General features: G+C 68.6%; 52 protein-coding genes and 2 pseudogenes (2 of these 54 only partly in view). 35 read left to right on the top strand and 19 right to left on the bottom strand.

The genetic code is table 11. The features are described from left to right. Window positions 1-586 carry the 3' portion of an SRPBCC domain-containing protein gene (locus OC490_RS34805; RefSeq protein ID WP_262062011.1) on the top strand. 140 nt of this gene lie to the left of the window's left edge, so 586 of the gene's 726 nt are visible here — the last part of the coding sequence; its start codon lies beyond the left edge, outside the window; its stop codon occupies window positions 584-586. Window positions 587-639: 53 nt separating this feature from the next. On the opposite strand, the gene OC490_RS34800 is transcribed toward OC490_RS34805, so the two are convergent. Continuing rightward, window positions 640-2463, bottom strand: a complete 1824-nt coding sequence (locus tag OC490_RS34800) for an endonuclease/exonuclease/phosphatase family protein (protein WP_262062010.1) — start codon at window positions 2461-2463, stop codon at window positions 640-642. Between the two features lie 310 nt (window positions 2464-2773). Between OC490_RS34800 and OC490_RS34795 the strand changes: the two genes are divergently transcribed. Next, window positions 2774-4210, top strand: coding sequence for a hypothetical protein (locus OC490_RS34795; protein ID WP_262062009.1), 1437 nt, complete (start codon window positions 2774-2776; stop codon window positions 4208-4210). Window positions 4211-4304: 94 nt separating this feature from the next. Here the strand turns inward: OC490_RS34795 and OC490_RS34790 are convergent, their stop codons facing one another. Beyond that, window positions 4305-4751 (bottom strand): hypothetical protein, encoded by a 447-nt coding sequence (locus OC490_RS34790; protein ID WP_262062008.1) that lies wholly within the window; start codon window positions 4749-4751, stop codon window positions 4305-4307. 57 nt (window positions 4752-4808) lie between these two features. Continuing rightward, window positions 4809-5972, bottom strand: a complete 1164-nt coding sequence (locus OC490_RS34785) for a S1 family peptidase (protein WP_262062007.1) — start codon at window positions 5970-5972, stop codon at window positions 4809-4811. Window positions 5973-6407: 435 nt separating this feature from the next. On the opposite strand from OC490_RS34785, the gene OC490_RS34780 reads away from it, so the two are divergent. The 4 genes from OC490_RS34780 to OC490_RS34765 all read left to right on the top strand — a co-directional run bounded on the left by OC490_RS34780 (window position 6408) and on the right by OC490_RS34765 (window position 11698). After that, window positions 6408-7862, top strand: a complete 1455-nt coding sequence (locus tag OC490_RS34780; RefSeq protein ID WP_262062006.1) for a PhoX family protein — start codon at window positions 6408-6410, stop codon at window positions 7860-7862. A gap of 490 nt (window positions 7863-8352) precedes the next feature. Beyond that, window positions 8353-9936, top strand: coding sequence for a TROVE domain-containing protein (locus OC490_RS34775; RefSeq protein WP_262062005.1), 1584 nt, complete (start codon window positions 8353-8355; stop codon window positions 9934-9936). A gap of 84 nt (window positions 9937-10020) precedes the next feature. Beyond that, window positions 10021-10668 (top strand): GntR family transcriptional regulator, encoded by a 648-nt coding sequence (locus OC490_RS34770; RefSeq protein WP_262062004.1) that lies wholly within the window; start codon window positions 10021-10023, stop codon window positions 10666-10668. A gap of 13 nt (window positions 10669-10681) precedes the next feature. Continuing rightward, window positions 10682-11698: a 1-aminocyclopropane-1-carboxylate deaminase gene (locus tag OC490_RS34765; protein WP_262062003.1), complete on the top strand. Its 1017-nt coding sequence runs from the start codon at window positions 10682-10684 to the stop codon at window positions 11696-11698. Window positions 11699-11708: 10 nt separating this feature from the next. On the opposite strand, the gene OC490_RS34760 is transcribed toward OC490_RS34765, so the two are convergent. After that, the gene (locus tag OC490_RS34760; RefSeq protein ID WP_262062002.1) at window positions 11709-13148 is read right to left on the bottom strand and encodes an MFS transporter; all 1440 of its coding nucleotides are present in this window, start codon (window positions 13146-13148) and stop codon (window positions 11709-11711) included. Between the two features lie 137 nt (window positions 13149-13285). Between OC490_RS34760 and OC490_RS34755 the strand changes: the two genes are divergently transcribed. Then, a complete protein-coding gene (locus tag OC490_RS34755; RefSeq protein ID WP_262062001.1) occupies window positions 13286-13870 on the top strand; it encodes a TetR/AcrR family transcriptional regulator in 585 nt (194 codons plus the stop codon). A gap of 60 nt (window positions 13871-13930) precedes the next feature. Here OC490_RS34755 and OC490_RS34750 read toward each other — a convergent pair whose 3' ends face one another. From OC490_RS34750 to OC490_RS34720, 7 genes are all read right to left on the bottom strand, one after another. Continuing rightward, window positions 13931-15115: a TerD family protein gene (locus OC490_RS34750; RefSeq protein ID WP_262062049.1), complete on the bottom strand. Its 1185-nt coding sequence runs from the start codon at window positions 15113-15115 to the stop codon at window positions 13931-13933. A 114-nt stretch (window positions 15116-15229) separates the two neighbouring features. Further along, window positions 15230-16219, bottom strand: coding sequence for a zinc-dependent alcohol dehydrogenase family protein (locus OC490_RS34745; RefSeq protein WP_262062000.1), 990 nt, complete (start codon window positions 16217-16219; stop codon window positions 15230-15232). Continuing rightward, the gene (locus tag OC490_RS34740) at window positions 16216-17064 is read right to left on the bottom strand and encodes a carbohydrate ABC transporter permease (RefSeq protein ID WP_262061999.1); all 849 of its coding nucleotides are present in this window, start codon (window positions 17062-17064) and stop codon (window positions 16216-16218) included. Before OC490_RS34740 ends, OC490_RS34745 begins: the two co-directional genes overlap by 4 nt. Beyond that, on the bottom strand, window positions 17061-17999 hold the full coding sequence (locus OC490_RS34735; protein ID WP_262061998.1) for a carbohydrate ABC transporter permease: 939 nt from the start codon (window positions 17997-17999) through the stop codon (window positions 17061-17063). The genes OC490_RS34740 and OC490_RS34735 overlap by 4 nt, the downstream gene beginning before the upstream one ends. Continuing rightward, window positions 17996-19366 carry an ABC transporter substrate-binding protein gene (locus OC490_RS34730; RefSeq protein ID WP_262061997.1) on the bottom strand — a complete coding sequence of 457 codons (1371 nt, stop codon included), beginning with the start codon at window positions 19364-19366 and terminating at the stop codon, window positions 17996-17998. The genes OC490_RS34735 and OC490_RS34730 overlap by 4 nt, the downstream gene beginning before the upstream one ends. Before the next feature lie 105 nt (window positions 19367-19471). Next, the gene (locus tag OC490_RS34725) at window positions 19472-20242 is read right to left on the bottom strand and encodes a DeoR/GlpR family DNA-binding transcription regulator (RefSeq protein WP_262062048.1); all 771 of its coding nucleotides are present in this window, start codon (window positions 20240-20242) and stop codon (window positions 19472-19474) included. A gap of 296 nt (window positions 20243-20538) precedes the next feature. Next, a complete protein-coding gene (locus OC490_RS34720; RefSeq protein WP_262061996.1) occupies window positions 20539-21363 on the bottom strand; it encodes an NAD-dependent epimerase/dehydratase family protein in 825 nt (274 codons plus the stop codon). Between the two features lie 228 nt (window positions 21364-21591). Between OC490_RS34720 and OC490_RS34715 the strand changes: the two genes are divergently transcribed. After that, window positions 21592-22581, top strand: coding sequence for a 5-dehydro-4-deoxyglucarate dehydratase (locus tag OC490_RS34715; RefSeq protein ID WP_262061995.1), 990 nt, complete (start codon window positions 21592-21594; stop codon window positions 22579-22581). Continuing rightward, window positions 22578-23741 (top strand): hypothetical protein, encoded by a 1164-nt coding sequence (locus OC490_RS34710; RefSeq protein ID WP_262061994.1) that lies wholly within the window; start codon window positions 22578-22580, stop codon window positions 23739-23741. Before OC490_RS34715 ends, OC490_RS34710 begins: the two co-directional genes overlap by 4 nt. On the opposite strand, the gene OC490_RS34705 is transcribed toward OC490_RS34710, so the two are convergent. Beyond that, window positions 23678-24964 carry an MFS transporter gene (locus OC490_RS34705; RefSeq protein WP_262061993.1) on the bottom strand — a complete coding sequence of 429 codons (1287 nt, stop codon included), beginning with the start codon at window positions 24962-24964 and terminating at the stop codon, window positions 23678-23680. The two genes, OC490_RS34710 and OC490_RS34705, sit on opposite strands and share 64 nt — an antisense overlap. An 89-nt stretch (window positions 24965-25053) precedes the next feature. On the opposite strand from OC490_RS34705, the gene OC490_RS34700 reads away from it, so the two are divergent. Beyond that, complete coding sequence (locus OC490_RS34700; protein ID WP_262061992.1) at window positions 25054-25479, top strand: DUF6010 family protein; 426 nt, start codon at window positions 25054-25056, stop codon at window positions 25477-25479. 25 nt (window positions 25480-25504) lie between these two features. Then, window positions 25505-26092 (top strand): TIGR03086 family metal-binding protein, encoded by a 588-nt coding sequence (locus OC490_RS34695; protein ID WP_262061991.1) that lies wholly within the window; start codon window positions 25505-25507, stop codon window positions 26090-26092. Window positions 26093-26142: 50 nt separating this feature from the next. Here OC490_RS34695 and OC490_RS34690 read toward each other — a convergent pair whose 3' ends face one another. Further along, window positions 26143-26736, bottom strand: coding sequence for an HD domain-containing protein (locus OC490_RS34690; protein WP_262061990.1), 594 nt, complete (start codon window positions 26734-26736; stop codon window positions 26143-26145). A 114-nt stretch (window positions 26737-26850) separates the two neighbouring features. On the opposite strand from OC490_RS34690, the gene OC490_RS34685 reads away from it, so the two are divergent. From OC490_RS34685 to OC490_RS34610, 16 genes are all read left to right on the top strand, one after another. Beyond that, the gene (locus OC490_RS34685; protein ID WP_262061989.1) at window positions 26851-27600 is read left to right on the top strand and encodes an MBL fold metallo-hydrolase; all 750 of its coding nucleotides are present in this window, start codon (window positions 26851-26853) and stop codon (window positions 27598-27600) included. A 161-nt stretch (window positions 27601-27761) separates the two neighbouring features. After that, entirely contained in the window at window positions 27762-28454 is a 693-nt protein-coding gene (locus OC490_RS34680) for a GntR family transcriptional regulator (protein ID WP_262061988.1), read from the top strand. Then, the gene (locus OC490_RS34675; RefSeq protein WP_262061987.1) at window positions 28451-29359 is read left to right on the top strand and encodes a dihydrodipicolinate synthase family protein; all 909 of its coding nucleotides are present in this window, start codon (window positions 28451-28453) and stop codon (window positions 29357-29359) included. The genes OC490_RS34680 and OC490_RS34675 overlap by 4 nt, the downstream gene beginning before the upstream one ends. Continuing rightward, complete coding sequence (gene araD / locus OC490_RS34670) at window positions 29347-31077, top strand: L-arabinonate dehydratase (protein ID WP_262061986.1); 1731 nt, start codon at window positions 29347-29349, stop codon at window positions 31075-31077. The genes OC490_RS34675 and araD overlap by 13 nt, the downstream gene beginning before the upstream one ends. 145 nt (window positions 31078-31222) lie before the next feature. Beyond that, window positions 31223-32158 (top strand): carbohydrate ABC transporter permease, encoded by a 936-nt coding sequence (locus OC490_RS34665; protein WP_200713566.1) that lies wholly within the window; start codon window positions 31223-31225, stop codon window positions 32156-32158. Beyond that, entirely contained in the window at window positions 32155-33039 is an 885-nt protein-coding gene (locus OC490_RS34660; protein WP_262061985.1) for a carbohydrate ABC transporter permease, read from the top strand. The genes OC490_RS34665 and OC490_RS34660 overlap by 4 nt, the downstream gene beginning before the upstream one ends. Before the next feature lie 49 nt (window positions 33040-33088). Then, window positions 33089-34306, top strand: a complete 1218-nt coding sequence (locus OC490_RS34655; RefSeq protein WP_262061984.1) for a Gfo/Idh/MocA family protein — start codon at window positions 33089-33091, stop codon at window positions 34304-34306. Then, window positions 34306-35151: a PmoA family protein gene (locus OC490_RS34650; protein WP_262061983.1), complete on the top strand. Its 846-nt coding sequence runs from the start codon at window positions 34306-34308 to the stop codon at window positions 35149-35151. Before OC490_RS34655 ends, OC490_RS34650 begins: the two co-directional genes overlap by 1 nt. Next, window positions 35148-36659 (top strand): glycoside hydrolase 43 family protein, encoded by a 1512-nt coding sequence (locus OC490_RS34645; RefSeq protein WP_262061982.1) that lies wholly within the window; start codon window positions 35148-35150, stop codon window positions 36657-36659. The genes OC490_RS34650 and OC490_RS34645 overlap by 4 nt, the downstream gene beginning before the upstream one ends. 90 nt (window positions 36660-36749) lie before the next feature. Beyond that, window positions 36750-38087 carry an ABC transporter substrate-binding protein gene (locus OC490_RS34640; RefSeq protein WP_262061981.1) on the top strand — a complete coding sequence of 446 codons (1338 nt, stop codon included), beginning with the start codon at window positions 36750-36752 and terminating at the stop codon, window positions 38085-38087. Between the two features lie 94 nt (window positions 38088-38181). Beyond that, a complete protein-coding gene (locus OC490_RS34635) occupies window positions 38182-38967 on the top strand; it encodes a rhamnogalacturonan acetylesterase (protein WP_262061980.1) in 786 nt (261 codons plus the stop codon). Window positions 38968-38996: 29 nt separating this feature from the next. Next, window positions 38997-40295: a polysaccharide lyase family 1 protein gene (locus OC490_RS34630; RefSeq protein WP_262062047.1), complete on the top strand. Its 1299-nt coding sequence runs from the start codon at window positions 38997-38999 to the stop codon at window positions 40293-40295. A 48-nt stretch (window positions 40296-40343) separates the two neighbouring features. Continuing rightward, a complete protein-coding gene (locus OC490_RS34625; RefSeq protein WP_262061979.1) occupies window positions 40344-41504 on the top strand; it encodes a pectinesterase family protein in 1161 nt (386 codons plus the stop codon). 2 nt (window positions 41505-41506) lie between these two features. Next, complete coding sequence (locus OC490_RS34620) at window positions 41507-42541, top strand: pectinesterase family protein (RefSeq protein ID WP_262062046.1); 1035 nt, start codon at window positions 41507-41509, stop codon at window positions 42539-42541. Between the two features lie 31 nt (window positions 42542-42572). Continuing rightward, window positions 42573-43676 (top strand): right-handed parallel beta-helix repeat-containing protein, encoded by a 1104-nt coding sequence (locus OC490_RS34615; RefSeq protein ID WP_410099213.1) that lies wholly within the window; start codon window positions 42573-42575, stop codon window positions 43674-43676. A 247-nt stretch (window positions 43677-43923) separates the two neighbouring features. Further along, entirely contained in the window at window positions 43924-44715 is a 792-nt protein-coding gene (locus OC490_RS34610; protein WP_262061977.1) for an HAD family acid phosphatase, read from the top strand. Here the strand turns inward: OC490_RS34610 and OC490_RS34605 are convergent. Then, window positions 44708-46927: a family 43 glycosylhydrolase gene (locus tag OC490_RS34605; RefSeq protein ID WP_262061976.1), complete on the bottom strand. Its 2220-nt coding sequence runs from the start codon at window positions 46925-46927 to the stop codon at window positions 44708-44710. The two genes, OC490_RS34610 and OC490_RS34605, sit on opposite strands and share 8 nt — an antisense overlap. Window positions 46928-47177: 250 nt before the next feature. On the opposite strand from OC490_RS34605, the gene OC490_RS34600 reads away from it, so the two are divergent. Next, on the top strand, window positions 47178-48332 hold the full coding sequence (locus OC490_RS34600) for a right-handed parallel beta-helix repeat-containing protein (protein ID WP_262061975.1): 1155 nt from the start codon (window positions 47178-47180) through the stop codon (window positions 48330-48332). Between the two features lie 103 nt (window positions 48333-48435). On the opposite strand, the gene OC490_RS34595 is transcribed toward OC490_RS34600, so the two are convergent. After that, the gene (locus OC490_RS34595; RefSeq protein WP_262061974.1) at window positions 48436-48858 is read right to left on the bottom strand and encodes an ATP-binding protein; all 423 of its coding nucleotides are present in this window, start codon (window positions 48856-48858) and stop codon (window positions 48436-48438) included. A gap of 157 nt (window positions 48859-49015) precedes the next feature. On the opposite strand from OC490_RS34595, the gene OC490_RS34590 reads away from it, so the two are divergent. Beyond that, on the top strand, window positions 49016-50272 hold the full coding sequence (locus OC490_RS34590; protein WP_262061973.1) for an XRE family transcriptional regulator: 1257 nt from the start codon (window positions 49016-49018) through the stop codon (window positions 50270-50272). Further along, a complete protein-coding gene (locus tag OC490_RS34585) occupies window positions 50272-50790 on the top strand; it encodes a GNAT family N-acetyltransferase (RefSeq protein WP_262061972.1) in 519 nt (172 codons plus the stop codon). Before OC490_RS34590 ends, OC490_RS34585 begins: the two co-directional genes overlap by 1 nt. Before the next feature lie 148 nt (window positions 50791-50938). Here the strand turns inward: OC490_RS34585 and OC490_RS34580 are convergent. After that, window positions 50939-51145: pseudogene (locus OC490_RS34580) on the bottom strand (helix-turn-helix domain-containing protein); the annotation flags it as partial. A 942-nt stretch (window positions 51146-52087) separates the two neighbouring features. Here OC490_RS34580 and OC490_RS34570 point away from each other — a divergent pair. Then, a complete protein-coding gene (locus OC490_RS34570) occupies window positions 52088-52603 on the top strand; it encodes a DUF4231 domain-containing protein (protein ID WP_262061971.1) in 516 nt (171 codons plus the stop codon). Window positions 52604-52651: 48 nt separating this feature from the next. Here the strand turns inward: OC490_RS34570 and OC490_RS49640 are convergent, their stop codons facing one another. After that, window positions 52652-53272 (bottom strand): CDP-alcohol phosphatidyltransferase family protein, encoded by a 621-nt coding sequence (locus OC490_RS49640; protein ID WP_410099211.1) that lies wholly within the window; start codon window positions 53270-53272, stop codon window positions 52652-52654. 195 nt (window positions 53273-53467) lie between these two features. Between OC490_RS49640 and OC490_RS34565 the strand changes: the two are divergent. Together OC490_RS34565 and OC490_RS34560 are read left to right on the top strand one after the other, a co-directional pair. Further along, window positions 53468-53674: pseudogene (locus tag OC490_RS34565) on the top strand (IS256 family transposase); the annotation flags it as partial. Window positions 53675-53765: 91 nt separating this feature from the next. Continuing rightward, window positions 53766-54152, top strand: a complete 387-nt coding sequence (locus OC490_RS34560) for a VOC family protein (RefSeq protein ID WP_262061970.1) — start codon at window positions 53766-53768, stop codon at window positions 54150-54152. 247 nt (window positions 54153-54399) lie between these two features. On the opposite strand, the gene OC490_RS34555 is transcribed toward OC490_RS34560, so the two are convergent. Next, the gene (locus tag OC490_RS34555) at window positions 54400-54861 is read right to left on the bottom strand and encodes a PH domain-containing protein (protein ID WP_262061969.1); all 462 of its coding nucleotides are present in this window, start codon (window positions 54859-54861) and stop codon (window positions 54400-54402) included. A 159-nt stretch (window positions 54862-55020) separates the two neighbouring features. Between OC490_RS34555 and OC490_RS34550 the strand changes: the two genes are divergently transcribed. Together OC490_RS34550 and OC490_RS34545 are read left to right on the top strand one after the other, a co-directional pair. Then, complete coding sequence (locus tag OC490_RS34550; RefSeq protein ID WP_262061968.1) at window positions 55021-55959, top strand: MerR family transcriptional regulator; 939 nt, start codon at window positions 55021-55023, stop codon at window positions 55957-55959. Window positions 55960-56016: 57 nt separating this feature from the next. Beyond that, window positions 56017-56586, top strand: a complete 570-nt coding sequence (locus tag OC490_RS34545) for a GNAT family N-acetyltransferase (RefSeq protein WP_262061967.1) — start codon at window positions 56017-56019, stop codon at window positions 56584-56586. A gap of 74 nt (window positions 56587-56660) precedes the next feature. Here OC490_RS34545 and OC490_RS34540 read toward each other — a convergent pair whose 3' ends face one another. Then, window positions 56661-56904: the 3' portion of a rhamnogalacturonan lyase B N-terminal domain-containing protein gene (locus OC490_RS34540; protein ID WP_262061966.1), read on the bottom strand. It continues 1439 nt past the right edge of the window; the window shows 244 of its 1683 coding nt (coding positions 1440-1683); the start codon falls outside the window, past its right edge — the gene reads right to left on this strand; its stop codon occupies window positions 56661-56663.

Raw genomic sequence — 56904 nt, 5'->3', positions numbered from 1 at the left:
GTCGACCCTCACCAACTTCGACCCGCCGCACCGGCTCACCGCCCTCACCGAGGACGTCGGCTTCCCGACCCAGAGCCTCAACCAGATCGACGAGACCATCGAGCCCCGCGACGACGGCCGTCGTGCCTGGGTGCGGTACGTGCACAGCGGAATCTTCACCGACGACTGGGACAACCAGTACGACGGCGCGCGCAAGCACAACGCCTTCTACCTGCACACACTGCGGGAGTACGTCACCCACTTCGCGGGCCGGCAGGTCGCGTTCGCGACGCTCAACGGCCCCGACGCCTCAACTGCCGCCGATGCCTTCGAAGTTGTCGGCCGGGCGCTCGGTCTCGGGGACGACACCGCTGAGGGGGCACGGGTCCAGGCCCGCGGGCCCAAGGGTCAACTCCTCGACGCCGTACTGGACTTCCGCGACCCGAACTTCATCGGACTGCGCACCGACAGCGCGCTGATCCGCTTCTTCGGGCGCAACCACTGGGGTGCCCCGGTCGGCATCAGCGTCCACGACTTCGCGTCGGACGCCGACGCCAAGACGAACGAACTCGCCTGGCAGAACTGGCTGGACGGGGCCTTCGCCTGACCTGGTGCAAGTCGGCGAGACCCCGTCCACCCACCCCCGTGGGCCCGTAGGTGCTACGGCTGGAAGCGCAGCACCTGCGGGTCGTGGTCGCTGATCTGGTCGTTGAACTCCGCGTTGATGTGGACGCTGTCGTACTCGAAGCAGTCCTTGCGGATCGACGGGCTGATCAGGATCTGGTCCAGGACCTGCTCGTTGCCCTGGTAGTCGTACGTGTAACGCTCGTTCTTCGGCAGGGACTTGATCGCCGAGTACAGCTCGCCGTCGCCTTCGAGGATCTTCGCGGTGTCGGAGAACTCGAAGTCGTTCATGTCGCCGAGCGTGATCACGTCCGCGTTCTTCTGCGCGGCGAGGATCTCCTTGACGAAGGCGTTGACCGCCGTCGCCTGCGCGTGCCGCTGGGTCTCCGAGCTGCGGGTGACCGGCTGGTACTGCGCGGTCAGCGGCTGGTCGCCACCCTTGGAGATCAGGTGGTTGGCGATCACGAAGACGGTCTTGCCCTTGAAGACGAACTCGCCCGCGAGCGGCTTGCGGCTTGCGGTCCAGGCCGCGTTGGCCGGGTCGATCCGGCCGGGGGAGACCGTCAGCTGGGCCTTGCCGTGCACCTTGGTGACACCGACGGCCGTCGTCGAGTCGCCGCCCGCGCGGTCGGTGAAGGAGACCCGCTGCGGGTTGAACAGGAACACCTGGCGGATGTTGCCGCCGGGCTCGCCGCCGTCCTGGTCGTTGACCGGGCTGATCGAGCGCCAGTCGTACTTCGGGCCGCCCGCCGCGACGATCGCGTCGATCAGCTTGTTGACCGTCACGCTCGCGTCGACCGTGCCGTCGTCCGTCGCACCGTTGTTGTCCTGGATCTCCTCCAGGGACACGATGTCGGGGGACTGCAGGTTGTTCACGATCGCGGCGGCGTGCGCGGCGAAGCTGCCGTCCGAGGGGTCGAGGTTCTCGACGTTGTACGTCGCCACCGCCAGCTGGCCGCGCGACTGCTTCTTCGTCGTCTCGCGCTGGAGGCCGCCGCTCTTCACGGTGCCGATCTCGTTCGCGACGAGGGTGTAGCCGCCGTACTGGTTGAAGTCCAGCGGTCCTGCCGTGGTGCCGGTGAGCTTGTCGCCGACGTTGACGACCGGGAAGTCCGCCGTCGCGCCGAGGGACTGGATCTGCAGGCGGCCCGTGTTCTGCGAGTCGTAGGAGCCGTAGATCGTGCCGCCGCGCTCGGTGGCGTTCTCGTGCGGCTTCACCGTGACCCACAGCTCGGAGTACGGGTCGGTCGCGGTGACCACACGCGCGTCGGAGACCTGGACGTTCATGCCCTCAAGGGACTCGTAGTAGTCCAGGGCGTACTTCTTGGGCTCCAGGGTCAGCGCGTTGATCGAACCGCTCGCGGCGGTGTCGCCGGCCGGCGTGTACTTGCTCGGCACGGACTTGGAGTCGATCACGACCGGGGCCGGCACGGCGTTGCCGCTGGAGACGACGGTGACCGTCGGCTTGGTGATCTCGGTCAGCGCCTGGTTGCCCGTGGCGGCGCCGCCCGGCACGTACTCGGAGACCGTGCCGGAGACGGTGACCGAGTCGCCGACTGCGACCTTCGGGGTCGAGCTGGTGAAGACGAACACGCCTTCACTGGTCGCCGGGTTGTCGTCCGGGGTCGCGTCCTGGAACCAGAAACCCTTGGACGAACCGTAGGTGCGGACGCCCGTGACGATGCCCGGTACGTCCGCGACCTTCTGGCCGGCGTACGGCGACACCCGGGTCGTGCCCTGGATGTCGTGGATGCGGACGCCGTCGGCGTGCGCGGGCGAGGTGAGAACGATCGTGGACGCCACGGAACAGACGGCGGCGACGGTGAGCGCGGCGAGGCGCGCGGAGGACTTGCTCGGCAACGGGATCCCTCCGGGGACATGCATGAGCCGGGACGAGGGTGGATGGAGCTGTGCAGCGGCGGTGGGAGCCGCGACCGGTGGGGCGGTGGCGACGCGCGTAGAAGATACCTGAACCGGGTGTCCATGACATTTCTACGCGCGTCAATCTCATTGCGGGGCAGCCCAGTTGTCAAGGTTTCAGCCATGTACACCTCGTGGCCGGGACATGAACCGGGCGGCATGGGTCGAAATCCGTCTAGGCTGAGCGGCTGAGTCGTGTGTCGTGTACGGCCGTCGTACGGCCTTCGAGGCGCCCTAGGAGAACCCACCGATGTCAGACAGCTCCCCCCTGCCGCCGGTGCGGCTGCACTCCGAAGCGGAGCTGGCGCGTGACGCGCTGTCCACACCCCTGCTCGCCCGCGCGGCCCGGCTCGCCCGCTGGGCAGGCCCCGACACCCGCATCGACGCCGGTGGCAGCCTTGTCGACGAGCAACTGCCCGCCGCCGCCGAACTCCTCGGGCTGACCGGCGACGACGCGGCGGCCGACGCCAGCGAGGCCTGGCGGGTCGCGGTCGACACCGGGCTCGTCGAGATCGTCGACGAGGACGAGGGCACCGTCGCGGCCGGCGAGGAGCTGGCGCTGCTCACCTCGGGCTCGCCGCACGACGTCCTCGCGGTGTGGCTGGGCGCCCTCGACACCCTCCTCGCGGACGCGAGCGTGCCCGATCTGGACGGTCTTGTCGACGCCGTGGAGGAAGGCGGCGAGGTCGATTTCTCGTCACTCGACTGGGACCCCGAGGCCGAGGCCGAGTTCCTCGACGGCGTCCTCGGCAACCTCTATCTCCTCACTGTCAACGAGGAGGGCCCCGGCGACGGCCCCGTCCCGCTGCCCGCGCTGGCCGCGTCGATGATCGTGCCCAGCGACATGGGGGAGCCCACCAACGACGTACTGGAACAGGTCTCCGACGCGATGATGCGCCTCGACGACCAGTTCCGGCTGCTCGCACCGGTCGGGATCGTCGAGTACCAGCCCGTGGACGAGGCCCTGATGGCCGACTTCGACGAATCGGCCGACGGATCCTCGCCCTCCGTCGACGAGACCGACGTCACCCGCTACGGCATGGTGCGGCTCACCCCCCTCGGCCTCTACGGCCTGCGCGCCCGGCTCCAGGAGGCCGGCTTCGTCGCGCCCGCTGTCGGAGACCTCGCCGACAAGGGCGCGGACGCGCTCCTCGACGGTACGTCGGCCTTCCCGCAGGGAGCCGCGCGGGCCGAGACCGAACAGTGGCTGGCCGGCCGCCAACCCCTCGCAGCCGCACGGGAGTTGCTGGCGGCGGCCCGCGGTGCCGACACCGGCGCACCGCTGCGCCGGCTGCTCTGCCAGCAGGCCCTCTCCCTCGTCGGCCCGGAGGCCGAACCCGCTCTGCGCGAGGTGCTCGACGACCCCGAACTGGGCGGCCTCGCCCGGGTCTGCCTCAGCGAACACGGCGCGAGCGACGTCCCCGCGCCCTCCGAGGAACTCGTCTTCTGGCTGACCGTCGACACGGTGGCCGCGCAACTGGCCGCCGAGGGCAACTCCGAGGAGTTGCAGGCCCTGGTCGAGGGCCTGGCCCAGCAGCACAACGGCTTCTTCGCGGCGGCCTGGCGGGTGGACCACCCGGCGACCGCGGACATCCTGGAGGCGATGGGACGACTGCACCCCGACAAACGGATCGCGAAGGAAGCACGCAAGGCCGCCTTCAAGGCGCGTTCCCAGCAGGGGAGTTGAGACCGCCTTCAAGGCGTGTTCCCAGCAAGAGAATTGACGCGGAAAGCCGGGGTGTGGGGCCGTCGGCCTCCCCACACCCCGACCGTTCACCGCCTCAGCAGTGGTAGCTCGTCGTGTGCTTGAACGACGAGGTGTCCCCGTTGAAGCCGTACGTACCCCGGTAGGCCGGCGGGTTCTGGAACTCGCCGACGAGGGTCATCGCGTTGGCGTAGGAGCCCTGGCCGGTGCGCTTCGCGTCGAGGCGGATCGTCTCGCCCATGAAGCCGCCCGTGATGTCCCAGGGGGCGCCGCTGATGCCGGAGGTGATCTGACCGCCGGTCACGACGTGCGGGTAGGTGTTGGGGTTGTACCGCACCTCGATGGCGATGGTCATCGCTCCGTTGTGCAGTTCCAGCTTGGCGGACGCTGAAACGGCCTCGGTGGTCATGTCCTGCTGGGAGGCGAACGCCTCGTCGCGCGTCTTGACTTCCGCGCCCTGGGGATTGTGGAAGCGGTGCTCGGAGCCGGAGTGGCTCTTCTGCCGCTTGGCCTGCGTGGTCATGCTGATTCCCTCTTCCGGTACGGCTGTTGAGTGACCGTTACGGGTTCCGATCGACCGTCAGGCCAACTGCTCGGCGATCTCCACCCGCAGCAGTGCGCGGACGTTCTCGATGTGGTTGGCCACGGTGACGACCGAGGAGCCCGCGAAGAGCAGACCGGTCGCGACGTTGTCGAGGGAGGTCACCAGCGAACCGGAGTCCCCGCCCGCCGAGATGCTCGTCGTCAGCACCTGGTCCTTGAACCGGGCCGTGCCCGCCGTGCCGTAGCCGACATCGATCGTGACGTCGGTCGCGATGATCCGGCCGAAGCTGATGTTCGTCGTACGGCCGGTCTTCTTCACCAGGTCGCCGACCGAGACGTTGGCCTTGCGCCGCCAGGCGCGCGGCGCACCGCTGAAGTGCTGCTCACGGGTGGCGTCCTGGAAGTCCACGGCGCCGAGCGCGCAGTCCACCACGTTGTTGTGGCGCTCCACCGGGGTCTGCGGCGCGAACTGGATCGGGATGAACCGGTCCAGGGTCGCGAGGCGGTCCGCCGGGTCCGTGCCGCCGTCGTACGCACCGGGCTGCAGGATGGGGCTGCCCAGCTGGGCACGGTTGCAGTCGGCCAGCACGTGGTTGTTGGAGAGGACGTAGAACTTCGCGGGGGTGCCGAGGCCGGGGCCCGGCGGGTCCACGGAGGCGCCCGGCAGGAAGTCGTACACCACGCTGCCCATCGTGCCCGCGGTCACCCGAACGTTGCCGATGGAGACGCCCGAACGGGCCGGGCGCATACGCCGCTTGAGCATCTGCGGCTCGAACTGGCCGAGCCCGCCGAGCTCTTCCAGCAACGGCTGTGCGAGGCCCGCGAGTTGCTCGGACGTGCTGCTGTCGGGCTGGTAGGAGGCACCACGGTCCTCGGAGCGGCCCGAGGTCCTGCGTTGCTGCTGCTGACGCTGCGCGGCGACATGGCCGACCGCGACGACGTCGGTGGGGGTGCCGTCGTCCATCACCCGCGGGATGACATCCCGCTCGGGGAGCTGGGACTCCGGAACCTTCTGGGTCACGAACACCAGCACGGCTGTTTCGCCGGTGGCCTGTCCGTCGATCCACTTCACGCCGTGGCCGAAGCCGACGACGTTGGCCAGCGGCGACTGCGGCCGCAGGAAGTCTGAATTGGCTTGCTGGCGGGAGCTGTCACTCAGCTGACCACCAGTCGGTCCTCGCATCATCTCGGGCTGGCTCACGCCAGACCACCTCATCGGATTACGGCTCTTGGTCCCTTATGGGCTGCGACGATCGCGCCTTCTCGAAAGGGCCGTTCAAGGGGGCACTTCCCGCTCACACGGGCCGGATTCGTGAACCGGCCTTCCGCGGTGTGCTCTTCAGGTCTATGGCCGGGGGCAGGCAGAGTCAAGGCAATCTGAAATGAATCACGAATTTCGCCCCGATCCATACTTTCCATCCGATCCATCCCCTTTGACCTTGCTTTCGAAGCGACGGCCGGTCAATCCTTCCGAGGCGGAGGACTTTTGGGTCTCGTGGGAGAGTGCATACGGATTCATGGAAGAGAGACTGGTGATGTCGCTCGGTGTTCAACTCCCGTTCAGACCTGGGCGGGAGCGTGGCGCCGACCGAGGTCCGCCACCCTCCACGGCACACCCACCGTCACAGGAGACACCATGTCGCTCACCCGCAGAGACTTCGCCGCGAAATCCGCGATCACCGGTGCCGGGGTCGCCCTGGCGGGCAGCGTCGGCGCCCTCGCCACCGCCCCCAACGCCCTCGCCGCCACCGACACCGAGACCGCGGCCGAGGAGTCGGCGACCGGCTACGGCCACGGCCATGTCGGCGTCGGCTACGGCCCCCTGGTCGCCGACCCGGACGGCCTCCTCGCCCTCCCCGTCGGCTTCAAGTACCGCGTCATCACCTACAGCGGCAAGACCAAGCTGGAGTCGGGCGAGTTCACCCCCTCCAACCACGACGGCACGTCCACCTTCGACGGCCCGCGCGGCGCCACCCTCCTCGTCAACAACCACGAACTGGCCGGCCCCCGAGCCAACTGGCCCCACCCGGTTCCGCTGACCGAGGGCCTCGTCTACGACCCCGCCGCGGCCGGCGGCTGCACGGTCGTCGAGGTCCGCCGCGACCACGTCGCCGAGTGGGTCGGCATCGCCGGCACCGCCACCAACTGCGCGGGCGGCAACACCCCTTGGGACACCTGGCTCACCTGCGAGGAGACCGAGGACAAGACCGGCACCAACGGCTTCACCAAGGACCACGGCTACGTCTTCGAGGTCGACCCCGTCGACCGCCGCGCCAACCGGAACCCCAAGCCGATCAAGGCACTTGGCCGCTACGCCCACGAGGCCGTCGTCGTCGACCCCAAGCGCGGCCACCTCTACCTGACCGAGGACGCGGCCAACCCGAACGGCCTCCTCTACCGCTGGACCCCGCCCGAGCACTTCCACCACGGCCGCGGCAAGCTCCGCACTCTCGCCGACGACGCGGGCGTCCTTGAGGCCTTCAAGTGCTTCGACTCCGGCGGCAAGTTCATCGACGACCTCTCCCGCGCCACGAAGATCGGCACGGTCTACGGCGTCGACTGGGTGACCGTCCCCGACCGCGACGCGAAGTCGGTGTCGGTCCGCAAGCAGTTCGCGGCCGGCGAGGTCACCCGCGCCCGCAAGCTGGAGGGCATGTGGTGGGGTGACGGCGGCACCTACATCGTCTCCTCGTTCGCCCGCACCGAGAGCCCCGTCCAGCACGACGGCGCCGTCTGGTTCTACGACCCCAAGCGCCGCACCCTGACCCTGAAGGTGCTGATCGGCGTCAACCCCGACCCGTCCGTGGACGGCGCGTTCGACGGCCCCGACAACATCACCGTCTCCCCCTACGGCGGCCTCGTCATCGCCGAGGACGGCGAGGGCATCCAGCACCTGTTCGGCGCGACCGAGAGCGGACGCACGTACCCGATCGCCCGCAACGAACTCAACATCGGCACCGAAGAGAAGCCGGAATACAGCGAGTTCACCGGCGTGACCTTCTCGCCCGACGGCAAGACGCTCTACGCCAACATCCAGACGCCCGGCATCATGCTCGCCATCACGGGCCCCTGGAAGCGCCAGAAGAAGTAATTAATTCGTTCGCCCGACTCGCGGCCGCCTCCTAGAGTGAAGAACGTCCAGGTGCGAAGGCAGGACCTACTTCCACTGATAATGGGGCGGCCGCGGGTTCGAGTCCCGCCACCGGTACAACGCGCCGGTGTAGCTCAGGGGTTAGAGCACCTACGTCGGTTCCGCCGGCCTTGAACTCTGGACACCACAACTTCATGCACCTCCCGGTGCGCGGGCTGCGGCTACTTCTTCCAAAGAATCCCATGCCGCCGCCGATTTGATCTCGGGAGGCTCGGCATTTGGTGGGTGCCCGGTGCGCAGGCAGCGGTTACTTCGGGAACTGGTGGGGGTGAGTCCCTCATGCGGGTTCGAATCCCGTCATCGACTCAGGTCGATGTGGCGGAATGGAAGACGCGCCAGTTTATAAGCACCGCAGTCGACTTCGACCTCGGGCACTCTCCCTTTGCCGCTCCTCCCTCCGGAACACCAATGAATTCGGGGGGAATTCACCATGGCGCGATTCAACACCAAGGCGGCGAAGACCCAGCCCACTTCGCGGGTCACCTCCACGGGCCGAGTGCTCCGTACCTACCAGGGCGGCCGAGGCAGTGAGCGGGACACGCGCTCCGAGCTCTTTCTGCTCTCCGTCGCCAACTTCGTCTCCCAGCAGACCTTTTACGAGTCCGGTGCCGACCGCGACGACCGCTTCGCGACCCTCGTCCGCGAGCTCGCCGTCACCGACCCGGCCTGGACGGCCGGCCTCCTCGGCTGGCTGCGCGGCGAGGGCAACCTCCGTACGGCCTCGATCGTGGGCGCCGCCGAGTACGTGAAGGCCCGCCTCGACGCGGGCGCCACCGACGGCCCCTCGAACCGACAGGTCGTCGACTCCGTGCTCCGGCGTCCGGACGAGCCCGGCGAGCTGCTCGCGTACTGGACCACACGCTACGGCCGCAACATCCCCAAGCCCGTCAAGCGCGGTGTCGCCGACGCCGTACGACGCCTCTACGGCGGCACGTCGCTGCTGAAGTACGACACCGCGTCCAAGGGTTACCGCTTCGGCGACATCCTCAACCTGGTGCACGCGGCGCCGGACCCGGACAAGGCGTGGCAGGGCGAGCTCTTCCAGTACGCCCTGGACCGCCGGCACCACCCGGACACCGCCGTACCGCCCGCGTCGAACCGTGTCCTGACCGCGCACCGCGAGCTGATGGCGCTGCCGGTCGCGCAGCGGCGATCGGTCGTCACGGCGCCGGACGGAGCCGAGCGGCTCGTGGCGGCCGGGATGACCTGGGAGGCGCTGGCCGGCTGGCTCCAGGGCCCGATGGACAAGGCGGCCTGGGAGGCCGTGATTCCGTCCATGGGCTCGATGGCGCTGGTCCGCAACCTGCGCAACTTCGACGAGGCCGGGGTCTCGGACGAGGTTGCCGCGCGGGTCGCGGCGAAGATCAGCGACCCGGCGGAGGTCGCGCGTTCGCGGCAGTTCCCCTTCCGGTACCTCGCCGCGTACCAGCACGCGCCCTCGCTGCGCTGGGCGTACCCGCTGGAGCGGGCACTCGGCCACTCGCTGGCCAACGTGCCCGCGCTGCCGGGTCGGACGCTGGTGCTCGTGGACCGCTCGGGTTCGATGTTCTACTCGAGGCTGTCCGACCGCTCGGAGCTCAACCGGGCCGACGCGGCGGCGATCTTCGGCACGGCGCTCGCGCTGCGGGCGGCGGACGCGGACCTCGTCGAGTTCGGCACCACGAGCAAGCGCCTCGACCTCGGCGCGGGCGAGTCGGTGCTCAAGGTCCTGGGCCGCTTCGGCGACCTGGGCGGCACCGACACCACCTCGGCGGTCCGCTCGCACTACCGGGGCCAGGACCGGGTGCTGATCATCACTGACGAGCAGTACGCGTACAGCCACCACGGCGACCCGACCGAGCAGATCCCGGCCCACGTGCCGGTCTACACCTGGAACCTCGCCGGGTACCGGGCAGGCCACGGCCCGTCCGGCAAGGCGGGCCGGCACACCTTCGGCGGCCTCTCGGACGCGGCCTTCCGGATGGTTCCGCTGCTGGAGGCCGCCCGGGACGCGGACTGGCCCTGGGCTGCCTGAGCGAAGACGTGTGGCCCGCACTTCCACGGGGGGTGCGGGCCACACCCTTGTCCGACGGGAGATTGACATCTAACATTTCAGTTCATGAACGCCCTACGGCCCGTGCCGCGCACCCTCCTCCGCGACCACGCCTACGCATCCATCCGTGACGCCATCGTGGCCGGGGAGATCGAACCCGGCGCGGTGGTGCGGGACGCCGAGCTGGCCGAGCGGCTCGGGCTGTCGCGGGCGCCGGTGCGGGAGGCGTTCTCGCGGCTGGTGGAGGAGGGGCTGCTGGAGAGCAAGCCGCAGAGCTACACCCGGGTGACTCCGGTCGTGGCCGCGGAGGTGCGGGACGCCGCCGCCGTGGTCGGGGCCATGCACGAGCTGGTCACCCGGGTCGCCGTGCCCCGGCTGCGGGACACGGACCTGGACGCGATGCGCGCGGCCAACGACCGGTTCGCCGCCGCCGTGGCCGCCGGTGACGTGGACGCGGCCCTGCGCGCGGACGACGAACTCCACGACGTACCGGTACGGGTGAGCGGCAATCGAGCCGCCGCCGCCACCGTCGCCCGTTACACCCCGCTCATCCGCCGACTGGAGCGACGACGCTTCGGCGAGGGCGGCTCGTGCCGCTCGGCCGGACTGCACGAGCGGCTGATCGAGGCCTGCGCCGAAGGTGACACGGACGGTGCGGTCCGCGTCACGGCCGACATCTGGCACACCCTCGCGGACCTGGCCGACGCCGACTGACCCTGGAGATCCCATGTCCCTTTCCTCGTACGACCGTTACCCCCTCCTCTTCGGCCCCTCGCCCGTCCACCCGTTGGAGCGCCTCACCGCCCACCTCGGCGGCGCCGCCCTGTGGGCCAAGCGCGAGGACTGCAACTCCGGTGTGGCGTACGGCGGCAACAAGACGCGCAAGCTGGAGTACCTCGTCGCCGACGCCCTCGCGAAGGGCTGTGACACCCTCGTCTCGATCGGCGGCGTGCAGTCCAACCACACCCGTCAGGTCGCCGCCTGTGCCGCCCGCGCCGGGCTCAAGTGCGTGCTGATCCAGGAGAGTTGGGTGGAGTGGCCCGACTCCGTCTACGACAAGGTCGGCAACATCCTGATCAGCCGGCTCGCCGGAGCGGACGTACGCCTGGTGAAGGCGGGGTTCGGCATCGGCTTCAAGGAGAGCTGGGAGCAGGCGCTGCGTGAGGTCGAGGAGAGCGGCGGCAAGCCGTACGCCATCCCGGCCGGTGCCTCCGACCACCCGCTCGGCGGCCTCGGCTTCGCCAACTGGGCCCACGAAGTCGCCGAGCAGGAGCGGGAGTTGGGCGTCTTCTTCGACACCGTGGTGGTGTGCTCGGTGACCGGCTCCACCCAGGCCGGCATGGTTGCCGGGTTCCGGGCGATCGAGGAGGCGGGCGGGCGTGAGCGCCGCGTACTCGGCATCGACGCGTCGGCCAAGCCCGCCGAGACCCGCGAGCAGGTGGCCCGCATCGCGCACGGCACCGGCCAACTGATCGGAGTCAAGCGGGAGTTGACCGTCGACGACGTCGAACTGGACGACCGCTACCACGCCGGCATCTACGGCATCCCGGACGAGACCACCCTGGAGGCGATGCGCCTCGCCGCCCGCACCGAGGGGATGGTCACCGACCCCGTGTACGAGGGCAAGTCGATGGCCGGGATGATCGACCTCGTCGCGCGCGGCGAGATCGGCCGGGACTCCACGGTGCTCTACGCCCACCTCGGCGGACAGCCCGCGCTGAACGCGTACAGCGCGCTGTTCTAGACCCCTTGTCCTAGGCCCCCTCGGTCTTCTTCCCGGTGATCACGAACGCCGACACCAGCAGCGCGGTCAGGGCGATCAGCGCGCCGACGCCGAACGCCCGGGCCGAGCCGTGGACGAGGATGTCGGACGGCGATCCGGTCGCGTGCCGGGTCGCCGTGCCGAACACCGTGACCAGGATGGCCAGTCCGAGGGTGCCGCCGAGCCACTGGAGGGTCTGCAGGAGGCCCGACGCGGCGCCCGCCTCGCGAGGCTCGATGCCCGCGAGGATCGTCGCGTTGAGCGGCATGAAGCTGAGGCCGACGCCCACGCCCATCAGGACGAGCGGCCCGAGGAGTCCGGTCAAGTAGCCGTCATCGGGGCTGAGTTGTGAGAGCCAGCCCGCCGAGGTGGCGAGCAGGGCCATGCCGGTGAGCAGAACCGGCTTGGCGCCGAAGCGGGCCAGCAGGCGCGGTACGAAGCGGACCACCGTGAAGATCGCCAGGGTGATCGGCAGAAAGGCGAAGCCCGTGCGCAACGGGCTGTAGTCCAGGACCCGTTGGCTGATCAGGGTGAGGAAGTAGAACGCGCCGAACATGCCCGCCGGCAGCAGCAGGACGCCCGCGTAGCCGCCCGCGCGGTTGCGGTCCGCGAACAGGCGCAGCGGCATGATGGGTTGGGCGGCCCGGGACTCGACCAGGGTGAAGCCCACCAGCAGGGCCGCCGCCGCGCTGAAGCCCAACTGCGCCTGGAGATCGCCCCAGCCGTCCGACGAGACCCGGATGAACGCATACACCAGTGAGCTCATCCCGGCGGTGCCGGTGAGTGCGCCCGCGGCGTCGAACCGGCCAGCGTGGCGCGGGGTTTCGCCGACGAAGCGGGGAAGCGCGAGGGCCACCGCGATGCCGATCGGCACGTTGATCAGCAGGGCCCAGCGCCAGGATGCCCACGAGGTCAGCATGCCGCCGACGACCAGTCCTATCGACCCTCCGATGCCGGCCATGGAGGTGTAGATGCCGAGCGCGTGGTGGCGGCGCGGGCCCTCCGGGAAGTTGGTGGTGATCAGGGCGAGGGTGTTGGGCGCGATCAGCGCGGCGCCCATGCCCTGCACCGCGCGGGCCGCGAGCAGCCAGGCGCTGTCGGTGGCCAGTCCGCCGAGCAGGGAGGACGAGGCGAAGAGCAGGACGCCGATCGTGAGCGTGCGGCGGCGGCCGACGATGTCTCCGATCCGGCTGCCCAGGAGGAGCAGTCCGCCGAAGGCCAGGGTGTAGGCGTTCAGGACCCAGGACAGGCCGGTGGGGCTGAAGGCGAGGTTCTTCTGGATGTCGGGCAGTGCGACGTTGACGACGGTGGAGTCGACGCCGACCATCAGATACGCGGTCACGATGACGAAGAGGACGGTGCCGAGCCTGGCGGGCCCGGGTGGTGCGGAGAGAGGATCGGCGGTGGTGGACGGTGCGGACGGGGTGGACATGGAGTTCTCCCGGTCTGGCGTCCCCGGCTGAGAGGCGTGCGGGCAGCGCGGACTGCCCGCCAAGATAAGCGGGGACTGTCTCCGTTTAGTACTCGGTAAGATACGGAGAGAGTCCCCGGTTCGCAAGGAGTATCTGGATGACGCAGGTCAGACCCATGCGCGCGGACGCCCGGCGCAACTACGACCGCCTGCTGAAGGTGGCGGCCGAGGCGTTCGCCGAGCACGGGGAGAACGCTTCGCTCGACGACATCGCGAAGCGCGCGGGGGTCGGATCGGGCACGCTCTACCGGCATTTCCCGACCCGGCAGGATCTGCTGGAGGCGGCCTACGTCGACCGGATCGAGGCGCTCTCGGCCCGCGCGGACGAGATCGCGAAGGAACTCCCGCCCGGCGAGGCGCTGGTCGAGTGGCTGTACTGGGTCGGCCTCGGCATGATTCAAGTGCGCGGCATGAAGGCGCTGTTGGGGTCGGCCGTCACCGATGGCAGCCAGGCCGCGCTCACGGCATGCGCCGGCTCCATGAAGGGCGCGGCGCAGCGGCTGGTCGAGGCGGCACAGCGGGAGGGGACCCTGCGCCAGGACGTCGAGCCGATCGAGATCCTGCGGCTGGCCCACGGGGTGTCCACGGCTTCCGAACTGGCGGACGGCCAGGGGAAGTTCATCCGCCGTTATCTGTCCCTGCTGACGGACGGGCTACGGCCTGCCGCCGCCCAGGGGGAATGAACGCCGGGCGCCCCTTGGCCAGGGGCGCCCGCAGCGGTCGTAGGACTGTGTCTGTGGTGGTTACAGTGCTTGGGCCGCCGGCTTCACCATGCCGCGTACCGTGCGGGACTTCACGAAGTCGCCCATCGCGGTCATGTCCCATTCGCCGGAGAACTGCTTGACCAGCTTGGCCATCATGACGCCGGTCTGGGCCTCGGCGTTGGTGAGGTCGAAGCGGACCAGTTCCTCGCCGGTCGCGGCGTCCAGGAGGCGGCAGTAGGCCTTGGCGACCTCGGTGAACTTCTGGCCGGAGAAGGAGTTGACCGTGAAGACCAGGCCGGTGACCTCCTGGGGGATGCGGCCGAGGTCGACCACGATCACCTCGTCGTCACCGCCGCCCTCGCCGGTGAGGTTGTCGCCGGAGTGCTTGATCGCGCCGTTCAGGATCGACAGCTTGCCGAAGTAGCAGCTGTCGACGTGGTTGCGCTGCGGGCCGTAGGCGATGACCGAGGCGTCCAGGTCGATGTCCTTGCCGCGGAACGCGGGCTCCCAGCCGAGGCCCATCTTGACCTGGGAGAGGAGTGGCCGGCCGCCCTTGACCAGGGACACCGTCTGGTTCTTCTGGAGGCTGACGCGGCCCTTGTCGAGGTTGATCTTCCCGGCGCCGAGCGGCGGTGCGGCGGGCGGGGCCGGGGGAGCGGCGGGTACCGGGGGTGCCACCGGGGTCTGCACCGTGGGTGCCGGCGGGGCCACCGGAGCCGGAGCCGCGGCCGGTTCCTCCACCGAGACGCCGAAGTCCGTCGCGATGCCCGCCAGGCCGTTCGCATAGCCCTGGCCGACCGCGCGGGCCTTCCAGACGCCGTTGCGCAGATAGATCTCCACGACCACGAGTGCCGTCTCGGCGCCGAGCTGCGGGGGCGTGAAGGTGCCCAGGACGCTGTTGTCGTCCGCGTTGCGGATCGTCGCCGTGGGCTCGATGCCCTGGAAGCTCTGGCCGGCCGCGTCCGGGCTGGCGGTGACGACGATCTTCTCGATGCCCGGCGGGACGGCGCCGGTGTCGACGATGATCGCGTCGGGTGCCGTACCGCCGCCGGAGCGGTAGGTCACGCCGGGGCCTGCCGGCTGGTTGTAGAAGATGAAGTCGTCGTCGGAGCGCACCTTGCCGTCGCCCGTGAGCAGCAGGCCCGATACGTCGAGCCGCACCGGGGCGGCGACGTCCACCGTCACGCGCGCGGCGGAGAGAGGGATGTTCGAGCCGGGGGTCATAGCTGTCATGCCTCGTGAACGACCGAGACCATTTTGCCGTTCCCTTACCAAGTGACCAATTGGCCAAGCTTTGGAACTACCGGCCCGAATCCCGTCGACCGCCTGTCGATTTCCCTAGGGAATCACCACGATCTTCCGTCCCACCCCCGCCGCGAACTGCTCCAGCGCCTCCGGATACCGCTCCAGCTCTATCCGGTCGCTGATGAAGATCCCGGGGTCGAGGACTCCGTTCGCGAACAGCTCCGCCGCCCGCTCGAAGCTGTGCAGCACCGCCATGGAGCCGGTGATGGTGATCTCCTGGTTGTAGATGCGGTACGGGTCGATCGACACCCGGGTCGCGTAGTCGGCCACCCCGAACTGCAGGAACGTGCCCGCCTTCGCCACCCGGTCCAGGCCGTCCTGGATCGCCGCCGCGTTGCCGGTCGCGTCGATCACGAGGTCCCAGCCCTGCGGCCGGTCCAGCTCGTCCGCGTTCGCCGCCGACCCGGAGACACCGAGCGTGCGGGCCGTCTCCAGGCGGGCCGGGTTCAGGTCCACGATGTCGACGCTCGCCGCGCCGGTCCGCTTGGCCAGCTCCAGCATCATCAGGCCCATGGTCCCGGAGCCGTAGATCAGGACATGGGCGCCCAGGCGGGACTGGAGGACGTCGTAGCCGCGCACCGCGCAGGAGAGCGGTTCGATCAGGGCCGCGTCCTCGGTGCGCACGTGCTCGGGCAGCTTCACGCAGTTCGCCACCGGGGCCAGCGCGTACTGGGCCGCGCCGCCCGCCGTGGTGACGCCGATCGCGGCCCAGCGTTCGCAGAGGTTGTTGTGGCCGTTGCGGCACTGCCGGCACTCGAAGCAGTAGAGAGACGGGTCCACTGCCACCTGGTCGCCGACCGAGACCTCGGTGACCTGGGTGCCGACCGCGACGATCTCGCCCGCGAACTCGTGGCCCGGCACGATCGGCAGCTTGGGCGCGAACTCGCCCTGGAGGATGTGCAGATCGGTGCCGCAGAGGCCGCACGCGGCGACCTCGACGACGACCTCGCGGGGACCCGGCGTCGGGTCGGGGACCTCGATGACGACGGCGCGGCCCACGGACTCGATGACGGCGGCCTTCATTTGACGGCTCCCAGGGAGAGGCCCTGGACCAGCTTGTCCTGGGCGGCGAACCCCGCGGCGAGCACCGGCAGGGAGATGACGAGCGACGCGGCGCACACCTTCGCCAGGAACAGGCCCTGACTGGTGATGAAGCCGGTCAGGAACACGGGCGCGGTCTCGGCGACGACACCCGTGAGGACCCGGGCGAACAGCAGCTCGTTCCAGCTGAAGATGAAGCAGATCAAGGCGGTTGCCGCGATCCCCGGGAGGGCGATCGGGGCCACCACGCGCGCGAGGATGGTCGGCAGCCGGGCACCGTCGATCTGTGCCGCCTCGATGATGGCGACCGGGACCTCCGCGAGGAAGGACTGCATCATCCACACCGCGATCGGCAGGTTCATCGAGGTGTAGAGGATGACCAGGAGCCAGATGTTGTCCAGCATCCCGGCGTTCTTCGCGAAGAGGTAGATCGGCAGCAGGCCCGCCACCACCGGAAGCATCTTCGTGGACAGGAAGAAGAACAGGACGTCGGTCCACTTCTTCACCGGGCGGATCGACAGCGCGTAGGCCGCGGGGAACGCCAGCAGCAGCACGAAGAGCGTCGAAGCCACGGACGCGACAAGGGAGTTGACCAGCGCGGGCCAGGGGCTCGCGCCGCCGCCCGTGCCGAAGAACTCCCGGTAGCCGTCCAGGGTGAGGGCGGCCCCGAAGGACGGCGGATTGGTCGCCGCGTCGGTCTCCGAGTGGAAGGACGTCAGCGCCATCCAGGCGATGGGCAGGAAGAACACGATGCCCAGGAGCCAGGCCACCAGGCCGAGCCCCGAGCCTTTGCGGCGGGCACGCGCGCGTACGGCGATGCTGCTCATGCGCGGGACGCCTCCTCACGGAACAGGGACGACACGACCCGCAGGGCGAAGGTCGCGATGATGATCGAGCCGATGACGACCAGGACGCCGGCCGCCGAGGCGAGGCCGTTCTCGTGGGCCTGGTAGAAGCTCTGGTAGACGGTGTAGGGCAGGTTGGCTGTGCCCAGACCGCCGGACGTGATGGTGAAGACCGCGTCGAAGTTCTGGACGATGTAGATCGAGCCCAGCAGGGCGCCGAGTTCGAGATAGCGGCGCAGATGGGGAAGCGTCAGATAGCGGAAGACCTGCCAGTCGCTCGCGCCGTCCACCTTCGCGGCCTCGATCTGCTGGTGGTCGCGGCTCTGCAGCCCGGCCAGCAGGATCAGCATCATGAACGGCGTCCACTGCCACACGAGCGAGGCCTCCACGGCGAGCAGCGGGGTGTTGGAGATCCAGTCCGGCTGTGGGCCGCCCACATAGTGCAACAGCCCATTGAGCAGGCCGTATTCAGGGTTGTAGAGCACATGCTTCCAGAGCAGGGCCGCGGCCACCGGCACCACCAGGAACGGGGCGATCAGCAAGGTGCGGACGAAGCCCCGGCCGCGGAACCTGCGGTCCAGGAGCAGCGCGAGGAGCAGGCCCAGGACCAGGCTGGCCACCACCACCGCGACGGTGAGCAGGACGGTCGTCCACACCGAGTGGCGCAGGTCGGCGTCGCTGAGGACCTGCTGGTAGTTGTCGAAACCGGTGAAGTGCCGGGCCTTCGGATAGAGCGCGTTCCAGTCGAAGAAGGAGATCACCAGCGTGGCCACGAACGGGAGTTGGGTCACGACGATCATGAAGACCAGGGCGGGGAGCAGCGGGGCACGGGTGGCCCAGGCGCGCAGCCTGTCCGAGGGCGGACGCGCGGTGCGGGTCGGAGTGGCGGCCAGAGGGGCCGTTGTCGTGGCGGTCATCGTCCCTCGTACTCCTTGGAGATCTTCTCGGCGAGCTTCTGGGACTTCTTCAGGGCCGAGTCGACGGACTGGCGTCCGGCGATGGCCGAACTGATCTCCTGGGAGACCTTCGTACCGAGGTCGGTGAACTCGGGGATGTCGACGAACTGGATGCCGGGCGCGGGCCGCGGCTGCACACCCGGGTCGTTGGGCTTGGCGCCCTCGATGGCCGCCTTCGTCTGCTCCTGGAAGGCGGCGGCCTCTTTCACGTACTCGGGGTTCGTGTACGTCGAAGCCCGCTTGCCGGCCGGCACGTTGGCCCAGCCGTCCGTCTCGCCGACCAGCTGCTCGTACTGCTTGCTGGACGCCCAGGACACGAACTTCCAGGCCTTGTCGGAGTTGTGGGACGCCTTCTGGATGCCCCAGGCCCACGTGTAGAGCCAGCCCGAGGAGTCGGTCTTCTCGACCGGCGCGGGAACATAGCCGATCTTGCCCTTCACCGGGGAGCCCTTGGCCTCCAGTGAGCCCGCCGCCGAGGTGGCGTCGTACCACATGGCGACCTTGCTCTGGGTGATGTTGTTGAGGCACTCGGCGAATCCGGACTGGGCCGCGCCGGACTCGCCGTGCTTGCGGACCAGGTCGACATAGAACTTCGTCGCCTGCTCGAACGCGGGGGAGTCGAGCTGCGCCTTCCAGTCCTTGGTGAACCAGGTGCCGCCGAAGGTGTTCACGACGGTCGTCAGGGGCGCCATCAGCTCGCCCCAACCGGGCAGCCCGCGCAGGCAGATGCCTTTCATCCCGGGCTTCGCGCCGTCGACCTTGGCAGCGATGTCGGCCACCTGGGTCCAGGTCGGGTGCGCGGGCATGGTGAGGCCCTTGTCGGCGAGCACGTCCTTGCGGTACATCAGGAAGGACGACTCGCCGTAGAACGGCTGCCCGTAGAGCTTGCCGTCGTCTGCGGTCAGGGACTCCCGCATCGGCTTGAGGATGTCCTGCTCGTCGTAGGCGGGGTCCTTGGCGACGTACGAGTCCATCTCGTGCAGCCAGCCGTTGCGGGCGTAGATCGGGATCTCGTAGTTGGAGAGGGTCGCCACGTCGTACTGGCCGGCCTGGTTGGCGAAGTCCTGGCTGATCTTGTCGCGGACGTCGTTCTCGGGCAGCACCGTGAAGTTGACCTTGATGCCGGTCTCCTTCGTGAACTGCGGGGCCAGCTTCTGGAGTTCGGTCATCTGGGGGTTGTTGACCATCAGGACGTTGATCGAGTTGCCGCCTGATCCGGCGCCGCCCGCTCCGACCCAGCAGCCGGAGAGCAGCGGGGCGAGCAGCGTCCCTACGGCGGCCAGGGCGAGCGTGGCTCGCGGCGGCCGTCGTCGGCTCTGGGTTCGCATGGATCGCTCCTGCAGATATGGGGAGAAAAAGGGTGCGCACGGGAATGGCACACCCTTGGTGGGTGAGTTGGGATTTCAAACTGCGCGCCGGACGCTCAGGGCGTGCTAGACGCGGATGACCTGTGGCCCCAGCAAGGAGTACCGGTGGGCTTCGGCCGACGGGAGCAGCGTGCTCGTGACGATCGTCTCCAGGGCGCCGATCTCGGCGAACCTGCAGAAGCTGACCGCCCCGAACTTGGTGTGCACACCGGCGAACACGGTGCGCCGGGCGGCGCGGATGGCCTGTGCCTTGACCTCGCTGACGGCGGGGTCCGGTGTGGTCAGGCCGTGTTCGCGGGAGATGCCGTTGGCGCCGATGAAGGCGAGGTCGAGGACGAAGCCGGCGAGCATCTTCGTCGTCCAGTGGTCCACGGTGGCGAGGGTGCCGTGCCGGACCCGGCCGCCGAGCAGCAGCACCGAGGTGTTCTCGGACTCGGCGAGTACACCCGCGACGGGCAGGGACGCGGTGACCACGGTCAGCGGCAGGTCCCTGGGCAGTGCCTCGGCGATGAGCTGGGGGGTGAAGCCCTCGTCGACGAAGACCGTCTCGGCGTCCCCGAGCAGCTCGGCCGCGGCGACCGCGATCCGGCGCTTCTCTGGGACATGGCTCGTGGCGCGGAAGGCGAGCGTCGTCTCGAAACCGGCGCTCTCCACGGGGTAGGCGCCGCCATGGGTCCTGCGGACCAGCCCGTGGTCCTCCAGGGCGCGCAGATCGCGCCGTACGGTCTCCTTGGCCACGCCCAGCTCGGCGGCGAGCGCGGTGACGTCGACCGAGCCGGTGCGGCGCGCGGCCCGCACGATCTCCCGCTGACGTTCTTCCGCCGAACTCGTCCCCATGGCCGACACCGCCTTCCCGCTCACCTGGAGTACTGCCCGTTCGGGCCCGGTGGGACCCTTGGGGGAAGTTCTACAGCCGGTGCGCGGCACTGACCAGGCCTGTTGCACGCCCGATGCTGCCCGTGTGTGACCGTTTACCGCGTGCCGTGCCCGTCGCGGACCTGCACGGCTGTCCGTCGGGGCGTGAGATCGGGCAGCGTCCGCGCCCGAACATGCCGACGGGCGGGCCCGTTCGGTGCCCGCCCGCCGCCGCGAAGGTACTTTTCCCGTCAGTACGACCGAATGTACGGCCCGTGTCAGTACGGCCAGATCGGCGGGTCGTTCACGAAGTGGCCGCCGAGATAGGCGTGCGCCTCGACGCCCGGCTCCAGCTCGCCCTGCTCGGCGATCAGCTTCTCGGCGTACGGCTCGGAGTCGTCCCGCGGCTCGTAACCGAGCGCCCGCGCGGTGGACAGGTCCCACCACAGACGGGTGTTGGCGGAGGAGCCGTAGACGATCGTGTGCCGTACGTCCTCGGCGGTCAGGGCCGCGTGGAAGAGACGGGCGCCGTCGGCGGGGCTCATCCAGATCGACAGCATGCGCACGCTGCTGGGCTCCGGGAAGCAGGAGCCGATGCGCACGGAGACGGTCTCCAGGCGGTGCTTGTCCCAGTAGAGCTGCGCCAGGTCCTCACCGAAGGACTTGGACAGGCCGTAGAAGGTGTCGGGGCGGTGCGGGGTGTCGATCGGGATCAGCACGCTTGAATCAAGAGGTGTGTCGCCCTGGGGGCGCGGGGTGTAGCCGACCGCGTGGTTGGAGGAGGCGAAGACGATGCGGCCGACGCCCTCCTCGCGGGCGGCCTCGTAGAGGTTGTACGTGCCCTCGATGTTCGACGTGAGGATCTTGTCGAAGGAGGCTTCCAGGGAGATGCCGGCGAGATGGATGATCGCGTCGACGCCCCGCACGGCCTCGCGGAGCGCCGCCTTGTCGGAGAGGTCGGCGGTGATCGCGTCCGGCTCGCCCTCGATCGGGCGCAGATCCAGCAGCCGCAGTTCGTAGCCGTACGCGGGGAGCAGCTCCCGCATCAGGGTGCCGAGCCCGCCTGCGGCGCCGGTGAGCAGAACGGTGCGGGGAGCGGGCATCCTCGGTCTCCTTGAGGGATCGGACTCATCCATGGACGGCATTCACATGCATGGACAAGCTAGAGATCGGTCGCAGTGCCCGTCAAGTGTGGCGCGGACCTGGGAAATCCGCTCCCCTGTTGCTCATTCGCGCGCTTGACCCACCCTGAGGCGGCTCCTTAGGGTGAGGTTGTTCAGAGATGTAGACATTGATCAGAAGAACGTACGCGCTTGTTCAAGGGAGAGCCCGTGACGCCAGCCCCTCTCGCCGACCGGCTCAGTATCCCCAGCGGGCCGCTGTTCTTCCCCGTCACCGCGTACGGCCCCGACGGCGCCGTCGATCTCGACGTGTACCGCGCGCATGTCCGCCAGGGCGTCGAGGCCGGCGCCGCCGCCGTGTTCGCGTGCTGCGGCACCGGCGAGTTCCACGCGCTGCTGCCCGAGGAGTTCGAGGCGTGTGTGCGGGCCGCCGTGGAGGCGGCCGAGGGCCGGGTGCCGGTGGTCGCGGGCGCGGGCTACGGCACCGCGCTCGCCGTACGGTACGCACGGCTCGCGGAGGCCGCCGGGGCGGACGGGCTGCTCGCCATGCCGCCGTACCTGGTGGTCGCCGGGCAGGAGGGACTGTTGCGGCACTACCGCGAGGTGGCCGCGGCGACCGCGCTGCCTGTCATCGTCTACCAGCGCGACAACGCCGTGTTCACCCCGGCCACGGTCGTCGAACTCGCCCGCACCGAGGGCGTCATCGGGTTCAAGGACGGCCTCGGCGACCTCGACCTGATGCAGCGGATCGTGAGCACCGTACGCACCGAAGTCCCGGGCGACTTCCTGTACTTCAACGGACTGCCCACCGCCGAACAGACCCAGCTCGCCTACCGGGGCGTCGGCATCACCCTCTACTCGTCCGCCGTGTTCTGCTTCGTCCCCGAGATCGCGCTCGCCTTCCACCGGGCCCTCGCGACCGGCGACGACACCACGGCGAACCGTCTCCTGGACGGCTTCTACCGGCCGTTCGTCGAACTGCGCGCCCAGGGACGCGGTTACGCGGTCTCGCTCGTCAAGGCGGGCGTACGGATGCGAGGTCTGGACGTCGGCGAGGTCCGCCCGCCGCTGACCGAACCGACCGAGGATCACGTCAAACAGCTCGCTCAACTCATCGAGCGCGGCTACACATTGATCGAAGCGCCGATCGAAGCGCAGATCGAGGCACAGCCGGAGTCGCAGATCGAGGAGGGCGTGTGAAGGCGTCGGCGTTCGTCTATCCCTGGGACGTCAACGGCGACCCGGAGGCGGGCAAGAGGATCGCCGCCCTCGGCGTCCGGCAGGCGACCCTCGCCTCCGCGTACCACTCCACGCGCGCGTTGACCCCGCGTCACCCGCGCCACCGCGTCGTCACCGCCGAGCACGCCGCCGTCCTGTACCCGCCGGACTCCCGTTGGCAGGAGCGGGAGTTGAGGCCGTACGCGGCCGGCGACTGGGCGCCAGGCGACGCCTACGGGGAGGCCGCCGGTGCCCTTGCGGACGCGGGCCTGGAAGTGCACACCTGGGTCGTCCTCGCCCACAACTCCCGCCTGGGCGCGGAACACCCGGACACCTCTGTGGTCAACGCCCACGGCGACCGCTACCCCTGGGCACCCTGCATCGCCCAACCGGCCACGCGCGCATACCTCGTCGACCTCGCCGCCGAAGCGGCCGTACGCCCCGGCGCGCACGGCACCGAGCTGGAGTCCCTGGGCTGGTACGGCCTCGCCCATCTGCACGCCCACGACAAGACCGGCGGAATCCCCCTCGGGGACGCGGGCCAGTACCTGATGTCCCTGTGCTTCTGCCCGACCTGCCGGGAGGGCTACGGCGAACAGGGCCTCGACGCCGAGGAGTTGGCGGCGACGGTACGTGCCGCGCTGGAACCGGTGTGGCAGGGGGCGCCCTCCGACGGCGGCTGGGCGGGGGTCGGGAAACTCCTCGGCGAGGCGAACGCGACGGCCACGCGCGCGTGGCGAGACGACCGGGCCCGCACACTCCAGGAGACGGCGGTCGCCGCGGTCCGGGCCGCCGCACCGGCCGACTTCCAGGTACTGCTGCACGCGGACCCGGAGTCGTACCACTGCGGCGCCAACGCCGGGGTGGACCCCGGGCACATCCTCTCGGTGGCCGACGGTGTGGTGGTCCCCTGCACGGGCGGCGCGGGCCTGCTGACCCCGTTCGCCGAACAGGGCCGGGACGAGGCCGTGTTGGCGGCCAACTTCACGGTGGTCTCCGGGATGGGGGGACGCCCGGGGGCACTCGCGGCGGACGCGGCACGGGCACGCGGCCTCGGGGCGACGGAACTGCGCCTGTATCACGCGGGGTTGGCGTCGGACGGAGACCTGTCGGAGGTACGGTCGGCGCTGGCCGGGCTCTGATCCGGGGACGGGCTCCTCCCGAACAGTGCCGGAAACGCGCCCGTCCCAACCAGCGCCAACCACGCCCCCGTTGTGAGCAGAGCCAGCCCGACCAGGGGCAACAGCAGCCGGAAGTCGGCCAGTTCGACCAGTGCCGCGCCCGCCGCCAGGCCGATCACGTTCGGGGTGAAGAGCAGCGTGTTGGCGGTGGCCGTCGCCCGGCCCAGCAACGGCCCCGGCACCTCGCGCTGCACGGCGGTGAACGCGGCGATCAGTACGCACGGGAGCCCCAGACCGACCGCCGCGCCGCCCACCAGGACCACCGGGTCGGACGGCACCGCCCGCGCGGCCACCCCGACCGCCGCGAGGGCGATCCCGGCCGCCCCGAACCGGCGCTCGCCGAGCCGTCGTAGCGCGGGCCCGGAGACCAGGCCGACCGTCGCCGAGCCGATGCCCTGGGCCGCGTACAGCACCCCCGTGTAGGCGGGAGCGTGCCCCAGGGCCTCGACGATCGCGTAGCTCGTCGAACTGGTCAGGGAGGCGAGGAACATCATGGTCCCGCCCGCCAGGACCAGCGGGCGCAGCCGGGGACGGCCCCACAACTCGCGGACGCCCTCGGCGGTTTGGGTCCGCCAGTCGCCGGCGGGGCGCCGGGGCCGCTCCTCGTGCGCGCGCACGAACAGCCACAGGCCCGCCGCCAGTGCGCACGTCGTCGCGTCCAGACAGGCCACCGCGGGCCCGCCGAACGCTGTGTACAGGCCCGCGCCCGTCAGCGGCGCGACCAGCTTCATGCCCTCCACCGCCGTCATCCGCAGCCCGTTGAAGTCACCGAGGAGATCCGGGTCCACCACGGCGGCGACGAGGGCCGACTCGGCGGGGTCCTGCACGACGATGACGGTGCCGTAGACGAACAGGACGGTGAACAGGAGCCACAGGTCGGCGCGGGAGTCGACGGCGAAGAGGCTGAGGAGGAGCGCGGCCAGGCCGAGGTTCGTCCGGATCAGCAGGGGCTTGCGGCGGACGCGGTCCGCGATCGTGCCGAGGGCCGGGCCGCCCAGGGTCGGCGCCCAGACCGCGAACACGCACAGCGCGGCCAGACCGTTCGAGCCGCTGAGGTCCTTCACCCACACGCCGGCCGCCAGCCCCAGCGCGGACGTGCCGAAGGCGGACACCACCAGACCCGTGAAATACAGCCCCGCGTTCCGGTCCCGGAGGATGCGGGTCACCGTCCAGTTCTTCGTCATGCCTGGTCATCGTGGGTCTAAGGCCGGGGGTGAGACATCGGGCAGGTGCCCTAGAAACGCGTCGCGCGGGACGGATCCGGCGTCGCCGCATGCGCTACCTCATGCCGATCGTCATCGGCCTCGTCCACGTGCTGCTCATGTCCCTCGTCCCCGAAGCGCACCGGCGGCGCCTGAACGCCGTGACGGTCGCGGGGGCGGGCGCCGCGTATCTCAGCGGAGGCGGCCTGGGCGGCTGGGAGTTCGCGTTCACCGCGCTCGCCACCTACGTCGCCTACCGCGGCCTGGAATCGTGGGCCTGGATCGGTATCGGCTGGCTGCTGCACACCGCGTGGGACATCGTGCACTACCTCAAGGGCCACCCCATCGTCCCGTTCGCCCACGACTCCTCGCTGGGCTGCGCGATCTGCGACCCGGTGATCGCGTTGTGGTGCCTGCGCCAGGGGCCGTGCGCGCGGGAACTGATCCGGGGCCGGGCGATGAGTTCCCGGACCGCCGTCGGTCTACCCCCTGAGTGAGGACCGATCCCCGGAAGGGAAGAGCATGACCGACAGCATCTTCGACCTCGGCCCGCAGACCCGTGTCGTCGCCCGGCTCGTGGAAGGCGTCACCGACGAGCAGCTCAGAGACGTGACCCCGTGCCCCGGCACCGCCGTACGCAACATGCTGGGACACCTGCTCGGCCTGTCCGTCGCCTTCCGCGACGCCGCGCGCAAGGACCTGGGCATCATGACGGACACCGCACCGGACACCGCCGCCTCCGACATCGGCCCCGGCTGGCGCGAGGACTTCCCCAAGGTCCTCGACGGCCTCGCCGAGGCCTGGCGCGACCCGGCCGCCTGGACCGGCATGACCCGCGCGGGCGGCATCGACCTCCCCGGCGAGATCGCCGCCGCCGTCGTGGCCGACGAACTGGTCGTCCACGGCTGGGACCTGGCCCGCGCCACCGGCCAGCCCTACGACCCCGACCCGACCGCGCTCCAGGCCTCGTACGTCTTCCTGCTGGCGGCGGCCGAGGATCCGACCGGCGGCGGGGGCATCTTCGGACCGGTGGTGCCGGTACCGGCGGACGCCCCGCTCCTGGACCGGGCGGTGGGCCTGAGCGGACGGGATCCGGGCTGGAAGCCGTAGACCGGCGCCCTGAGCCGTAGACCGGCGCCCTGAGCCGTGGACCGGCGTCCTCAGCCGTGGACCGGGAACGACGCCTGGAACGCCAGCCGCTCGTCGGCCACGTCGCCGATGCGGGTGAGGACCTCGTCGAGCGCCATGAACTCCTCCCACACCGCCCGGCCGCTCGCCTCCGCCAGCCGGGCCACGACAAGATCCTCCAGCTCGGGAACGCGCTTGTTCTTCCACACCTTGTCGGCGAGGCTCACCAGGAGGTCCTCCAGACCGACACCCGACCGCGCCCACGAGGCGTGCGTCGCGGCGAAGCGGGCCCACTCCGGGCTGACGGCGTGACGCAGCAGAAGATCCCGTCCCGCCTCCTCGTGCGCCGCCCCCGGCCCGGACAGTTCGGAGACGTGCACAGCCTTCCCCACGTCGTGCGTCGCCGCCCCGAAGAGCACCGCCTCGCGGTCGAACAACGCGGCTGGGCAGTGCTGTTCGACCCAGTCGACCAGCTGATGTGCGACGTCGTGGACGGCTCGCAGGTGGGCCGCCAGCCGCGGCGGACTGCCCAGCTCCGGCAGGAGTTCGACGACACGGTCCGGCAGCGGGAGCAGCGGCGGGTCGACGGCACCGGTCATCACCCTCGACAGAAGAGTGTCGGCCATCACCGCGTCAGGGTACTGACCGCGCTGCCCGAGCACGGGCGGTCCGGGGTCGAGCACTACGGAACGCCCTGAAATGTGAGTACGGCGGGCCCCGGAACCGTACTCTTCCCCACCATGCCTCTCAGTCTCACGATCCTCGGCACCGCCTCCCCGCATCCACGCCCCGGCCGCCCCTGTTCCGGGTACCTGCTGCGCGGCGGCGGCGCCGAGGTGTGGGTGGACGCGGGCACCGGAACGTTCGCGGAGTTGCAGCGGCACACGGATCCGGCGCGGCTCACCGCGATCTGGATCTCGCATCTGCACGCCGACCACAGCGCCGATCTCCTCGCCGCGGCCTACGCGTTCGCCTTCGGCGGGATGACCCCGGCCGCCCCGATCCCGCTCTACGCCCCCCAGGACTGCGCCCGCCGCCTCGCCGGCTTCTTCGGACAGCCGGACGTACGGTTCCTGAGCGGCGTCTTCGACTTCCGCCCGCTCTACGACGGCCACGCCGTCCGGCACTGGAACCTCCGCCTCACCGCACGCGCCGTCGTCCACGACACCGAGGCGTACGGGTTGCGTGCCGAGTGCCAGGGGAGTGTCCTCGGCTACTCCGGGGACAGTGGACCCTGCGAGGCGCTGTCCGAACTCGCGGGCGGCGCCGATGTGTTCCTCTGTGAGGCCGACATCGACCGGCATCGCGAAGGCGAACGGCAGGTGCATCTCACGCCCGAGGACGCCGGCGCCTGCGCCAAGGGTGCGCGCGAACTCCTCATCACCCACGTGGGACCCACCCTCACCAGGGAGGCGGCGCTGGAGCGCGCCGCCGCGATCTTCCCCGGCCGGACCTCGGCCGCGCTCGAAGGCGTCACCAAGACCATGTGAAGCGCTTTCTGGTTCTTCTGTCAGAAGCATTGACGAAACACAGGGCCGCTCCTACCTTCAACGCGTCGTACTTCGTACGTCATATATGAGACGCGATACGCGAGATCAGATATCCGAGAACGGGTCCGCGACCGCAGCCACGTGACATCCGAGAGGCGCGCATGACCTCTGTGCCCACGCCGATCCCGTCCCGCACGCAGTTCGTGCTGGAAGGGATCAAACACCGCATCCTCACCGGGCAGTTGACGCCGGGCCGACCACTGGTCGAGACCGAACTCGCCGCACAGTTCGGGGTGTCCAAGACCCCGGTGCGCGAGGCGCTCAAGACCCTGGCCGGCACCGGGCTCGTCGTGATGAACCAGTACAAGGGCGTCACGGTGCGCATGGTGGACGCGGACATGGCGCGCGAGGTGTACGACGTCCGGCTGCTCCTCGAACCCGAGGCGCTGCGGCGCGCCGTACGACTGGGCGCCTCCCTGGACGCCGCACGTGAAGCGCTGACCCGCGCCGACGAGGCGACCGACACCGCCGAACGCTCCCTCGCCAACCGGGAGTTCCACCGCGCCCTGTACCTGCCGTGCGGCAACCCGCTGCTCGGCCGGATGCTCGACGAGGTCCGTGACCAGGCCGCCCTGGTCTCCGCCGTCGCCTGGGCCGCGTCGCCCTCCTGGGAACGGGAGGCCGGCGAACACCGCGAGATCCTGCGGCTCGCCCTCGACGGCGACGCGGACGCCGCGGCGACCGCACTGCACGCCCACATCGCGTCGTTCGTACAACGGGCCTTCCCCGGCACCGAGTTGGGACAGGGACCCGGAGCCGATTCGGGCACCCAGGGAGAGGACGGTCAGGCATGACAGCGGCGTTCGAGGCCCAACGGGCCGCCCTGGCCGACGTGGTGGCGATCCCGGTGACCCCGTTCGCCGCGGACGGCACCGTCGACCAGGACACCCACCGGGCCCTGCTCCGCCGCCTGCTCGACGGCGGGATCGGCATCCTCACGCCGAACGGGAACACCGGCGAGTTCTACGCCCTGACCCCTCAAGAACGCCGACTGGTCACGGAGTTGACCATCGACGAGGCGGGCGAACGCGCCGCGATCCTCGTCGGTGTCGGCCACGACGTACCCACCGCCATCGCCTCGGCCCGCCACGCCCAGGACCACGGTGCCCAGATGGTGATGGTCCATCAGCCCGTACACCCCTACGTCTCGCAGGGCGGCTGGGTCGACTACCACCGCACCATCGCCGAGGCCGTGCCGGACCTGGGTGTCGTCCCGTACATCCGCAACGCCCAGCTCCTGGGCGCCCGCCTCGCCGAACTCGCCGACCACTGCCCGAACGTCATCGGCGTCAAGTACGCCGTCCCCGACGCGGCGCGCTTCGCCGCCTTCGCCCGGGACGCGGGGCTCGAACGCTTCGTATGGGTGGCCGGTCTTGCCGAACCGTACGCGCCCTCCTACTTCTCGGCGGGCGCCACCGGCTTCACCTCAGGACTCGTGAACGTGGCCCCGTCCGTCTCGCTGAACATGATCGAAGCGCTTCGATCAGGTGACTACCCCGGGGCGATGAAGGTGTGGGAACAGATCCGCCGATTCGAGGAGCTAAGGGCCGCGAACGGCTCCGCGAACAACGTCACGATCGTGAAGGAAGCGCTTGCGTCCCTCGGCCTGTGCCGCCGTGACGTACGGCCCCCCAGCAAGACCCTGCCCGAGAGCGAGCGCGCCGAGGTCGCCGCGATAGCCGCCGGATGGTCCATATGAAGGCACCGGAAGAGCTCAGAAGCCACCAGTGGTACGGCACCGACGGGCTGCGCTCCTTCAGCCACCGGGCCCGCACCCGCCAGCTCGGCTACCTCCCCGAGGAACACCTCGGCAAGCCCGTCATCGCGATCCTCAACACCTGGTCGGACATCAATCCCTGTCATGTGCACCTCCGTGACCGCGCTCAGGCGGTCAAGCGGGGCGTGTGGCAGGCGGGCGGCTTCCCGCTGGAGTTCCCCGTCTCGACGCTCAGCGAGACCTTCCAGAAGCCGACCCCGATGCTCTACCGCAACCTCCTCGCGATGGAGACCGAGGAGTTGCTGCGGTCGTATCCCGTCGACGGTGCCGTGCTCATGGGCGGCTGCGACAAGTCGACCCCCGCGCTCCTCATGGGTGCGGCCAGCGTCGACCTGCCCACCGTCTTCGTCCCTGCCGGGCCGATGCTGCCGGGCCATTGGCGCAACGAGATCCTCGGCTCCGGCACCGACATGTGGAAGTACTGGGACGACAAGCGCGCCGGCCTCATCGGCGACTGCGAGCTGACGGAGTTGGAGAGCGGCCTCGCGCGCTCGCCGGGGCACTGCATGACCATGGGGACCGCGTCCACGCTGACGGCCGCCGCCGAGGCGCTGGGCGTGACCGTGCCGGGCGCGTCGAGCATTCCCGCCGTGGACTCGGGGCACGATCGGATGGCCGCGAAATCCGGCATGAGGATCGTTGAGCAAGTCCACAAGGGGCGTGTTCTCTCGTCGATCCTCACCCAAGAAGCCTTCGAGGACGCGGTCACCACAGTCCTCGGCCTCGGCGGCTCCACCAACGCCGTGATCCACCTCATCGCCATGGCCGGCCGCGCGGGCGTCCACCTCACGCTCGACGACTTCGACCGCATCGCCCGCACGGTCCCGGTCCTGGCGAACGTACGGCCCGGCGGTCGGACGTACCTCATGGAGGACTTCCACTTCGCCGGCGGCCTGCCCGGCTTCCTCTCGCGGATCACCGACCTGCTCCACCTGGACCGCCCGACCGTCTCCCACGACACCTTGCGCGAACAGCTCGCCGGCGCGCGGGTGCACAACGACGACGTGATCCGCCCGCGCGACAACCCGGTGGCAGGCGAAGGCGGAGTCGCCGTCCTGCGCGGCAACCTCTGCCCGGACGGCGCCGTCATCAAGCACATCGCCGCCGAACCCCACCTGCTCAAGCACACCGGCCCCGCGGTCGTCTTCGACGACTACCGGACCATGCAACGCACCATCAACGACCCGGAGTTGGACATCACCGCCGACAGCGTGCTGGTGCTGCGCAACGCGGGCCCCAAGGGTGGCCCCGGCATGCCCGAGTACGGCATGCTCCCGCTCCCCGACCACCTCCTCAAGCAGGGCGTCCGGGACATGGTCCGCATCTCCGACGCCCGGATGAGCGGCACGAGTTACGGCGCGTGCGTGCTGCACATCGCACCCGAGTCGTACGTCGGCGGACCGCTGGCCCTCGTGCGGACCGGGGACACCATCACCCTGGACGTAGAGGCACGCACCCTCCAACTCAACGTGGACGACGAGGAGTTGGCGCGGCGCAGGGCGGATTGGACCCCGCCGCCCGCACGGTACGAGCGCGGCTACGGCGCGCTCTACAACGACCAGATCACCCAGGCGGACACCGGCTGCGACTTCGAGTTCCTGGCCCGGCCGGGCAAGGTGCCTGATCCGTACGCCGGTTGAGCACCCTTCTCGTGCCGTTTCCCATGCCCGTTGAGCAAGCGCTTCCTGTACCGAGCTACCGAGCTTCCTGCACCGAGCTTCCTGCACCGAGCTTCCTGCACCGAGCTTCCTGCACCGAGCGTCCTGTACTGAACGGAGAACAGTCATGGCCCAAGCCGCAGCCGTGGCGAAACCGCCCGCGCCACCCCGGCGGCGCCGTGCCTCCGCGACCCCGCGCAGGCTCCCGTACCTGCTGATCGCCCCGGCCGCGCTGCTCATGCTGGGCTTCATCGCCTACCCGGTCATCAGCGTCTTCTACTACAGCCTGCAGAACTACAACCCCACCAAACCGTGGCGCAACGGCTTCGCGGGCCTGGACAACTTCACCCACGCCTTCACCAACGACCCGCAGTTCTGGGACACGTTGACCTTCAGCGCCAAGTGGGTCGTCGTAGAGGTGGGCCTCCAACTCCTCTTCGGACTGGCCCTCGCGCTCATCGTCAACCAGACCTTCGTGGGCCGCTCCATCGGCCGCGCGCTGGTGTTCTCGCCCTGGGCCGTGTCGGGCGTACTGACCTCCGCGATCTGGGTGCTGCTCTACAACTCCCAGACGGGCGTGACCCGTTACCTCGCCGACATGGGAATCGGCCAGTACGGCACGAGCTGGCTCTCCGACCCCTCAACCGTCTTCTCCGCAGCGGTGGTCGCGGACCTCTGGCGAGGCGTCCCCTTCTTCGCGATCCTCATCCTCGCCGACCTCCAGTCCGTCTCGAAGGACCTCTACGAGGCCGCCGAGGTGGACGGCGCGAGCCGCTTCAAGCAGTTCCTGCACATCACGCTGCCGCACCTCAAAGACGCGATCGTCCTCTCCACGCTGCTGCGCGCGGTATGGGAGTTCAACAACGTCGACCTCCTCTACACCCTGACCGGCGGCGGCCCGGCCGGCGAGACGACCACGCTCCCGCTCTACGTCGCCAACACCAGCGTCGAAGCACACAACTTCGGCTACGCCTCGGCCCTCACCACGGTCGCGTTCGTGATCCTGCTCTTCTTCTCGATCATCTATCTGCGGCTGAGCAAGTTCGGAGGCGGCGACAAGTGATCACCGAGATCGCCCCGGCCCGCGAGCGGGAGTCCACCGCACCGCAGCAGCCGCGCAAGGCCCGCCGCGCCTGGGACGAGGTCCCGCGCTGGCAGATCTACGTCCCCCTGGGCATCTACCTCGTCTTCACCCTGATCCCCTTCTACTGGATCCTGCTCTTCGCGTTCCGCCCGGCCGGCTCGACCTCCCTCGTGCCCTGGCCGATGACCCTCGACCACTTCCAGAAGGTGTGGACCGAACGCAGCTTCGGCGTCTACTTCCAGAACAGCGTCTACGTCGGCGTGGCCACGCTCTTCCTCACCACGGTCGTCGCCCTGGCCGGCGGCTACGCGCTCGCCCGCTTCGAGTTCAGGATCAAACGCACCTTCATGCTGGCCCTGCTCTGCTCCCAATTCGTCCCGGGCGCACTGCTGTTGGTCCCGCTGTTCCAGATCTTCGCCAAGCTCCAGATGATCAACTCGCTCGGCAGCGTCATCATCGCGGAGACCGTCTTCCAGCTCCCGCTGTCGATGATCCTGATCAGCGGCTTCATCCGGAACGTCCCGCAGTCCCTGGAAGAGGCCGCCTGGGTCGACGGCTGCAACCGCTTCGCCGCGTTCCGCATCGTCGTCCTCCCGCTGCTGCGGCCCGGGCTGATCGCCGTCGGCTCCTTCGCCTTCGTGCACGCCTGGAACCACTTCCTCTTCGCCCTGATGTTCCTCTCAGACCAGAGCAAGCAGACCATCCCGGTCGGCCTCAACACCCTGATGAGCGCGGACAGCGTCGACCTCGGCGCGCTCGCCGCGGGCGGCATCGTCGCGGCCGTACCCGTGGTGATCGTCTTCGCCTTCATCCAGAAGTGGCTGATCACCGGCTTCAGCGCGGGGGCGGTGAAGGGATGAGGCAACCGCTTACCCTGCTGGCGAAGATCGTCGACGCAGGGAGAATCCCATGACATCCAAGACCGGCCCTACGACCGCCACCGCGCCCACCGCCGCATCCGACTCCACGACGGTCCCCGCGCCCGTCTCCCTGCCCGTTCCCGTCGTCCTCGCGGGCGCTCGGGGCCACGGCCGCTGGCACGTCGAGAACATCCGCCGACTCCAGGACAAGGGCCTCGTACGCCTCGTCGGCCTCTGCGAGCTGACCCCCCTGACCGAGGAGGAGTTCGGCGCCGAACTCCCGGCCCAGTCACCGGACTTCGGAGCGCTCCTCGACTCCACCGGCGCCCGGGTCGCCGTGATCTGCACCCCGATCCCGACCCACACGGACCTCGCCCTGGCCGCCGCGAAGCGGGGCGTGCACCTGCTGCTGGAGAAGCCGCCCGCGCCGTCGTACGCCGAGTTCCGCAGGATGGCCGACGGGGTCGCCGCGGCCGGAGTGGTCTGCCAGATCGGGTTCCAGTCGCTCGGCTCGCACGCCGTGCCCGCGATCCGGAAGCTGATCGCCGAGGGCGCGATCGGCACGCTGACCGGGGTCGGCGGGGCCGGTGCGTGGGCGCGGGACGAGGCGTACTACCGGCGCGCCCCCTGGGCGGGCAAGCGGCACCTGAACGGCGTCGACGTGATCGACGGCGCGCTCACCAACCCCCTCGCGCACGCCGTAGCCACCGCCCTCGCCCTCAACGGCACGACCCGCGCCGAGGACGTCACCCGCATCGAGACCGAACTCGTCCGGGCCAACGACATCGAGTCCGACGACACCTCCTGCGTCCGCGTCACCACCGTCCAGGGCCGCCCGGTCACCGTCGCCGTCACCCTGTGCGCCGAACACCCCGGCGAGCCCTATGTGTTGGTGCACGGCAGCGAGGGCCGGATCACCTACTGGTACAAGCAGGACCGCGCACTGCTCCAGCGGGCGGGCCACGGCCCGGAGGAGTTCGAGTACGGCAGCACGGACCTGTTGGAGAACCTGGTCGCCCATCTCGCCGACGGCGAAGCGCTGTTGGTCGAGCCGGACGCGACGGGCGCCTTCATGAAGGTCGTCGAAGCGATCCGCGAGGCCCCCGACCCGACTCAACTCCCCGCAGACTCCTGGCACTTGATCCCCACCGAGAACCGCCGGGTCGTCCCCGGCATCGACGCACTGGTGACGGCGGCGGCCGACACCCTCGCCCTCTACTCCGAGCTGGGCGCCCCCTGGGCCCCGCCGAAAGAGGTGAGCCCTTGATGATCACCCACGACACGCCGGTGCTCCGCGTCGCGGGCCGCCCGGTCGCCCGGTACGTAACCCGGCCCGAGCTGCCCGCCCGGCTCGCCCCGCGCCCCTATCTGCACCCCGTCACCACCCTGTCCGGCACGGCGGTCACCGAACTGAGCCCCGCCGACCACACCCACCACCTCGGCGTCGGTGTCGCCGTCCCCGACGTCGAGGGGCACAACTTCTGGGGCGGCCGGACGTACGTCCGCGACCAAGGGCCCACGGAACTGGACAACCACGGCGCCCAACGCCACTCCGGCTTCCAACTCCGCGACCCGGACGGCTTCGTCGAGGAACTCCGCTGGGTCGCCTCCGGCGCCGAGCTGCTGCGCGAACGCCGTACGGTCGCCGCCACCGAACTCACCGACACCGCCTGGGCGTTGGACTTCACCTTCTCGCTCACCAACGTGACCCCCGATGCCCTGTCGATCGGCAGCCCCGCCACCAACGGCCGCCCCGGAGCCGCGTACGGCGGCTTCTTCTGGCGGGCCCGCAAGGAAGCGGAGACCCCGCGCGTCTTCACCGCCGACCGCGAGGGCGAACCGGCCGTCCACGGCACCCGCGCCGACTGGCTGGCCCTCGCCGGCACCGGCTGGACCCTGGTCTTCGCCGGCGCCACGGACCTCTCCCGCCGGGACCCCTGGTTCGTCCGCACCGCCGAATACCCCGGCGTGGGCGCGTCGTTGGCGTCGGACGAGCGGCTGCCGATCCCGCCCGGCGACACGGTCGTACGGCGCGTCGTCACCGTCGTCGCGGACGGCGGCCTGGACCGGGGCGAGGCCGCGGTGCTGGTGCGGAAGGCGGTCAGCCAGTGACGCCCGAGACGTACACCAACCCCGTCCTGAACGCCGACTGGTCCGACCCGGACGTCATCCGCGTCGGCGACGACTTCTACCTCACCGCGTCCAGCTTCGGCCGCGTACCGGGCCTGCCGCTGCTGCACTCCCGCGACCTGGTGAACTGGACCCTGGTCGGCCACGCCCTCCAACGCCTGGAACCAGCAGGGGAGTTCAGGACCCCACGGCACGACTGCGGCGTCTGGGCACCCGCGTTGAGATACCACGACGAACGCTTCTGGATCTTCTGGGGCGACCCCGACCAGGGCATCTTCCAGATCAACGCCCCCGGGATACGCGGCCCTTGGACCCGCCCCCACCTCCTCAAGGAGGGCAAGGGCCTGATCGACCCGTGCCCCTTGTGGGACGAGGACAACGACGAGGCCTACCTCGTCCACGCCTGGGCCAAGTCCCGCGCGGGCATCAACAACCGCCTCACCGGCCACCGTATGCACCCCGACGCCACGACCCTGCTCGACGACGGCAAGGTGATCGTCGACGCGGACCGCATCCCCGGCTGGTTCACCCTGGAGGGCCCCAAGGTCCACCAGCACGACGGCTGGTTCTGGATCTTCGCCCCCGCCGGGGGAGTCGAGACCGGCTGGCAGGGCGCGTTCCGCTCACGCGGCTTCTTCGGCCCGTACGAGGAGAAGGTCGTCCTGGAGCAACGCGACACCGACGTCAACGGTCCCCACCAGGGCGCGTGGGTGCGCACCCCGTCCGGCGAGGACTGGTTCCTGCACTTCCAACAGCGGGGCGCCTACGGCCGGTTGGTCCACCTCCAGCCCATGCGCTGGGGCGACGACGGCTGGCCGGTCATCGGAGACGCCGGCGCCCCCGTAGCCGTACACCGGAAACCGGATCTCCCGCCGCAGCCGCCCGCCGCGCCCGCCACCGACGACGACTTCCCCGGCGGACGGTACGGCCGTCAGTGGCAGTGGACGGCGAACCCGCAGGACGGCTGGGCCACCCACCACTCGGGCGACGGCCTACGACTGACCTGCGCACGCTCCGCCGACGCGCACGACCTGCGCAGGCTCCCGAACCTCCTCACCCAGCGCCTCCCTGGCACACCCGTCGCCGTCGAGGTCGAACTACGGCTGCACAGCGAGGAGTTGGGGGCAAGGGCGGGGCTGGCCGTGCTGGGCGACGCGTACAGCTGGATCGGACTCCAGCGGGGCCCGGACGGGACGGTGCGCTTCGTACACCGCTTGGCGGAGCCGGCCGCCGAGCGTGAACGGGACGCGGGAGAGTCCTGCCCCGCACCCGAGGGCCGGATCCGACTGCGGATCGAGATCGGCGCGGGGGCGCGCTGCCGCTTCTTCTACGACGTCGGGGACGGCCCTCGTCCGAGCGGCCAGGTCTTCGCCGCCACCCCCTGGCGCTGGGTCGGAGCCCTGCTCGGGCTCTTCGCGCTCGCGCCCGCCGGCACGGGACATGCCGGCACGGCCGTGGTCACGCGGTTCCGGATCAGTTCTCTCCACTAACTCGCCCTGCCCGTACGCCTGTTGGGAGTCGCAATGACGCACCTCCGTAGCAAGCGCTTGCCAGCCCCTCCACAAGAAGAGAGCCGACCTATGAAGACCAGCATCCGCAGAAGCCGGCGGGCCGCGATGGCCGTCGCCCTGGGCTCCGTGCTCGCGCTGACCGCCACCGCCTGCGGCGACGACGGCAGTGGCGGCGCGGGGGACAAGGGCGACGAGGGCTCCGGCAAGGGCACGATCACCTTCTGGGACAACAACGGCGGTGTGCGTACCGACATCTGGAAGCAGATCATCGCGGACTTCGAGAAGAAGAACCCCGACATCAAGGTCAAGTACGTCGGGATACCGGCCGCGAGCGCCCAGTCCAAGTACGACACCGCGATCCAGGGCGGCGGGCTGCCCGACGTCGGCGGTGTCGGGACCGCGGTGCTCGCCGAGGTCGCGGTGCAGGGGGCGTTGGAGCCGTTGGACAGCCGGCTCAAGTCCAGTGCGCTGAACGGCAAGTTGAGCCAGAACCTGCTCGACGTCAGCAAGTCCGCCGGTGGCGGGGACACGCTGTACCAGATCCCGACCTCCGCCAACAACGGCACGCTGTGGTACCGCACCGACCTGTTCAAGGCGGCAGGTCTCGACGCGCCCACCACCTGGTCGAAGTTCTACGCTGCCGCCGACAAGCTCACCGACAAGGCCAAGAACAAGTTCGGCTTCACCATTCGCGGTGGTGAGGGGTCCATCGCGCCGGCCCTCGACGCGGTGTACGGACAGACCGGGATCACGTCCTTCTGGAACGGCGACAAGACGACCGTCAACGACCCCAAGAACGTTGCCGCGTTGGCGAAGTACGTGAGCCTGTTCAAGAAGGACACGCCGTCCGCCGACCTCAACAACGACTTCACCAAGATGGTCGCGCAGTGGGACAGCGGCACGATCGGGATGCTCAGTCACAACCTCGGGTCCTATCAGGATCACCTGAAGGCGCTGGGCGCGGACAAGTTCAAGGGCATTCCCAATCCGACACAGGACGACGGCACGCGGGTGCAGATCTCCAACCCCGTCGACGGGCTGAGTCTGTTCAAGTCCAGCAAGAACAAGGACGCGGCCTGGAAGTTCATCGAGTTCGCGGTCTCCGCGGCGGAGAACTCCAAGTTCAACGAGTCGGCGGGGCAGGTTCCGGCGAACACGGACGCGGCGAGTGCAGCGTGGATTCAGAAGTCCGAGCCCACGCAGTTGGCCGCGGCGGCGTTGAACGGGGCGTCCACGAAGATTGTGCAGCTGCCGTATTACCTGCCGGACTGGAACACGATCTCCAAGGCGGACAACGAGCCGAACTTCCAGAAGCTGTTGCTGGGGAAGGTGACGGCGAAGGAGTTCCTGGACACGTTGGCCGACCAGTTGAATGCGGCACAGGCGGATTGGAAGAAGAACCACTGAGATTGGGTGGTTTCGGTTTGCGGGGGGCTGCGGGCCGGTGGGGGCTGGTCGCGCAGTTCCCCGCGCCCCTAGACGTCGGAAAGGTGAACCTGTCGTGTCCCTTACCCGTAGACAAGTCGCGTTAGGTGCTCTCGCTGCCGTTCCCTTACGAGGTGGCTGGCGAGATCGCACTCTCTACATCGCCGGTGATTCCACCGCCGCCCAGAAGTACTCCACCGAAGCGCCCGAGACCGGGTGGGGAATGGCGATCCCTTTCTTCCTGCGGAGGGGAGTGAAAGTCGCCAACCATGCCGTGAACGGCCGGAGTTCGAAGAGTTTCGTCGACGAAGGGCGGCTGGAGGCGATTCTCTCCGCCATCCGGCCCGGTGATCTCCTCCTCGTCCAGTTCGCGCACAACGACGAGAAGATCGCCGATCCAGTCCGATACACGGAGCCCTGGACGACGTACCAGGACTATCTCCGGCTCTACATCGAAGGGGCCAGGGCTCATGGCGCCCGGCCCGTGCTCGCCACCCCCGTCGAGCGGCGCCGGTTTGACGTCGACGGCAACGCCGTGCCCACCCACGGCGATTACCCGGCGGCGATGCGTGCGCTCGCCCAGCAGGAACGCGTCGCGCTGCTCGACATCGAGGCGTTGTCGCTGGCGTTGTGGCAGCGGCTCGGGGTCGAGGAGACGAAGGTCTACTTCAACTGGACCGACACCGAGCAGGACAACACGCACTTCAATCCGCCCGGCGCGATCGCCGTGGCGCGGCTCGTGGCGCGGGAGTTGGCGCGTACCCGGGTGCTCGCGCCGCATGACCTCGTCCGGCTGCGCGACGAGATTCCCACGTCCTGGATCACCTGGCCCGAGGCGACGGACGCCTCGGACCTCCGCTGAGCAAGGAGAACCGCACAGTGCGCATATCTATGTGTCATGGACGCGTCATAGCTTCGCTCGTGGGGTGCACGGCTCTCGCTCTCGCCCTCACCAGCACCACCGCCCAGGCCCATCCCCGCAGCCTCGCCCGCGAGACCCTCGGTGCGGGGGACGGCTGGGCGTCGTACGGCACCGGCACCAGCGGTGGCGCCGCCGCCACCCCCGACCACGTCTACACCGTCTCCAACTGGGCTGATTTCAAGGCCGCGTTGGCCGCCGGCGGCACCGCGCCGAAGGTCATCAGAGTCAAGGGGACGATCGACGCCAACGCCGAGGGCTGCGACTCCTTCGCCGCGCCCGGCTACGACTTCGCCCAGTACCTCGCCACCTACGACCCCGCCGTCTGGGGCTACGACCAGAACCTCGACAACGAGCCCGCCGACAGCCCCGAGGGCCTGCGCCGGGTCTCCGCCGCCAACCAGAACATCGCCATCAAGGCCTTCGTCCCCGCCAACACCACCATCATCGGCATCGGCAGGAACGCCGGGTTCAAGGGCGCCAGCCTGCAGATCACCGCCGTGGACAACGTCATCGTCCGCAACCTGGCCTTCGAGAGCCCGCTCGACTGCTTCCCGCAGTGGGACCCGACCGACGGTGACACCGGCAACTGGAACTCCGAGTACGACAGCGCCGTCATCTACGGCTCCACCCATGTGTGGCTGGACCACAACACCTTCACCGACGGCGACCACCCGGACAGCTCACTGCCCACCTACTACGGGCGGATCTTCGAACAGCACGACGGCGAACTCGACATCGTCAAGGGCGCCGACTACGTCACCGCCTCCTGGAACGTCTTCACCGACCACGACAAGACGATCCTCATCGGCAACAGCGACAGTGCTGCGACGGCCGCCGTCGACCGTGGGCATCTGAAGGTCACGCTTCACCACAACCTGTTCTCCAACCTCGTCGAGCGCGCACCCCGCGTCCGCTTCGGACAGGTCGACTCCTACAACAACCACTTCGTCGCCGAGCCCGGATACGGCTACAGCTACGGCATCGGCAAGGAGTCCCAACTCGTCGCGGAACACAACGCGTTCACGGTTCCGGCCGGCATCTCCGAGGCCACCATCCTCAAGAAGTGGTCCGAGGCGCCGCTCACCGCCGACGACAACTACGTCAACGGCGAGCTCACCGATCTGATCGCCGTCCACAACGCCGGTGTGCCCAGCGAGATCCTCCAGTCCGGTGCGGGCTGGACACCGACCCTGCGCACGAAGATCGACCCCGCGAGGGCCGTGCCGTTCGTCGTCGACCGCAACGCCGGTGCGGGCCGCCTGCGCTGACCCCTGGTCATCTCGCCATCTCGCCATCTCGTCATAAGGAGCACCCGCATGCCCTTGCACGAGCACCTCCAACGTCCCCTGTCCAGACGGCGGTTCCTCGCAGCCGGCGCCGTCACCGGCACCGCGCTCGGCCTCGCGACGGTCCCCGCCCGGGCCGCCACCCGGCCCCGCCCGTTCGGCGGCTACGGTTCACCGGCCGCGCGACTCACCCCGCTCACCCTGTACGTCGACCCGCGTGGCCGGGGCGACTTCACGACCGTCCAGGCCGCCGTCACCGCCGCGACCGGCGCCGGATACACCCTGGTCATCGCGCCCGGCGTCTACCGCGAGACGGTCACCGTCGGGGTCACCGACCCGGCGACCGGCCAACTCACCGACGCCGCGAGCGAGATGACGTGGCTCGGCGCCAGTGAGGACCCGCGTGCCGTCGTCATCGTCTACGACAACGCCAACGGCACCCCGAAACCCGACGGTTCGGGCACCTACGGCACCTCCGGCTCGGCCACCACCCTCATCCGCACCGGCGGCTTCACCGCCCGCCGGATCACCTTCGCCAACGACTGGCTGCGCGCCGACCACCCCGACATCACCGGCACGCAGGCGGTCGCGATCAAGGTGCAGGGCGACCGTTCGACGTTCTTCGACTGCCACTTCCTCGGGCACCAAGACACCCTGTACGCCGACTCGTTGGCGCTCGGCGTCTTCGCCCGGCAGTACTACGCGCGCTGCTACGTCGAAGGAGACGTCGACTTCGTCTTCGGGCGGGCGACGGCCGTCTACGACCACTGCCACTTCCGGACCCTGAACCGCACCGACCTGGCGACGGCACCGTACGGCTTCGTCTTCGCGCCCTCCACGGCGGTCGCCAACCCACGCGGATACCTGGTGACTCACAGCCGCGTGAGCAGCCAAGCCCCGGACGGCTACTACAAGTTGGCCCGCCCCTGGGTGCCGGGCTCGGACACCACCGCCCGTCCGATGCTCACTGTGCGCGAGACGCTGCTCGGTCCGGGGATCGACGCGGTGGCGCCGTACACCAACATGTCGGCCGCCTATCCCTGGCAGAGCCAGCGGTTCGCCGAGTACCGCAACACAGGTCCCGGCGCCGTGATCGGGGTCCCGGAGAACCGGCCCCAACTCACCGCCGACCAGGCCGAGTCGGCGACACGTGAGGTCTATCTCGGCGACTGGAAGCCGGGGCGGCGATGACCCTGCGCAGACGCACGCTCCTGGCGGGGATCGCCGGGGGACTGGTGGCCGCAGGTGCCGCGCCCGCCTTCGCTCTCGACCGGCGACGCGTCCTGCACGTCCGGCCGGGCGGCTCGGTACAGGCGGCCGTGGACGCGGTCGACGGCAGCGGCTGGACGATCGTCGTGCACCCGGGAACGTACCGGGAGGTCGTCAACGTACCTGTGGAGGCAGCGGAGTTGACCTTGTGCGGCGCCACCCGCGATCCGCGTGACGTCGCCATCGTCTACGACAACGCCAACGGGACGCAGAAGCCCGACGGTTCGGGGACATACGGCACGGCGGGCTCCGCGACCTTCACCTCGGCGGCGCCCGGGCTGACCGTACGGGACCTGACCCTCGCCAACGACTGGCTGCGCGCCGACCACCCGGAGATCACGGGAACGCAGGCGGTGGCCGCGTATGTCACCGGTGACCGCTCGCAGTTCGCGCATGTCCGGCTGCTGGCCCACCAGGACACGCTGTTCGTGGACACGACGGCGCTGGACGCCTTCGACCGGCAGTTCTTCTCCCGCTGCTACATCGAGGGGGACGTCGACTTCGTCTTCGGGCGGGCCACCGCCGTCTTCACGGACTGCCACTTCCACACCCTGCAACGGGACGTCGCCTTCACACCGAAGGGCATGGTCTTCGCCCCGTCCACCGCCCGCGCCAACCCGCACGGCATCCTCGCGGTCCGCTCCCGGATCACCTCCGGCGCCGAGGACGCCGCGTACAAGCTGGCCCGGCCGTGGGTCCCGTCGTACGAGACGACGGCCTGGCCGTCCCTCGTCGTGCGGGACACCCGGATCGGGCCCGGCATCGACCCGGTCGCGCCCTACACGAACATGCGCGACGCCTACCCCTGGCAGTCGATGCGCTTCCACGAGTACCGCAACACGGGACCGGGCTCCGTGATCACCGTCCCGGAGAACCGGCCCCAACTCACGCCCGCCGAGGCCGCGTTGCACACCCCCGCGACCTATCTCGGCGGCTGGGAACCCGTCCGCTCGCTCTGATCGACGAAAGGACCCGCACGTCATGCGTCGTATCAGCACCTTCACCGCACTAGCCGTGACCACGGCCTCGCTCGGGCTCGCCGTGATCGCAACTCCGGCGCACGCCGCGACCGTTGTGGTCAGCAACTCCACCGACCTGACCAACGCCATCAAGAACGCCACCGCCGGTACGGTCATCCAGGTCCGGGCCGGCACCTACTACCCGACGGCCACCCTGCAGTCGACGGCCAACGGCACCTCGTCCGCACCGATCACCCTCACCGCGTACGGCTCGGAGACGGTCAAGATCGACGGCTCGTCGCTGCCGTCCGGCTCCTGGATCTTCAAGCTGACCGCCGACTACTGGAACGTCTCCAACCTGACCTTCCAGAACTCCCCGGACAGCGCCGTCGTTTGCCAGTCCTGCACCGGCACCAACTGGAACAACGTCAAGACCATCAACGGCGGCGACTCCGGCTTCACGCTCACCGGTGACGGCACCGTCAACAACACGGTCAAGAACCTCGACTCGTACGGCAATTACGACGCCGCCACACACGGTGAGAACGCGGACGGGGTCGCCATCAAGTTCGGCTCCGGCAGCGGGAACCTCGTCACCGGCGCGCGCCTCTACAACAACTCCGACGACGGGATCGACTTCTGGTCCTTCTCCACGCCGGTCACCGTCGAACACACCTGGTCCTTCGGCAACGGCGTCAACCGCTGGTCCGACTCGGCGTTCGCGGGTGACGGCAACGGCTTCAAGCTGGGCGGTGACGGCGAGGTCGTCGCCCACGTCATCAACAACTCGGCCGCCTGGGGCAACGCGGGCAACGGCTTCACCGAGAACTCCAACACCGGTGCCCTCGTCCTCAACCGCACCACCGCGTACGCCAACAGCAAGTGGGGCTACTACTTCGCCACCAGCTCCGCGAAGCTCGGCAAGAACCTCGCGGTGAGCAACGGCGGCGGCTCGGTCAGCAAGGGTTCCGCGGTCACCTCGTCCGGCAACAACTGGGACTCCGGCATCTCCACCCCGTCCTTCATCTCCACGGACGCGTCGACGACGTACAACGCCCGTTCGTCGAGCGGCACTCTGCCGGCGACGACGTTCCTGACGACGGGGTCTACGACGATCGGGGCGACGATGAACTGACCTGTTCTGTGGGCCCGGTCCGGGAAACGCGGACCGGGCCCACGACCGTCAGGACCGGTGTCCGTCGTGTGGGTGCGTGTCCAGGTGAGGACATGCCAAGGGAAGGTCAAGTGGACCCCATGCGCTGACAATTCCCCGTCCTGTGTGTTGTGTATCGATCGTATAAAGGCCCTCGCGTCGGGCGTGTGATGCGCGTAGACAGTCCCTGACCTGGTGCATCACCCGAACAACCAGATCCGGAGATTCCATGCGGAAGTCCCTCAGAGCGGCCGCCGTCGGCGCCGCCTGTGTCGTCGCCGGTGCAGCCCTCTACGGCACGGGCGTCGCCACGGCCGGCCAGTCGACGGCCAACTCGACCCACGAGCCGTACAACATCGGCCTGTTGACGAAGGACATCGACACCTACTACGGCACCACGCTCGACACCAACGGCGTGTACCAGGCCTCGGCGACCAGCCCCTACGCCAAGGACCTGGCGCGCATCGACGCGTCCGCCAAGAAGTACATAGACGAGGCCGTGCACAAGCACCACAAGGGCGCCAAGCCCGCGGTCGTCTTCGACATCGACGACACGCTGCTGCTCAGCCTCGACTACGAGAAGAAGAACAACTACGGCTACAGCTCGGCCACTTGGGCCGCGTACGTCGCCCAGGCCAACCGCCCGGAGGTCTTCGGCACCCCCGAGCTGGTCAAGTACGCCGCGTCCAAGGGCGTCACGGTCTTCTACAACTCGGGCCTGAAGGAGTCGCAGCGCACCTACGCGGTCGACAACCTGAAGAAGGTCGGCGCCGACGTCAACCTCGACGCCGACCACATGTTCCTGAAGGACGCGGACAACCCGCCGTCCTACCTGAGCAGTTGCGCCACTCCGGGTACCTGGACCTGCACCACCGTGCAGTACAAGTCCGGCACCCGGAAGCACATCGAGGACCTCGGGTACAACATCATCGCCAACTTCGGCGACCAGTACTCGGACCTCGACGGGGGCTACGCCGACAAGACGTACAAGATCCCGAACCCGACGTACTTCGTCAGCTGATCCGTACCGGACCGACTGACCCGAGGGTGGGCACCACCGGCTGAATCGTCCCGTCCGCCGCGAACCGCAGGCGGTCGATCGTGGTCTCCCGGTGCGTGCCGTCCCCACCTGGCTTTCCCGGCCCGTTCAGGGCGAACCGGTGGTAGACGATGTACCAGTCGTCGGTCCCCGGGGCGTTCACCACGGAGTGGTGGCCGGTGCCGAGGATGCCGTACTCGGGGTTCTTGGACAGGATCGTGCCCCGCTTGGTCCACGGACCGAGCGGGGACGGTCCCGTCGCATAGGCCACGTGGTAGTTCTCGCTGCGGGTGTCGTCCTCGGACCACATGAAGTAGTACGTGCCCTTGCGCTTCACCACGAAGGACCCCTCACGGAAGTCACCCGTCGTGATGTCCTTCACCTTCGCCGCGTCGTACGACGTCATGTCGGCGTTCAGCGGCACGACGTACGCGTGTCCGTTGCCCCAGTAGAGATACGACTGCCCGTCGTCGTCCGTGAAGACCGCCGGGTCGATCATCTGGCCGCTCAGTGAACCCCCCTTCGCCACAAGGGGTTTGCCGAGCGCGTCCTTGAACGGGCCCGCGGGCGAGTCCGCCACCGCGACCCCGATCTGCTGCTCGGCACAGAAGTAGAAGTAGTACTTCCCGTCGCGCTCCGCGATCGCCGGAGCCCACGCGTTCTTGTCGGCCCAGGAGACGTCAGGACCCAGATCGAGGATGACTCCGTGGTCCTGCCAGTGGACCAAGTCCCTTGAGGAGTACGCCTTGAAGCTCGTCCCGCTCCAGCCCGCGTAGCCGTCGCTCGTCGGGTAGATCCAGTACTGGCCGTCGAGATAGTGCACGTCGGGGTCGGCGGTCAGCCCCGGCAACACGGGACTTCGCGTCGGTACCGCCTCCACCGTCCAGGTCCGGCTCGTCCCGTCCGCGGCCGTGACTGTGTACTGCTGTGGTGTGCGGAAGTCGCGTCGGCCACCGGACGGCGGGTTGATCCTCGCCCCCGCGCCCACGGCCAGCGTCGGCGCCAAGTGCCGTAGATCCGCGCCCGGTTGCATCGGAAGCACGACCTTCGACGCGGCCTCCGTGACGACCGCGTACCCCTTCTGCCCGTGCGCCGTCGCGTCCACCACCGACGTCGGGGTCGCAGGATACGCGGCCAGCAGCCGGTCGTACTCGGCCTGCGTCACCGGAAGTACCGTGCCGTGCCGGGGACTTGCCGGGAGCTGGTAGTCCGTGGACGGGGTCCACCGGCCGGAGTCGAGGTCGGTGGTCTCGAAGGGGACGTAGCCGCGCAACCCGTACTCGTCGACGAACAGGTACCACTTCTTCTCGGCGTTGGACTTGAACACCGTCGGGCCCTCGCCCCGCTCGATCGCGCCGCTGCCGATGCACTCCGAGACGAAGTCGTACGAGGTGGAGGTCAGCGAGGTCGACTTCTCGCCGGTGATGAACTTCGAGCAGGGGGAGCTGGAGGACGGGTCGCGCTCGTCCTTGGTGTAGCGGTAGTAAGTGTCCTTGTACTTCACGACAGTCGAGTCGATGACGGAGTAGCCCGGGTCGTCCCAGACCTTCGGCGCACTGAAGGTGCGGAAGTCCTTCGTCGTCGCGTACATCATGCGGTTGTACGTCGAGCCGGTGTGGTCGGGGTCGTCGTCGGCGTACAGCTTCGACGCCCAGAAGACGACGTACTCACCGAGCGAGTCGTCCCAATAGGCCTCCGGCGCCCAGGTGTTGCCCGCGTTGTCCGGCGCCACCTTCACCAGCCGCTGGTCGGTCCAGTGGACCAGGTCGGTCGACTCCCAGATCATCACGGACCTACTGCCGTGCCGCTGGACGTCGTCCCAACTGCCGCTGCTGTTCCGGTACATGCGCAGGTCGGTGGCGATGAGGTAGAACTTGTCGCCCTTCGGGGAGCGGATCACGAACGGATCGCGCAGTCCCTTCTCCCCGATCGTCGACGTGAGGACCGGCTTGCCCTGGTTCAACTCGCGCCAGTGCAAAGGGTCGTTGCCCCGGCTGAGGGCGTAGCGGATCTGCTCGCCGTCGGCGGTGCCCTCACCGGTGAAGTAGGCGAAGAGATAACCGGCGTACTTGGGGTGGGTCACGGGCGGTGCTCCTGAGTGCGCGGTGCTGGGCGGGGCGGCGAGCAGAGCGAGAAGGAGGGTGAGAAGGGCAAGGAAGGGGAGCAGGAGGGCGCGGGCGGTGCGGGGTCGCATGGCACATCCTGTGGGGGTGTGGGGGATTCTGTTGAATGACTGTGCCTTCGGAGTGTCACCAGTGGGGTGCGGGGCGTCAATCGGTGCGGGTGGGACGGCCCGGAGCGAAAGTTTCGCTTCTTTTCTCGTGCTCTTTTCCGGTGACCGCGGCAACCCTTTCCGGCCACGGCGGCGACCAGGGATCAGAAACGGGCCGGGGCGGCCCCTCCGGCCCGTTTCGTCCTCGTCATCCAGGAAAGGAACCAACGCCGTGCGTACGAGCACCGGACGCCACCGCAGGACCCGCACCCTCTCGATCGCCGCCGCGGTGGCCGTCGCCGCAGGGGCGGGCGGCGTCTACCTCGGCCTCAACAGCGGTGGCGCACAAGCCGCTTCGTCGACGGTCACCGTGTCCACCACCGCCCAGCTGGAGTCGGCGGTGGCGAACGCCGTCGCCGGTACGGTCATTCAGGTCCGCGCCGGCACCTACACCCCGGCCGCGACCCTCAAGTCCACGGCCAACGGCACCAGTTCGGCCCGGATCACGCTGGAGTCGTACGGCACGGAGAAGGTGAAGATAGACGGCTCCAAGCTGCCCGCGGGCCAGTGGCTGGCCGGGATCTACGGCGACTACTGGACCGTCCAGAACCTCACCTTCCAGAACTCCCCGGCCCAGGGCTTCGTAGCGACGTCCTCCGTCGGTGGCATCTTCAAGAACCTGGTCACCGCGAACAACGGCGACTCGGGTTTCACCCTGCGCGGCGACGGCACGACGAACAACCTCGTGCAGAACCTGGACAGTTACGGCAACTACGACGCCGCCGGACACGGCCAGAACGCCGACGGCATCGCCATCAAGTTCGGCTCCGGAACCGGCAACAAGGTCACCGGCGCCCGCCTCTACAACAACTCCGACGACGGCCTCGACCTGTGGCAGTTCTCCTCGCCGGTCACCATCGACCACTCCTGGGCGTTCGGCAACGGCAAGAACCGCTGGAACGACTCCGCCTTCGAGGGCAACGGCAACGGCTTCAAGCTGGGCGGCGGAGGCGTCTCGGTCGCACACGTCGTCAACGACAACGCGGCCTGGGACAACAGCCTCAACGGCTTCACCGAGAACTCCAACACCGGCGCGATCATCCTCAACCGCAACACCGCGTACTCCAACACAGCGGCCGGCTTCTTCTTCGCCACGAGCAAGTCGCGCCTGGCTCGGAACCTCGCGGTCGGCAACAAGGGTGGTCTGGACAAGCTCGGTTCGGCTGCGGTGTCCGCGGCGAACAACTGGGACGGCGGGGTTGCGACTCCGGCCTTCAAGTCTGTGGACGCGGCGTCGGCGTACGGGGCGCGGTCGGCGAGCGGCACGTTGCCGACGACGACGTTTCTGACTACGGGGTCTACGGCTATCGGGGCGACGATGGACTGAGGCGCCCTTGCTGCGAGTTCCGCCTTTCAGGGGGCGATGCGCAGAGCTGATGAGGCGCGAGGAGTCGCCGGTCGCTGCGAGCTGACCGGGGACTCCTCGCGCGTCATACGGTTGGCTCACTCAGCAACTCGGCCCAGACCTGCTTGCCCCAGCGGTAGGTGTCCGTTCCCCAACGCTCGGCCAGGGCGTCGATCAGCAAAAGCCCCCGGCCGTTGGTGAGCAAGTCGTCATTGGGTTTGACCATCTGCGGCAATGCGCGAGCCCTGTCGACCACACCGATCCGTACGAACCGTTCGCTCGGTCTGGAGACGACGACTCGGATGCTCCGGGTGTTGGTGTGCTTGATCGCGTTGGCCACTAACTCCGTGACGAGGAGAACCCCCGAGTCCGTCAGCTCGTCCAGGTGCCAGGCGGCCAGCGCAGTTCTGACGAGCTTCCGGGCTGCATCGGCACTCTCCTCCAGAGCAGGAAGGGTCTCGGAGTATCCGGGGTGCCCGATGGGGCGTGGCTGCGCTGACACGATCATCTGGACCTCAGGGGTGTCGGTGGACGACTGCCTCGCTCAAGTCAACGGCTGCGCACCCGAAGCGAGGAGGAAAAGTCGGCCCCGCGCGCATCGTGGGCAACCGGAAATTTCTCGCCGCTCACGCTACTGGCGGGGGCGAAGTGGCTACCGTGGGTGCATGGAGGGGAACGCGAGCCTCATCGGCGCCATGGGCGAGTCGGCCCTCAAACAGGCCGAGTTGGCCGAGGCCGTGAACGACTACCTGCGCGCTGGTGGCGTCGAAGGCACGGTGAGCGACCGGACCGTCCGGAACTGGCTCACCGGAAAAACCCGCTGGCCCCACCCCCGCCAACGCGAAGCCTTAGAGGCAGTATTCGGTTGTACGGCCGCGGAGTTGGGCTTCAGCCCGCCGACGGCAACACTCACCACCACCGAACCGGAGTCATCCGTGAGGCGCAGGAACTTCCTCACCGGCACCGCTGCCGCCGTCGCGGCGCCCATCCTGGATTCTCGGCCGACCTCTGTCGGCACCTCGGATGTGATCCGCCTCCGTGGCGGACTGGACGCCTTGATGGCCCTGGACGCATCCAGAGGCGGACACGAAGACTTGGAGCGGTCGGCGCTCGCCGGCGCGGACGAGGCACTCGGCAAGGTCGAGCAGGCCTCCTCCCAGCGCATCCGCCAGCGGTTGTATTCGGTGGCCGCCAACTACCTGTCGACTGCCGCATGGGCCGCCATCGACGGCCGCCAACTCGACCGCGCCCAGACCCGCTTGGACCGCGCCCTGTACCTCGCCGGGATGGCCAAGGACCCCGTCGTAGAGCTGCGCGTCTGGAATTCCTACGCGATGCTCGCCCACCAGCGGGACAAGTTCACTGATGCGGTGGACGCCGGATACGCGGCCCAATCAACTGCGATTGCCAGACGGGACCCCTTCTACGGCTCCCTCGCCCACGCCCGTACGGCCCTCGCACACGCCACTCTCGGAGACCGCCAGGCCACCATCAGGTCTCTTGGGTACGCCGAGGAGGCATTGGGAAAGGCGACCGACGACGAGCGTCGCCCGAGTTGGGTGGGCTTCTACGGGGTGGCCGAGCTGACCGCGATGACGGCCATCGCCCGGGACCGAATCGGGGACTCGGCAGAAGCGGAAGCGGCCTCCCACAAGGCACTGAGTGGCATCCCGAAGCCCTTCAAACGAAACCGCGCCCTGGCCACGGCCCGGCTGGCCCTGACACAGGTCCACCAGCGGGACCTGGACCCGGCGTGCAGGTCGGCCTCGGAAGTCTTCGAGCTGATGTCCGGCCACCCGATCCCTGGCCGCATGCGATCCCTACTCGGTGACTTCTACCGGGACTTGATCACTCTTGCGCCGGACGCATCCATCGCCCGAGAGTGGGGAGACCGCTATCGATCCGAATGGAGCCGAGCCTGATGGCCGACCTGGACGTCCGTCGCTACAGCCGTGGGGACCTGCCGGAGATCCGCCAGACAATCATCGACATCCATGCGGACGCCCAGGGCGAGCGACCGGACGAGTTCCGCAAGAAGTTCCCCTGGTTCGTCGACCAGTGGGGCTCGCGGGAGGGTTACTTCTGCGTGATCGCGTGGGATGGGGACACGGCTGTTGGGTTCGCGTACGGCGCTCCGGCGGTCGACGGTCGGGAGTGGTGGCGCGAGTACGTCGAGCCGGCGCCGGAGAAGACCCTGACCTTCGCCTACTCGGAGTTGGCAGTCCGCCGGGCGTACCGGAAGCAGGGCATCGCCGACCTACTCTCCCGAGCTCTGCTGGAGGACAGGACAGAAGACCTGGCCGTCCTGCTCGTGGATGTCACCCACCCTCGCGTCCAGGCACTGTACGAGGACTGGGGCTTCAAGAGGGTGGGCGAACAACAGCCCTTCCCGGACTCCCCGGTCTTCGCCGTGATGCTGGCTCAACTGCCTTTGGCGTAGGTCCGGAACACAGAACAGAGGAGCGCCCTCTTTCGACCGGGGGCAGAGGGGTGCGAGACCTGGGCAGCGAGTCATTTACCCGTGAGTCGGCCTGCCGGGCAGGCCCGGCCGCACGGGCCCCGGATACCTACAGCCGCACCAGATCTGCCGCCAATACCCCCGCCGGCATCTGCCACGGATGCGACCTGGGACGGTACGTCCGGTCTGACAGCCCCGCTAGACCGCCGTCCTCATACCGGCGCACCCGGGCATGCGCCGACTGTCGCGAGACCCCATACCGTGCCGCGACCTCTGTCTTCGATGCTCCAGCAGCTACTTCCATGACCTCGTGATAGCGCTGCTCGACCACGCTCAACTCCACCAGCGCGGCCCCGGTCCTCCCCATGCGCCACATCCAGGCGCACAGCCAAGCCGAGGCAAGCGGTGTCAAGCATCAGATGAAGCCGCAGTGTCAACTATCAACCGAGACAGGACACAGCCCCACGGGACCTACTGAGTAACAACCTTCTCCACTGGTTCAAGGCGGCTCGCTCCACTCCCCGCGCGCGGCCCGGGCGCCGGCCGGGCCTGCGCTCCTGATGGCGTCGTAAGACGTTGGTCTTGATCCTGCAGACGAACGTCCTGAGCGAACCGGCATGCGGTGATCCGTAGCCGCTCCTGAGGCCTGACCTCCCAAGACAGAGTCGGCCCCGCATGCCGGCTACAACTGGGCCTTCGCCGCCCTCACCGCATCCCCAGGCGCACGAGCCCACTACGACCACCGACGAGCCGCCGAAGAACGACACGTCGCAGCACAACGCAACCTCTTCAACCGCCTACTCGGCTGCCTCCACCACTGCCTCATCCACCACATCCCCTACGACGAACAGACCGCCTTCCCCAACACCGCTTGACTGATCAACCGCATCGGATGTCTGTCTCCGCCCCGCTCCAGCCCGGCCGGCGCCCGTGCCGCGCGCACAGGGATCAGCCGCTTGCCGTCAGAGAAGGGGGACGTCGTGGCTGGGGCGGTCGGCTCCGCGATTTTAGGCAGCCACTTTGGCGCGAGCCTCGAAGATCATGGCCCCAACGTCGTGCTTTACCGGGCAGGTCCACTACCTGCCCGACGCGCCGCAAGCTTACGGGGCCATGATCACTCGCCCCAAAGCAGCTCCAGCCCAAAATCGCTCCACCGATCTACAGCAAGCGTTAGGCCGTCTAGCATGGCATGGTGACGGAGAGTCATTTGACCGCAGAGGCTGATCTACTGATACCGAGAGGTCGCCAGGCGACCCGAACAGGAAGAATTGAGCGAACCATGCTCGCTCGACTCACTCTGGAATTCTGCAACCGGGAAGGCGCTAGCGAATTCCAGAAGATCTGGCTGGAGCGAATTCTCGCTGAGGCATATCGTCGACGCGCATGGGAGAAGCGCAACCGTCGCCTGTTCCTAACTACTCAAAGCGCCATATTGAGTGGGGCTGTACTTTTGCCTGCGCTGGTCACTGCAAGCGCGGAAATCCGGTGGGTTCGCTACGCTTCCATAATCGTTAGCCTATTGGTCGCCATTGCGACCATCGCCGACCGCATTTTGCGACCTGGGCCACGGTGGCGACTATATCGCTGGGGAGCCGACATGCTCTCAGGTGAGGCGTTCCGTTTCTTTTCGGAGCTAGACCCATACAAGGGACTCGCGCCCTCTGATCGATTTTCACTTTTCCTTGGGCGCTTCGAAGAACTCGCAATCGACTTCCATAACCGTTACCGCGAAGACATCGATGAGACCTTGCCCAAGGAAAAGAAACCGGACTCCGACGAGGAATCAACTGCTTAAGGGGGTAGAGCAGAAATAGATCGAGACTGATCTAATTCGTATCGCCGTCTAGTCGTGAGACGCCTCTGCCCTTGGGGAGCTTGCGAGGTGTCGACAGATCACCGTCGTTCGAGCCACCCGAGCGTACTGGAATCCTGAGACATAGTAGAGGAAGAGGCCTAGCACAGCGAGAACGATTGCAACGGTACTTATTGTCTGTGCCTGAGGCACGGATGTTTGTCTAGCTATGAGAGCCGGAACTCCGATTAGTAGGAAAGCCGTCGCAGTCTTGCCCGTATTGGTAGCCGAAACCGGCATTGGCCCTCGGAAAGCGTAGGTGACGACGGCGAACAGCGCAACATCTCTTCCGATGATTAGCCCGGCGAGCCACCATGGAATTATATTTGCCACGCCTAGCATGCAACTCAATGTCAAGATACAAAGCCGATCGGCGACCCGGTCAGCTACAGCGCCGATCCTGGTAACCTGGTCGAACCTGCGGGCTACATATCCGTCCAAGCCATCGCTAACTGCAACCACCAGCATAAGTAGCCACGCGCAAGTCCACGCATCGACAATCATAAAATAAATAAATACTGGCAAAGATAGGAACCTGAAGAGGGTTATAAAATTCGCCACAGTGTGCAACTTCTCGTGAGTGGCACGGATGCCACCCTTTATTTGGGCCATTGTAAATTACCGCCGCCCGCATCAATGCTTCCCGTTACTCTGGTTGAGCTGGAATAGGATGCCCGGATTTGGTTCATATCATTCAAAAGCTCGGTGGAGTTACGCTCATTGTCGGAGACCTGAGCGTGCTCCGATATGAGAACGGTCAGCCACCTCGCACGAGCGAGCCTCCTTCGTGGCGTGCGTCAGGTGTTCACCTTCGCGACGGTCCGACTGCGGACCAAGGTCTCCCGCGGGGCCGGCTCCCGCGCTGCCGCCCTCGCGATGGTCTTCAAGCTCGTTGAGGCCGCCCAGCAGCGGTGGCGGGCCCTGAACGCGCCTCATCTCGTTGCCCTCGTCCGCGCCGGAGCCCGTTTCGAACGCGGCCAGCTCATCGAACGACCCGAGCTCAGCGCGGCCTGAGGCACATCAACTGATCTACAGTTCTAGCCAGTTACTCACCAGAGACACTCGAATCACCTCGCTGACGTCATCCGTTCCTGAAGGGAGTCCTGTGGCATCCGTCAAGGACATCGTCTTCGACAGCCCTCATCCGGCGTCATCCGCCCGATTCTGGGCGCAGGCCCTCGACGACTACGAAATCGCGTCGTACGACGAGGATGAGCTGACCCGGCTGCGCTCCTTGGGCATCAACGACCCGGAGGATGACCCCACTGTCCTGCTGGTTGGCACGGACGGCAGGTTGCCCCGCATTTTCTTTCAGTTGGTGCCAGAGGACAAGCGGGCCAAGAACCGGGTCCATCTCGACCTGAGCACGACCGATGCAGCCGCAGAGGTCAAGCGACTATGCGCACTCGGGGCAACGGTTCAGGCCGAGCGTGAGGACTGGATCACGATGCAGGACCCCGATGGCAACGAGTTCTGCGTTATGCGCCCGTGAGTGGGGGCCAGCCTTCGACCTCTTCGAAGGCTCCGCCACCCTCGCGACATGATCGACTTCAACTGATCCACAGGAATTGACAATTACTCCAGAAGGCGGCCCATGTCATTCTCGCTGGTGCAGGATGTCAGACCTGTCTGACATCCACGGCAGGCATCAAAGGGGCCGGACGGCGGCGCACAGCAGCCTCCCGGGCGACCGTCGGACCAGTCGCCGACGGCCCCAGGGACAGGTGTAGATCGAACTCCTAAAGCGTTTGTTCGCCGTGGAGTTGGGCATCAACGAGCCGCCGCACATCAGCGAACCGCTCATCCTGGCGAGTCCCACCTGCCAGATCGCTCAGGGCATACGCCGTGTATGTGAACCCGTCCGTCGTGTGGAACTGCGCCCCCCAATTGCCGAGGCTCACCGCGCTGACACGCGACCACGGCAGACGTTGAGTGCCCCAGGGATTCACCATGACGATCACGTCCGTCGCGAGTTCCAGGCGTGTGCGCAGCAGCCCCCACCAGGCAATGAGCCCGAATCCCAGTGCAACGGCCGTAACGATCCCCGCGGAGCCCGCGGACTGCGCGTCCGGGTGGGAGAGCACGCCCAGCCAGGCGGACAGCGCCGCGCACATCGGGCCGACAGCCAGCACGTAGCCCATGAGCCGACCGGACCAGCCAACCCGCCACACACCGATGACGCCGTCTCGCACATCGTCCACGGTGCGAATGATCCTCGCCCGTGCCTCACAACGGAACCGTGCGAGCAACGACGTCGCCACCACGACTGACCGCCGGTACCTCGGGACGAAGTGGTCGTGCCAGAAGCGTGCCAGGTTGTAACTTGAGTCTCCAGTAGGGGGAGACGCAAAAGTGTGGGCATGGAAGGCGACACCCTCTACTCGATCGGCGAGCTGGCTCGGCGGACCGGTCTCACGGTCAAGACCATCCGGTTCTACTCCGATCGCGGGATCGTGGCGCCGGCGGACCGCACCCCGGCCGGCTACCGCCTGTACGGCATCGACGCCGTCGCACGGCTCGACCTCGTAAGGACCTTGCGCGAGTTGGGACTTGACCTCTCCACGATCCGGAAGGTCGTGGACCGGGAGCTCTCGCTTCCCGAGGTCGCTGCGGCGCATGCCGAAGCACTGGCCGTGCAGATCCGCGTCCTGCGTCTGCGGCACGCGGTGCTGACGGCGGTGGCCGAGCGCGGGTCGACACCTGAGGAGACGGAACTCATGCATCGGCTGGCACAGCTGTCCGAGGACGAACGCCGACGTCTGGTCGGCGAGTTTCTCGACGCGGCCTTCGGTGGCCTTGTCGCCGCCACCCCCGCGTTCGCCGGGGTCATGCGCTCGATGACCCCCGAGTTGCCCGACAACCCGGATCCGGAACAGGTCCAGGCGTGGGTGGAGTTGGCCGAACTGTCCCTGGACCCGGAATTCCGCTCCTCCGTACGGCAGTTGGCCGAGGAGCAGGCCGCAGAGCAGGTTCGGAGCGCTGCGGCAGGTCCGCGCCGCGATATCGCCGCCGTCGTCCGTGACCAAGTCGGGCCGGCCCTCGCCGCCGGTATCGACCCGGCCTCGCCTCAGGCCGATCCGTTCGTTGCCGCCTTCACCGCGGACTACGCACACCTCTTTGACCGCCCCGACGACATTGACCTTCGCCGTCGGCTGACCGCTCGGCTGGAGTGCGTGAACGACCCCCGCAGGGAGCGGTATCTCCAACTGCTTGCCGTGGTCAATGGCTGGCCCGCCCCGGAGAGTCTGGCACCTGCGCTGGACTGGTCCGTTCAGGCTCTGCGCGTCCGGGCACCGTGACGACTGGGCTGACGTGAGACACGGCAGGGCGAAATCGGTGCTGCATATGATCAGTTCATGACTGCTCCCGTCGTACTTCACGTAGCCGCGACGCCCACCGCCCCCGCTCTCGTTCTTCGACCCTGGCGCCTCGCGGACGTTCCCGGGCTGGTCGAGGCGGGCCGGGATCCCGTCTTGCGTCGGTGGATAACTTCCATCGTCGACAACGAGGTTGACGGGGCGCGGTGGGTGCGGGAGCAGGAGCGGGGTTGGACGGCGGGGGAGCGGTTCGCGTTCGCCGTTCTTGAGGCCCGATCCGGGTCGGTTCAGGAGCAGTTGGTGGGCAATATGGTTCTCAAGGAGTTCACCCCCGGCAAGCCGGCTGTCGAGGTGGGCTATTGGACCGTCGCACACGCTCGCGGGCGGGGAGTGGCGCCCCGTGCCCTCGACGCAGTCAGCGACTGGGCCTTCGGCACCTTGGCCGCCGACGGGCTGGAGCGGCTCGAACTCCTGCACCAGGTGGACAACTTGGCCTCGTGCCGGGTCGCGGAGAAGGGGCGGTACGAGTTCGCCAGTGTGCTGCCCGCCGCGCCGCCCGCCTTCCCCCGCGACGGCCACCTCCACGTGCGGCGGCGCGCGGACCGCTGAGATCCCGAACCCGATGGACGACGCCCCCGCCGGTCGTCACCGGCGGGGGCGTCGCTCTGCTGACCGAGGGGGGCTCAGGTCAGCAGGTCGATGCAGTCGAACGACGTGCCCGGGCTGAGGAAGGCCGAGCCCGTCGAACCACTGACTACGTTGATCTTCAGGATGTTGTACTTCGTGGCGTCCGAACTCCACGCACTGGAAGGGACGTTGAAAACGAACGTGTGGTTGTTTCCACGGTAGGAACCCGTGGTGAGATCGCGGGTCGAGGGCTGTGTGGGAGGCGTGGGGATGGCGGAGACCCAGTCGTTCACGGTGACT

Source organism: Streptomyces sp. STR69, assembly GCF_024519455.1.
GTDB lineage: Bacteria > Actinomycetota > Actinomycetes > Streptomycetales > Streptomycetaceae > Streptomyces.
The sequence above is the reverse complement of the archived record's forward strand: the minus strand, read 5'-3'. Positions and strand labels throughout refer to the sequence as shown.

Excerpts from the sequence above, each read along its gene's own strand:
- OC490_RS34665 (WP_200713566.1), top strand. The coding sequence starts at position 31,223 with ATGGCCCAAGCCGCAGCCGTGGCGAAACCGCCCGCGCCACCCCGGCGG.
- OC490_RS34605 (WP_262061976.1), bottom strand. The coding sequence starts at position 46,927 with ATGCGACCCCGCACCGCCCGCGCCCTCCTGCTCCCCTTCCTTGCCCTT.
- OC490_RS34680 (WP_262061988.1), top strand. The coding sequence starts at position 27,762 with ATGACCTCTGTGCCCACGCCGATCCCGTCCCGCACGCAGTTCGTGCTG.
- OC490_RS34760 (WP_262062002.1), bottom strand. The coding sequence starts at position 13,148 with ATGTCCACCCCGTCCGCACCGTCCACCACCGCCGATCCTCTCTCCGCA.
- OC490_RS49640 (WP_410099211.1), bottom strand. The coding sequence starts at position 53,272 with ATGGCCCAAATAAAGGGTGGCATCCGTGCCACTCACGAGAAGTTGCAC.
- OC490_RS34780 (WP_262062006.1), top strand. The coding sequence starts at position 6,408 with ATGTCGCTCACCCGCAGAGACTTCGCCGCGAAATCCGCGATCACCGGT.
- OC490_RS34675 (WP_262061987.1), top strand. The coding sequence starts at position 28,451 with ATGACAGCGGCGTTCGAGGCCCAACGGGCCGCCCTGGCCGACGTGGTG.
- OC490_RS34790 (WP_262062008.1), bottom strand. The coding sequence starts at position 4,751 with ATGACCACGCAGGCCAAGCGGCAGAAGAGCCACTCCGGCTCCGAGCAC.
- OC490_RS34630 (WP_262062047.1), top strand. The coding sequence starts at position 38,997 with ATGTGTCATGGACGCGTCATAGCTTCGCTCGTGGGGTGCACGGCTCTC.
- OC490_RS34745 (WP_262062000.1), bottom strand. The coding sequence starts at position 16,219 with ATGAAGGCCGCCGTCATCGAGTCCGTGGGCCGCGCCGTCGTCATCGAG.
- OC490_RS34700 (WP_262061992.1), top strand. The coding sequence starts at position 25,054 with ATGCGCTACCTCATGCCGATCGTCATCGGCCTCGTCCACGTGCTGCTC.
- OC490_RS34625 (WP_262061979.1), top strand. The coding sequence starts at position 40,344 with ATGCCCTTGCACGAGCACCTCCAACGTCCCCTGTCCAGACGGCGGTTC.
- OC490_RS34590 (WP_262061973.1), top strand. The coding sequence starts at position 49,016 with ATGGAGGGGAACGCGAGCCTCATCGGCGCCATGGGCGAGTCGGCCCTC.
- OC490_RS34640 (WP_262061981.1), top strand. The coding sequence starts at position 36,750 with ATGAAGACCAGCATCCGCAGAAGCCGGCGGGCCGCGATGGCCGTCGCC.
- OC490_RS34595 (WP_262061974.1), bottom strand. The coding sequence starts at position 48,858 with ATGATCGTGTCAGCGCAGCCACGCCCCATCGGGCACCCCGGATACTCC.
- OC490_RS34755 (WP_262062001.1), top strand. The coding sequence starts at position 13,286 with ATGACGCAGGTCAGACCCATGCGCGCGGACGCCCGGCGCAACTACGAC.
- OC490_RS34720 (WP_262061996.1), bottom strand. The coding sequence starts at position 21,363 with ATGCCCGCTCCCCGCACCGTTCTGCTCACCGGCGCCGCAGGCGGGCTC.
- OC490_RS34770 (WP_262062004.1), top strand. The coding sequence starts at position 10,021 with ATGAACGCCCTACGGCCCGTGCCGCGCACCCTCCTCCGCGACCACGCC.
- OC490_RS34570 (WP_262061971.1), top strand. The coding sequence starts at position 52,088 with ATGCTCGCTCGACTCACTCTGGAATTCTGCAACCGGGAAGGCGCTAGC.
- OC490_RS34795 (WP_262062009.1), top strand. The coding sequence starts at position 2,774 with ATGTCAGACAGCTCCCCCCTGCCGCCGGTGCGGCTGCACTCCGAAGCG.
- OC490_RS34550 (WP_262061968.1), top strand. The coding sequence starts at position 55,021 with ATGGAAGGCGACACCCTCTACTCGATCGGCGAGCTGGCTCGGCGGACC.
- OC490_RS34690 (WP_262061990.1), bottom strand. The coding sequence starts at position 26,736 with ATGGCCGACACTCTTCTGTCGAGGGTGATGACCGGTGCCGTCGACCCG.
- OC490_RS34750 (WP_262062049.1), bottom strand. The coding sequence starts at position 15,115 with ATGACCCCCGGCTCGAACATCCCTCTCTCCGCCGCGCGCGTGACGGTG.
- OC490_RS34735 (WP_262061998.1), bottom strand. The coding sequence starts at position 17,999 with ATGACCGCCACGACAACGGCCCCTCTGGCCGCCACTCCGACCCGCACC.
- OC490_RS34705 (WP_262061993.1), bottom strand. The coding sequence starts at position 24,964 with ATGACGAAGAACTGGACGGTGACCCGCATCCTCCGGGACCGGAACGCG.
- OC490_RS34610 (WP_262061977.1), top strand. The coding sequence starts at position 43,924 with ATGCGGAAGTCCCTCAGAGCGGCCGCCGTCGGCGCCGCCTGTGTCGTC.
- OC490_RS34545 (WP_262061967.1), top strand. The coding sequence starts at position 56,017 with ATGACTGCTCCCGTCGTACTTCACGTAGCCGCGACGCCCACCGCCCCC.
- araD (WP_262061986.1), top strand. The coding sequence starts at position 29,347 with ATGGTCCATATGAAGGCACCGGAAGAGCTCAGAAGCCACCAGTGGTAC.
- OC490_RS34650 (WP_262061983.1), top strand. The coding sequence starts at position 34,306 with ATGATCACCCACGACACGCCGGTGCTCCGCGTCGCGGGCCGCCCGGTC.
- OC490_RS34740 (WP_262061999.1), bottom strand. The coding sequence starts at position 17,064 with ATGAGCAGCATCGCCGTACGCGCGCGTGCCCGCCGCAAAGGCTCGGGG.
- OC490_RS34695 (WP_262061991.1), top strand. The coding sequence starts at position 25,505 with ATGACCGACAGCATCTTCGACCTCGGCCCGCAGACCCGTGTCGTCGCC.
- OC490_RS34725 (WP_262062048.1), bottom strand. The coding sequence starts at position 20,242 with ATGGGGACGAGTTCGGCGGAAGAACGTCAGCGGGAGATCGTGCGGGCC.
- OC490_RS34775 (WP_262062005.1), top strand. The coding sequence starts at position 8,353 with ATGGCGCGATTCAACACCAAGGCGGCGAAGACCCAGCCCACTTCGCGG.
- OC490_RS34655 (WP_262061984.1), top strand. The coding sequence starts at position 33,089 with ATGACATCCAAGACCGGCCCTACGACCGCCACCGCGCCCACCGCCGCA.
- OC490_RS34765 (WP_262062003.1), top strand. The coding sequence starts at position 10,682 with ATGTCCCTTTCCTCGTACGACCGTTACCCCCTCCTCTTCGGCCCCTCG.
- OC490_RS34685 (WP_262061989.1), top strand. The coding sequence starts at position 26,851 with ATGCCTCTCAGTCTCACGATCCTCGGCACCGCCTCCCCGCATCCACGC.
- OC490_RS34730 (WP_262061997.1), bottom strand. The coding sequence starts at position 19,366 with ATGCGAACCCAGAGCCGACGACGGCCGCCGCGAGCCACGCTCGCCCTG.
- OC490_RS34585 (WP_262061972.1), top strand. The coding sequence starts at position 50,272 with ATGGCCGACCTGGACGTCCGTCGCTACAGCCGTGGGGACCTGCCGGAG.